Source organism: Paenibacillus sp. NPDC058367, assembly GCF_042723305.1.
In the GTDB taxonomy this organism is placed as follows: domain Bacteria; phylum Bacillota; class Bacilli; order Paenibacillales; family Paenibacillaceae; genus Paenibacillus_AQ.
Window position 1 is genome coordinate 57,672 of record NZ_JBHXIZ010000010.1, and the last position, 56,994, is coordinate 114,665.

At 44.7% G+C, this 56,994-nt stretch carries 44 protein-coding genes and 3 riboswitches (1 of these 47 cut by a window edge); of the genes, 34 read left to right on the forward strand and 10 right to left on the reverse strand.

Annotation, left to right across the window (positions count from 1 at the left end; translation table 11 throughout):
* Window positions 1–14, forward strand: partial view of a GTP cyclohydrolase I FolE gene (folE, locus tag ACFWMP_RS30055; protein ID WP_042123940.1) — the 3' end only. The gene continues 580 nt to the left of window position 1, outside the view; the window shows 14 of its 594 coding nt (coding positions 581–594); its start codon lies beyond the left edge, outside the window; it ends in the stop codon at window positions 12–14.
* Between the two features lie 121 nt (window positions 15–135).
* Here the strand turns inward: folE and ACFWMP_RS30060 are convergent, their stop codons facing one another.
* Both ACFWMP_RS30060 and ACFWMP_RS30065 read right to left on the reverse strand, forming a co-directional pair.
* Complete coding sequence (locus ACFWMP_RS30060) at window positions 136–1,314, reverse strand: Fe-Mn family superoxide dismutase (protein ID WP_379426001.1); 1,179 nt, start codon at window positions 1,312–1,314, stop codon at window positions 136–138.
* Between the two features lie 187 nt (window positions 1,315–1,501).
* Entirely contained in the window at window positions 1,502–2,542 is a 1,041-nt protein-coding gene (locus tag ACFWMP_RS30065) for an alpha/beta hydrolase (RefSeq protein WP_042184661.1), read from the reverse strand.
* Window positions 2,543–2,813: 271 nt separating this feature from the next.
* Here ACFWMP_RS30065 and ACFWMP_RS30070 point away from each other — a divergent pair, with 271 nt between their 5' ends.
* A complete protein-coding gene (locus ACFWMP_RS30070; protein WP_042184662.1) occupies window positions 2,814–3,557 on the forward strand; it encodes an IclR family transcriptional regulator in 744 nt (247 codons plus the stop codon).
* Window positions 3,558–3,689: 132 nt separating this feature from the next.
* On the opposite strand, the gene acnA is transcribed toward ACFWMP_RS30070, so the two are convergent.
* Entirely contained in the window at window positions 3,690–6,431 is a 2,742-nt protein-coding gene (acnA, locus tag ACFWMP_RS30075; protein ID WP_042184665.1) for an aconitate hydratase AcnA, read from the reverse strand.
* 270 nt (window positions 6,432–6,701) lie between these two features.
* Between acnA and ACFWMP_RS30080 the strand changes: the two genes are divergently transcribed.
* From ACFWMP_RS30080 to ACFWMP_RS30120, 9 genes are all read left to right on the forward strand, one after another.
* On the forward strand, window positions 6,702–7,733 hold the full coding sequence (locus ACFWMP_RS30080; protein WP_081951017.1) for an amidase domain-containing protein: 1,032 nt from the start codon (window positions 6,702–6,704) through the stop codon (window positions 7,731–7,733).
* Window positions 7,734–7,755: 22 nt separating this feature from the next.
* Window positions 7,756–8,847 (forward strand): D-alanine--D-alanine ligase, encoded by a 1,092-nt coding sequence (locus tag ACFWMP_RS30085; RefSeq protein WP_076285873.1) that lies wholly within the window; start codon window positions 7,756–7,758, stop codon window positions 8,845–8,847.
* Window positions 8,848–8,894: 47 nt separating this feature from the next.
* Window positions 8,895–9,212: a hypothetical protein gene (locus ACFWMP_RS30090; RefSeq protein ID WP_042123954.1), complete on the forward strand. Its 318-nt coding sequence runs from the start codon at window positions 8,895–8,897 to the stop codon at window positions 9,210–9,212.
* On the forward strand, window positions 9,209–10,216 hold the full coding sequence (gene uvsE, locus ACFWMP_RS30095) for a UV DNA damage repair endonuclease UvsE (protein ID WP_339244634.1): 1,008 nt from the start codon (window positions 9,209–9,211) through the stop codon (window positions 10,214–10,216). The genes ACFWMP_RS30090 and uvsE overlap by 4 nt, the downstream gene beginning before the upstream one ends.
* A 237-nt stretch (window positions 10,217–10,453) precedes the next feature.
* A complete protein-coding gene (locus ACFWMP_RS30100) occupies window positions 10,454–11,338 on the forward strand; it encodes an inositol monophosphatase family protein (protein WP_042184672.1) in 885 nt (294 codons plus the stop codon).
* A gap of 15 nt (window positions 11,339–11,353) precedes the next feature.
* Window positions 11,354–11,614 (forward strand): hypothetical protein, encoded by a 261-nt coding sequence (locus tag ACFWMP_RS30105; RefSeq protein WP_076285870.1) that lies wholly within the window; start codon window positions 11,354–11,356, stop codon window positions 11,612–11,614.
* A 127-nt stretch (window positions 11,615–11,741) separates the two neighbouring features.
* Complete coding sequence (locus tag ACFWMP_RS30110) at window positions 11,742–13,034, forward strand: stalk domain-containing protein (protein WP_339800188.1); 1,293 nt, start codon at window positions 11,742–11,744, stop codon at window positions 13,032–13,034.
* Between the two features lie 100 nt (window positions 13,035–13,134).
* On the forward strand, window positions 13,135–13,686 hold the full coding sequence (def, locus tag ACFWMP_RS30115) for a peptide deformylase (protein WP_042193240.1): 552 nt from the start codon (window positions 13,135–13,137) through the stop codon (window positions 13,684–13,686).
* Window positions 13,687–13,862: 176 nt separating this feature from the next.
* Entirely contained in the window at window positions 13,863–14,483 is a 621-nt protein-coding gene (locus ACFWMP_RS30120; RefSeq protein WP_339244640.1) for a hypothetical protein, read from the forward strand.
* A gap of 74 nt (window positions 14,484–14,557) precedes the next feature.
* Here the strand turns inward: ACFWMP_RS30120 and ACFWMP_RS30125 are convergent, their stop codons facing one another.
* Window positions 14,558–15,874 (reverse strand): glutamate-1-semialdehyde 2,1-aminomutase, encoded by a 1,317-nt coding sequence (locus ACFWMP_RS30125; protein ID WP_339244643.1) that lies wholly within the window; start codon window positions 15,872–15,874, stop codon window positions 14,558–14,560.
* Between the two features lie 122 nt (window positions 15,875–15,996).
* Window positions 15,997–17,049 carry an LCP family protein gene (locus ACFWMP_RS30130; protein WP_076301084.1) on the reverse strand — a complete coding sequence of 351 codons (1,053 nt, stop codon included), beginning with the start codon at window positions 17,047–17,049 and terminating at the stop codon, window positions 15,997–15,999.
* 105 nt (window positions 17,050–17,154) lie between these two features.
* On the opposite strand from ACFWMP_RS30130, the gene bcp reads away from it, so the two are divergent.
* Window positions 17,155–17,622, forward strand: coding sequence for a thioredoxin-dependent thiol peroxidase (gene bcp / locus ACFWMP_RS30135; RefSeq protein WP_042184684.1), 468 nt, complete (start codon window positions 17,155–17,157; stop codon window positions 17,620–17,622).
* 123 nt (window positions 17,623–17,745) lie between these two features.
* Window positions 17,746–22,029 (forward strand): acyl-CoA dehydratase activase-related protein, encoded by a 4,284-nt coding sequence (locus ACFWMP_RS30140; protein ID WP_379426008.1) that lies wholly within the window; start codon window positions 17,746–17,748, stop codon window positions 22,027–22,029.
* 81 nt (window positions 22,030–22,110) lie between these two features.
* Here the strand turns inward: ACFWMP_RS30140 and ACFWMP_RS30145 are convergent, their stop codons facing one another.
* The 3 genes from ACFWMP_RS30145 to ACFWMP_RS30155 all read right to left on the reverse strand — a co-directional run bounded on the left by ACFWMP_RS30145 (window position 22,111) and on the right by ACFWMP_RS30155 (window position 24,316).
* Entirely contained in the window at window positions 22,111–22,422 is a 312-nt protein-coding gene (locus tag ACFWMP_RS30145; protein ID WP_231573377.1) for a zinc ribbon domain-containing protein, read from the reverse strand.
* Between the two features lie 91 nt (window positions 22,423–22,513).
* Window positions 22,514–23,464, reverse strand: coding sequence for a helix-turn-helix transcriptional regulator (locus ACFWMP_RS30150; RefSeq protein WP_042184686.1), 951 nt, complete (start codon window positions 23,462–23,464; stop codon window positions 22,514–22,516).
* 183 nt (window positions 23,465–23,647) lie between these two features.
* Window positions 23,648–24,316, reverse strand: coding sequence for a DedA family protein (locus tag ACFWMP_RS30155; RefSeq protein ID WP_076285863.1), 669 nt, complete (start codon window positions 24,314–24,316; stop codon window positions 23,648–23,650).
* Between the two features lie 107 nt (window positions 24,317–24,423).
* Between ACFWMP_RS30155 and ACFWMP_RS30160 the strand changes: the two genes are divergently transcribed.
* From ACFWMP_RS30160 to ACFWMP_RS30190, 7 genes are all read left to right on the forward strand, one after another.
* Window positions 24,424–25,836: a polysaccharide deacetylase family protein gene (locus tag ACFWMP_RS30160; RefSeq protein ID WP_379426011.1), complete on the forward strand. Its 1,413-nt coding sequence runs from the start codon at window positions 24,424–24,426 to the stop codon at window positions 25,834–25,836.
* 58 nt (window positions 25,837–25,894) lie between these two features.
* A complete protein-coding gene (locus ACFWMP_RS30165; RefSeq protein ID WP_379426013.1) occupies window positions 25,895–27,310 on the forward strand; it encodes a DUF58 domain-containing protein in 1,416 nt (471 codons plus the stop codon).
* Entirely contained in the window at window positions 27,279–29,663 is a 2,385-nt protein-coding gene (locus tag ACFWMP_RS30170) for a DUF4129 domain-containing transglutaminase family protein (protein WP_379426015.1), read from the forward strand. Before ACFWMP_RS30165 ends, ACFWMP_RS30170 begins: the two co-directional genes overlap by 32 nt.
* Window positions 29,664–29,823: 160 nt before the next feature.
* A complete protein-coding gene (guaA, locus tag ACFWMP_RS30175) occupies window positions 29,824–31,362 on the forward strand; it encodes a glutamine-hydrolyzing GMP synthase (RefSeq protein WP_042184695.1) in 1,539 nt (512 codons plus the stop codon).
* 241 nt (window positions 31,363–31,603) lie between these two features.
* Entirely contained in the window at window positions 31,604–32,317 is a 714-nt protein-coding gene (gene deoD / locus ACFWMP_RS30180) for a purine-nucleoside phosphorylase (RefSeq protein ID WP_379426044.1), read from the forward strand.
* Between the two features lie 129 nt (window positions 32,318–32,446).
* On the forward strand, window positions 32,447–33,625 hold the full coding sequence (deoB, locus tag ACFWMP_RS30185) for a phosphopentomutase (protein WP_379426018.1): 1,179 nt from the start codon (window positions 32,447–32,449) through the stop codon (window positions 33,623–33,625).
* A 128-nt stretch (window positions 33,626–33,753) separates the two neighbouring features.
* Window positions 33,754–34,497 carry a GntR family transcriptional regulator gene (locus ACFWMP_RS30190; protein ID WP_379426020.1) on the forward strand — a complete coding sequence of 248 codons (744 nt, stop codon included), beginning with the start codon at window positions 33,754–33,756 and terminating at the stop codon, window positions 34,495–34,497.
* 102 nt (window positions 34,498–34,599) lie between these two features.
* On the opposite strand, the gene ACFWMP_RS30195 is transcribed toward ACFWMP_RS30190, so the two are convergent.
* Window positions 34,600–36,177, reverse strand: a complete 1,578-nt coding sequence (locus ACFWMP_RS30195) for a carboxylesterase/lipase family protein (protein WP_379426022.1) — start codon at window positions 36,175–36,177, stop codon at window positions 34,600–34,602.
* 234 nt (window positions 36,178–36,411) lie between these two features.
* Between ACFWMP_RS30195 and ACFWMP_RS30200 the strand changes: the two genes are divergently transcribed.
* From ACFWMP_RS30200 to pgmB, 4 genes are all read left to right on the forward strand, one after another.
* The gene (locus tag ACFWMP_RS30200) at window positions 36,412–38,946 is read left to right on the forward strand and encodes a GH39 family glycosyl hydrolase (RefSeq protein ID WP_379426024.1); all 2,535 of its coding nucleotides are present in this window, start codon (window positions 36,412–36,414) and stop codon (window positions 38,944–38,946) included.
* A 206-nt stretch (window positions 38,947–39,152) separates the two neighbouring features.
* The gene (locus ACFWMP_RS30205; protein ID WP_042184704.1) at window positions 39,153–40,502 is read left to right on the forward strand and encodes a glycoside-pentoside-hexuronide (GPH):cation symporter; all 1,350 of its coding nucleotides are present in this window, start codon (window positions 39,153–39,155) and stop codon (window positions 40,500–40,502) included.
* A 29-nt stretch (window positions 40,503–40,531) separates the two neighbouring features.
* Window positions 40,532–42,232 carry a glycoside hydrolase family 3 protein gene (locus tag ACFWMP_RS30210; protein ID WP_042184706.1) on the forward strand — a complete coding sequence of 567 codons (1,701 nt, stop codon included), beginning with the start codon at window positions 40,532–40,534 and terminating at the stop codon, window positions 42,230–42,232.
* Entirely contained in the window at window positions 42,229–42,864 is a 636-nt protein-coding gene (pgmB, locus tag ACFWMP_RS30215; RefSeq protein WP_379426027.1) for a beta-phosphoglucomutase, read from the forward strand. The genes ACFWMP_RS30210 and pgmB overlap by 4 nt, the downstream gene beginning before the upstream one ends.
* 156 nt (window positions 42,865–43,020) lie before the next feature.
* Here pgmB and ACFWMP_RS30220 read toward each other — a convergent pair whose 3' ends face one another.
* The gene (locus tag ACFWMP_RS30220; RefSeq protein WP_042184710.1) at window positions 43,021–43,893 is read right to left on the reverse strand and encodes a helix-turn-helix domain-containing protein; all 873 of its coding nucleotides are present in this window, start codon (window positions 43,891–43,893) and stop codon (window positions 43,021–43,023) included.
* Window positions 43,894–44,177: 284 nt separating this feature from the next.
* Here ACFWMP_RS30220 and ACFWMP_RS30225 point away from each other — a divergent pair, with 284 nt between their 5' ends.
* The 10 genes from ACFWMP_RS30225 to ACFWMP_RS30270 all read left to right on the forward strand — a co-directional run bounded on the left by ACFWMP_RS30225 (window position 44,178) and on the right by ACFWMP_RS30270 (window position 56,688).
* Window positions 44,178–44,912, forward strand: a complete 735-nt coding sequence (locus tag ACFWMP_RS30225; RefSeq protein WP_042184712.1) for a CPBP family intramembrane glutamic endopeptidase — start codon at window positions 44,178–44,180, stop codon at window positions 44,910–44,912.
* A 169-nt stretch (window positions 44,913–45,081) separates the two neighbouring features.
* Entirely contained in the window at window positions 45,082–45,546 is a 465-nt protein-coding gene (locus ACFWMP_RS30230) for a hypothetical protein (protein WP_379426030.1), read from the forward strand.
* Window positions 45,547–45,733: 187 nt separating this feature from the next.
* Window positions 45,734–45,833, forward strand: a riboswitch (purine riboswitch).
* Window positions 45,834–45,955: 122 nt separating this feature from the next.
* Window positions 45,956–47,356, forward strand: coding sequence for an NCS2 family permease (locus tag ACFWMP_RS30235; RefSeq protein WP_042184716.1), 1,401 nt, complete (start codon window positions 45,956–45,958; stop codon window positions 47,354–47,356).
* A gap of 155 nt (window positions 47,357–47,511) precedes the next feature.
* A complete protein-coding gene (locus ACFWMP_RS30240; RefSeq protein ID WP_379426032.1) occupies window positions 47,512–49,491 on the forward strand; it encodes a hypothetical protein in 1,980 nt (659 codons plus the stop codon).
* On the forward strand, window positions 49,488–51,536 hold the full coding sequence (locus ACFWMP_RS30245) for a glycosyltransferase 87 family protein (protein WP_379426034.1): 2,049 nt from the start codon (window positions 49,488–49,490) through the stop codon (window positions 51,534–51,536). The genes ACFWMP_RS30240 and ACFWMP_RS30245 overlap by 4 nt, the downstream gene beginning before the upstream one ends.
* On the forward strand, window positions 51,533–53,311 hold the full coding sequence (locus ACFWMP_RS30250; RefSeq protein ID WP_379426037.1) for a phospholipid carrier-dependent glycosyltransferase: 1,779 nt from the start codon (window positions 51,533–51,535) through the stop codon (window positions 53,309–53,311). The genes ACFWMP_RS30245 and ACFWMP_RS30250 overlap by 4 nt, the downstream gene beginning before the upstream one ends.
* Before the next feature lie 100 nt (window positions 53,312–53,411).
* Complete coding sequence (locus ACFWMP_RS30255; RefSeq protein ID WP_076285851.1) at window positions 53,412–54,392, forward strand: glycosyltransferase family 2 protein; 981 nt, start codon at window positions 53,412–53,414, stop codon at window positions 54,390–54,392.
* Complete coding sequence (locus ACFWMP_RS30260; RefSeq protein WP_042184722.1) at window positions 54,382–54,786, forward strand: GtrA family protein; 405 nt, start codon at window positions 54,382–54,384, stop codon at window positions 54,784–54,786. The genes ACFWMP_RS30255 and ACFWMP_RS30260 overlap by 11 nt, the downstream gene beginning before the upstream one ends.
* A gap of 34 nt (window positions 54,787–54,820) precedes the next feature.
* On the forward strand, window positions 54,821–55,471 hold the full coding sequence (locus ACFWMP_RS30265) for a class D sortase (RefSeq protein WP_379426040.1): 651 nt from the start codon (window positions 54,821–54,823) through the stop codon (window positions 55,469–55,471).
* Window positions 55,472–55,595: 124 nt separating this feature from the next.
* A riboswitch (cyclic di-GMP riboswitch) is annotated at window positions 55,596–55,676 on the forward strand.
* Between the two features lie 108 nt (window positions 55,677–55,784).
* Window positions 55,785–55,865, forward strand: a riboswitch (cyclic di-GMP riboswitch).
* Between the two features lie 13 nt (window positions 55,866–55,878).
* Complete coding sequence (locus ACFWMP_RS30270; RefSeq protein ID WP_081383096.1) at window positions 55,879–56,688, forward strand: transglutaminase-like domain-containing protein; 810 nt, start codon at window positions 55,879–55,881, stop codon at window positions 56,686–56,688.
* The last annotated feature ends 306 nt before the right edge of the window (window positions 56,689–56,994 follow it).

The window sequence follows — 56,994 nt, forward strand, 5'->3', positions numbered from 1 at the left end:
TGATTAAAGAATAGTATATAGAGGTGTCTATACCTCGAAATTAGAAGGACCCATCATTCACTTTTTGTGAACGATGGGTCCTTTTGGGTCAATATAAGCGAATAGAAGTGATGTCTTCTACGAAGTGGTAAGAGATCAGTAAGGCTTCCATGCCAGTTTACTGGCAGCCGCATAACGCTCTGACACATATGGCCAGTTGACGACCTTCCACCAATCGTTAATATAATCCGCACGATTATTCTGATGTTTCAGATAGTAGGCATGTTCCCATACATCCAAGGCCAAGAGCGGAACAACGTCCCATTGCGATAAATTTTGATGTTTTTCCGCAGTGAGAATTTCTAGTCTATGGCTACGTGGACTCCAGACGAGAATGGCCCAGCCGCCACCTTCTACTTTATTCGCAGCTTCGGTGAACTGTTTCTTGAAGCTGTCATAGCTTCCAAAGCTTTGTTCTATAGCTTCTAGTAAAGCACCTGTTGGGCGGCCCCCGCCTTGCGGAGACATCACGTTCCAAAAGATCGTGTGAAGATAGTGGCCTGCACCATTAAAGGCTAATTCTCTCTCCCAATGCTTAACGAGATCGAAGTCACCGTTCTTACGGGAATCTGCTAATTTAACTTCAGCCTTGTTTAATCCATCTACATAACTTTGATGGTGCTTATCATGATGAATTCTCATCGTCTTTTCGTCAATATAAGGTTCTAGTGCATTATAGGCGTAAGGCAAGGGAGGTAGCGTATGGCCGCCAATGGGTACCGCGTCGTTTTTATCGCGGATATCAGGAACAGTGTCAGTAAAAGTAGAGAATCCATCATTCCGCATAGTATCGTCTGTATCGATGTTTACGACATAATCCTCTGTGTAATCACGCATGACTTGTGAAAGCTTTCCGGGCGAGCTGAGTGTCTGCAGTACGGCTAAGAAGTATTCTGATTCGCGAATAATATGCAGAATCACAGTAGTTGCAAGGGGGACGGCTTTGACCGCTGCGCTACTCTCCATGATGGCAAAGAGCTGCCGGACGAACTCTTGGGATTGATTGCAGGAGATATGTAGCAGTTTCTCCGTTTCCGCAGTGAGTTCTGCCTGTGGCGGAGGAGAAGCGGAAAGGGCAGCATTCAATAGCTGCTGTGCCGTCTGCTCAGTTGCACCAAAAACAACGGCCCATTCATCGAGGAGTTTCACATAAGGGTCCTCTAATTTAGGTACGATCGCTTTGATGACTTCGGTATGCTCTTTCTCTTGTGTTTTCCAAAATACGATTTCTTCCAGAATACGTACTGGCAGCATCGGCCCGTATACATATAGCATGCCAAGAAAACCTCCCGTGATATGTCTTTATCAGTCCATTATATGAACGGTCTTGGAAGGTTATGAAGAACATAAACTTAGAGTGCCTCTTTGGCTTCTTTCTTTCCTGGGGATGAAAACAGCCTCTTCCTAGGGCGCGTTCTTTCTGTCCCTGGAAGAGGCTGTTTGTATGGTTATTAACGCTTAGTTAATTACTTGCCATCGCTGGCTGATCGCCATTATTATTTTTAGCCAGATGGACATTCCCTAAAAAAGCGGAGACCCGCCGCAAATACTCACGGGGATGCTCGCGGAACAACAGCTCATGATGACTACCCTCGATGATCCAGGAATCAGAGAACGGATTGTTCTGATTTGCTGCTAGTTCTTCGGCAATAGGATAAGGGGCTTTATCGTCTTTGGTTCCATGCATGAAAAGGATAGGGAAAGGATAATCTTTGGATTTAACCTTTGCATAAGGAATCTGATCTAGTCCCGTACCGTTCAGTACCGGGAACAGCATTTCCATGATCGCCAGGGAAGGCTGGCGTGGCAGATCGATATTCTGCTTAATATTATGATACAGCGTGTCTGGTTCTAGCAAAAAGGTACTGTCCAGAATCATCGCGTCGATGTCCTCAGATACTAATCCTGCCTGCAGTGCTGTGCCAGCCCCCATGGAGAAGCCCCAAACAACGAGCTCTTTAGCCCCACGTTCCTTCGCGAAATCAATGGCGCCTAGAAGCTGCTGGGATTCTTTTTTGCCGCCGGTTGCAATATCCTTATTACCTTGGGCAGCAAATCCGTAATCAAACATTACGACATTGAAATTCAGACTGTGTGCATAGTGAGCGAGATCGTACATAGGTACCCAAGACTCTTCGCGGTTGGCACCATAGCCATGACTGAATACGATAGTCTTAGTGGCATCCTTGGCTGGAATATACCAGCCGTTCATCAGGCGACTGCCATCCTTAGCTGGGAAGGTTACATCCTCGTAGGCGAGGCCTTTGGCCATCATAGGATTGGAGTACAGTGGCGCGACGGTTGGATTGGATAGCACCCAAGCGATGTAGCCATGAAGCGAGACAAAACAAAATGCTAAAAAGAAAAATATAGATAATAGCAATGCAACGATAATATGCTTAACACGGATCATCCGCAGCGATAGTCGTGATGAACTGCCCTGTTTAGGTAGTTTAGGACGACGGGAGACTGACGTGCCGGCTCGGCTGGTTGTCAGATCCATAAGGTCCCCTCCTAAGTATGATGTGAGTACTAGTGCCTAGGATAATTTGTCGAAAATGATACTAAAGCATTAGTATATTTAATATGTTTATCGTAAGTTGAAGCACTTACAAAGTCAATGAATTGGACCGTTTTGTAATGTAACTGTAAAGTGCGGACCAGTCTTTTTCGGCTCAGTGAATATACTGGACTTTCCGTAGAGTTTTGCACTAAGATAGAGTTAGTTATAATGTAACCGCGTTTCATTTGATGAAACACGAAGGGGGATTACTGTGGAGGACCGAAAGCTTACGGTACGCGCGGTAGAACGTGCGCTTGATATATTACTTTGTTTTACGCAGGACAGAGATTTAGGGTTAACGGAGATCGCATCAAAGATTGACTTACATAAGAGTACAGTCCACAGATTGCTGGCAACACTAGAGGAAAAGGGCTTTCTTATTCGCAATCCGGCGACAGAAAAATATAGGTTGGGTATACGAATCTGGGAGTTGTCTACGCATCTGCCTGCTTTTGACGAGTCGGCAGCGGTATTGCTGCCATCTATGGAACGGCTGAGAGATCGACTCGGAGAGACGGTCAGCCTTTACTTACGGGATGGTATTGAACGCGTACGTATTCAGGCGGTACAGAGCCAGCAAGCGATTCGTAGAGTTGCACAGATCGGTGCGAGGCTGCCATTATCCGTAGGGGCGTCGAGTAAGGTGTTAGCAGCGTATGCACCACCTGAGGTGTTGAGAGAGCTGCTGGAGAGTTCGGAGTGGCCGGATTACGTTGAGAAGAGTGTATACAAAGATCAGCTTAATGAGATCATCCGGCTGGGGTATGCCACGAGTTTCGAAGAACGTGAGTCTGGTGCGGCCGCTGTGGCGGTACCAGTCACAGGCCGTAGTGGAAATGTGATTGCGGCGTTATCGCTGTCAGGGCCGGTCAGCCGCCTGTCTAGGGACACGTTAGTAGAGTATGCCGCCATCTTGAAGGAAGCAGCAAGTGAAATGGGCATGATGATTCCATAGCCCAACATGAGAAAAACGGCCAGTCTCCGGATGATCGGAGGCTGGCCGTTTAATATCCAAATATAATAAGACAAGGGAGTGTCTCTAGCCTTAATGGCCAGAGGGCACTCCCTTGTGCGTCTTGCGATAAACCTATTCTACCGATACAGCCGAAGAATCTGTGGCATCCGCCAGCATTTGACGAAGTACAGTTTGTAGAATACCACCATTGCGATAGTAATCAATATCAACCGTACTGTCGAGGCGTGCTGTGACAGGGAAATCGAACTGAGTACCGTCTTCACGGGTAGCGGTAACAGTTAGATCTTGGCTTGGCGTCACCTCGTTATCGAGACCTGTAATGTTGAAGGTCTCACGTCCGGTCAGTCCCAAGCTGCTCCAGCCGTGGCCTTCCTGGAATTGCAGAGGAAGCACACCCATACCAACCAGATTGCTGCGGTGAATCCGCTCAAAGCTCTCAGCGATAACAGCTTTAACACCCAACAGAAGCGTGCCCTTGGCAGCCCAGTCACGTGAGCTTCCTGTGCCGTATTCTTTACCGGCGATAACGATGAGATTCTGTCCAGCGTCCTGATACAGCATGGAAGCGTCATAGATGGACATGACTTCATCGCTTGGCAGGAAGGTTGTAACTCCGCCTTCTGTACCTGGAGCTACTGCGTTACGAATCCGAATATTAGCGAATGTACCACGCATCATGACTTCATGATTTCCGCGGCGTGAGCCGTAGGAGTTGAAGTCTGCACGTTCTACACCATGATCGCGTAAATATTCGCCGGCAGGACCAGAGGTAGAGATATTACCTGCAGGTGAGATATGGTCGGTCGTTACGGAGTCAGCAAGCAACGCCAGAACGCGTGCATCCTTGATATCCTTGATGTCTCCCAGACCGTCTGCCAGATGCTCAAAGAATGGCGGATTCTGAATATACGTGGAATTATCATCCCACTCATACAGTTCGCCTTGTGGAACAGGGATAGAATTCCAACGTTCATTAGCAGTGAATACATTCTCGTATTTACGACGGAACATCTCCGGACTAAGGGAGAGGCCGATTGCTTCACGAATTTCAGCAGTAGTTGGCCAAATATCCTTCAGGAATACTGGTTCACCTTGTGGATCAAATCCGAGCGGTTCAGTCTGTAAATCGATATTTACAGTGCCAGCCAGTGCGTAAGCAACTACGAGCGGCGGTGAAGCCAAGTAGTTGGCTTTGACCTGAGCATGTACGCGGCCTTCAAAGTTACGGTTACCGGAGATTACAGCAGCTACGGTCATATCGTTATCAGTGATGGCTTGGCTAACCTCTTCAGGCAATGGACCGGAGTTACCGATACAAGTAGCACAGCCATATCCCGCCAAGTAGAAGCCCAGTGCTTCGAGTGGCTTCAGCAAGTCTGCTTTTTCCAAATATTCAGTAACAACCAATGATCCTGGAGTCAAGCTGCTCTTAACGTATGCTGGTTTGGTCAGACCACGTTCCACAGCTTTTTTCGCCAAAAGACCTGCACCTAGCATAACGCTAGGGTTGGAAGTATTCGTACAGCTTGTAATCGCTGCGATCACGACCGCGCCTGTGCTTAGCTTGCTTTTGGTGCCATTTTTATGTTCTATTTCTACAGCTTGGGCGATTTTCTCATCGCTGAGACCGTAACCGCCTTTGTCTACAGGTGTACGGATAATACCTTCGAAATTTTCTTTCATATGCGTAAGTTCGATCCGGTCTTGCGGACGTTTTGGTCCAGCCAAGCTTGGAACGACAGAAGCTAGGTCAAGTTCAATTACATCGCTGAACTCAGGATCTGGCGTATTCGAAGTGCGGAACATGCCTTGTGCTTTGTAATAAGATTCAACGAGTTCTACCAGATCATCTGGACGACCTGTGCTGCGAAGATAAGCAAGTGTCTCTTCATCTACAGGGAAGAAACCGATCGTTGCTCCGTATTCTGGCGCCATGTTAGCAACCGTTGCCCGGTCAGCAAGACTGATGTTAGCAAGACCAGGACCGTAGAATTCGACGAATTTGCCGACTACGCCCTTTTTACGCAACATTTCAGTCACTGTCAGAGCCAAGTCTGTTGCTGTAGCCCCTTCGATAAGACTGCCTGTAAGCTTGAAGCCCACTACATCTGGTGTAACAAAATAGAGCGGTTGTCCGAGCATACCTGCTTCAGCTTCAATACCGCCTACACCCCAGCCCACAACACCAAGTCCATTGATCATCGTAGTGTGGGAGTCCGTTCCAACAAGGGAATCTGGATAAACGACAGTTTCACCATCGATAGTTTTAGTGGTGGCTACGGAAGCCAAATACTCCAAATTCACCTGATGCACGATACCGGTAGCTGGAGGAACTGCACGGAAGTTATTGAAAGCGGTCTGTGCCCAGCGAAGGAAACGGTAGCGTTCCTCGTTGCGCTCAAACTCCACGTTCATATTGTATTCCAAAGCGTCTGCCGTACCGAAAGCATCAACCATAACAGAGTGGTCAATTACAAGGTCAACGGGAACGAGAGGGTTAATCTGTTTAGGATCTCCGCCGGCTTTCTTTACGGTGTCACGCATAGCTGCCAGATCTACGACTACCGGAACACCGGTAAAGTCCTGAAGTACGATACGAGCAGGGATAAACGGAATTTCTTTATTGCGATCAATGTCGCCTGACCAATCAGCCAATTGTTTCACATGTTCTTCTGTAATCGCCCGTCCGTCAAATTGACGAACAGCCGCCTCAAGTAATACTTTGATCGAGAAAGGAAGGGAAGAGATAGAGCCCAATCCTTGTTCCTCAAGGGAGTTAAGATCATAATAGCGATAAGATTTGCCACCTGATTCCAGGGTGCGGGCCAACGAGAAATGATCCTTGCTTGGCATATGTGCGCCTCCTTGTTTCATCTATTGAAACTCAATTTCACATTGCATGTTATTTAATTATAACGGTTACAAAGAGGGGAGTAAAGTTTTTTTTCCTATATATAAAGCCCGAATATCGCATCTCAGAAACCATTTAGAGTTACCTCTAAAACGTAAGCTATAAGCAAAGCATATGCCCTACCATGTAAATTGAAGCGATCTGTATAGCGGCCTGTTTCCTTTCATATACATAGAGCAGCAGTTAAAAGGGAATGAAGGGGTGCGAGTATAATGGAACAACAGTGGAAGCAGAGTCTATATGTATATGTAGATCAAGTGAATAAGGCCAAGGTGGAACCTAAGTCCTCATCGCAAACAGTTTCCGTATCCGTTAAAGATCCACGTTTTCTGGTGGAGCAAGGGGAACGTTCACGCCGTATCGCTGAATGGTATACCGCTCGTGGGATCACTCCGCTGCGTGGGGAAACAGGTGTAAAGACTTTACGGACCGTCCGGCAGACTCCGACTGAGGTGGTAGCAGAGGTTACGCTGCATAGTGCACTCTATTATGAAAAAGGAGGCGTTAACCACCGCGAGGATAGGGTTGAGCTGGAGCGGCTGACCTTTGTGCGGGACGGAGGGGGTTGGGAAATCGCTGCTATAGAACGAACCATTCCCGAAAGGAATACAGTTCATAGAGCTGAGGTGGAGTTATCAGGCAGGTTGTCCAAATGGGGGGAAGCTTTGCCTGCTCCGCTGCCATCACAGCCCCTTCTAAACCGGAATATTCTTGGTGAGATCTCGGGCTCAAGAGAGGTTCGCTACAACCGTGAAGAAGCGGTGGCTTATGCCGATCGTTGGTGGAAAGACGGGAATCCGGAGTTCGAAACATTTGAGGTAGATTGTACGAATTATGTCTCCCAATGCCTCTTTGCAGGGGGCGCGCCTATCAACTATACTGGTAAAAGAGAAACGGGTTGGTGGTACAAAGGCTACCAAGGAAAACAAGAATGGTGGAGTTATAGCTGGGCTGTATCAGACAGTCTGCAGCGCTATTTGAGCGTTAGCCGGAGCAGTGGCTTGCGTGCGGAAGTCATGGAGCGGCCGGAGCAATTGATGCTGGGCGATATCATTCAATATGACTGGGATGGTAACGGGCAATATCAGCACAGCACGATCGTCACAGCCTTTGATGCTGGTGGCATGCCGCTTGTGAATGCACGTACAGTTAGCAGTCGTCATCGCTTCTGGGACTATCGTGATTCCTACGCATGGACGGATCAAACGAAATACCGTTTTTTTCATATTAACGACTATTTATAAGACAGAAAGAGGTTATAAAGGTATGGGGAACGCAAAACTAACCGTAGGGCTGGTGTACGGGGGCAAATCCGGAGAACATGAGGTATCTTTACAGACGGCTTTTGCCGTGATGAACTCATTTGATTACGATAAATATGAGATTATCCCGTTTTATATTTCAAAACAGGGCTTGTGGAAAGTCGGAGAGACGTTATCGGCACCTTATAGTGAGGTAGAGCAGCTCAAGCTTTCAGATGCAACGGAAGATATGGGCACAGCCCTGAATGTAGTATTTAGTGGACTATCCGGTGCGGATAAAGCGGTGGACGTTATGTTCCCACTGCTGCACGGCACGTATGGCGAGGACGGAACAATTCAAGGGTTGTTCGAAATGGCGAATATTCCTTACATTGGGGCTGGTGTTCTTGCCTCTTCGGCAGGGATGGATAAGGTTGTTATGAAGAAGCTATTCGCTGATGCAGGTCTGGATCAATGTGAATATTGTTATTTTAACATCAGCGCTTGGAAAAGAAAAAGCCATGAGTTGATTGTGGGTGTAGAGGATAAACTGGGATATCCAGTATTCGTAAAGCCTGCTAATCTGGGCTCAAGTGTAGGTATTTCTAAGGCTTCTGATAAGGAAAGTCTTGTAAAAGCTATAGATTTCGCCTTCCGTTATGACACCAAAGTCATTATTGAGGAATTCGTGGATGCTCGTGAGGTAGAGGTCGGTGTGCTCGGAAATGATGAGCCAGAGGCCTCTGTTCCGGGTGAAATCGTTTCTTCTGGAGAATATTATGACTACGCAGCTAAATATACGGACGGTAAATCGCAAATGATGATTCCTGCGCCAGTAGATTCTGAAGTTGCTGATCGTTTGCGAGAGTCCGCGATAACCGCTTTTAGAGCGATTGAGGGTAGCGGGATTACCCGGGCGGACTTCTTCCTGCGGAGATCGGATGGTAAAATTCTAATTAACGAAGTGAATACGATGCCTGGCTTCACTCCTTACAGCATGTATCCGCTATTGTGGCGTGAGACAGGTGTATCCTATAGAGCTCTGTTAGACCGTATGATTGAGTTAGCTTTAGAGCGCTATAATTTCAAACAAGGTCTTAAGTATGATAACGAGTAATTGAAGCTACTAGCGGGTTCATCCCGACTGGAAAGGGGCGACAAAATATGGGTTTTCAAACTGAATTCAATTCCGTCTGTAAGTTCAAGAATGAACAAGAGCTGTACGAGCTGCTGGAGTATGGGCGTACCAAAATGGTGAAGCAGGGCTTTCGCGTGTATCCGACGGGTCAGAAGGTGATTGCCTACACACCTGAGAATGTAGCTGTAGCGATCGTCAAAATCTCAGCCTCGATTGCAGAGATTAATTTTCAGGGGCATGAGGTTACAGCGGTCGAAATGGAACTCGTGCGTAAATTGAATGAAGAAGAATCAAAAGTGCAAACTGCACTAGCAGATGAAATGTTTTTTGGAGCGCAGGGATGATTGTCCGTTTTGGATATGTAGCGATGTCCACCGTTATCAAAGACTGCTCACCATCCAAGACTATGACGATGGCCTCCTTCAAGAAGCTGGATGACCGTGAAGCGGCACTTCGGCGTTTGGAGAACCTCGCTCGGATGAATCTGCACAATACGCTGCGACTAATGAAGCATAATGTGGGTTCGGACATCTTCGTGTACCGTCTCACTTCCAAGTTGATTCCTCTGGCGACGCATCCTGATTTACAGGATTGGAATCCGTTTGCTGCGCTCGCTGAGGAATTCGCGGAAGTGGGGCAATATGTGAAAAAGCATGGGATGCGGGTGTCTTTTCATCCAGATCACTTTACAGTGCTTAGTACACCCCGTCCTGAGGTGCTAGTAAGTTCCATCCGGGATTTGCAGCACCACACGGACATGCTAAATGCTATGGGACTTCCTGCCATGGCGAAGAACAATATTCATATTGGCGGAGCCTATGGGGACAAGCCGGTGGCAGCCAAGCGGTTTGAGAAGCATTTCCGCGAGCTACCAGCAGCGCTGCAGGCACGTATTACGCTGGAGAATGATGATAAGACCTTCACAGCCCCGGAGACACTGGCAGTCTGCCAGAACGTAGGCCTGCCGATGGTGCTGGATATTCACCATCAATGGGTGAATAATGAAGGAGAGCTCCCTTGGGAGCTGTGGCCTGATATTCAGCAGACATGGCGAAGCGAGCTTGCGCAGAAGGATGTTCCGTCTGGAGAGCTTTTCCCGCCTAAGATTCATGTATCTAGTCCGCGCAGTCCGTCTGATCCACGCAGCCATGCAGATGGTGTGGAGCCTGCGCCATTAGTAGCTTTTTTAAAGCGGATAGCTGCAGATACCCCTGCTATTGATGTTATGATTGAGGCAAAACTTAAAGATGGTGCGTTATTTGGATTGATGGAAGCAATGAAGGAGCTGGCTGATGCCGGTAACGGAATTTCTGTATTAAATGGGGCAAGTGTGAATATCGAACCTTAAACAATGAAAATAAGGCGATAGGTCCCGAATACGGGCCCTATCATGACTTGATATGTAACTTGAAATAGGGTACGTTGAATGAAACTTTATTACGATTAACATTCAAGGGATCATAGAAATGGGTATCCCTTATGGCGGAACTTTGAGAACGTTTTGGCGTATTGAACGGTATTGTGAATAGGATTGCTTTAAATTTCATGCCAATGGCGATTATGTTCAAGGAAGCGGAGTGAAGATATGAGTCCTTTAAAACCAGAGGGTAAGAAAGAACGTGAACCCTATGTAGTAACAAGCAAGGGACATACGGCGGTAGCCATTAATGCTGCTGCCAAAGCAGGAGAATGGATAAAAAGCAGACAGGGCCTGGTGAAGGAACTTAATACAAAGACATCAGCACAGGATCTGGTCACGGAAGTAGATAAAGGCGTTGAACAGATGATTCGCAGGTTGATCCTGACACATTATCCAGATCATGCGATCCTCGGTGAGGAAGGCGTTTCCCCGGGAGCAGCAGCAGCAACCGCTGCATTGGAAGAAGCTCGTGAGCATGAATATCTGTGGATTGTAGATCCTGTAGATGGTACGACAAATTTTGTACACGGATTTCCTTTTTACTGTGTCTCCATTGCTTTAGTGATTCGTGGAGAATTAACGGTGGGGGTAATTTACGATCCGATTCGTGATGAAATGTTCGTTGCAGAAAAAGGTAAGGGAGCCTACATGCATGGTGTTCCTACCGCAGTCTCTACAGAGGACGTTTTTGGAGACAGCTTGATTGCAATGGGCTTTCCACCGGACCGTGAATTTGCGCAACCTGTGAATATGGCAGGACTGCAGAGCATTCTTCCGCAGATTCGTGGTATTCGTGCAGGAGGTTCAGCAGCTCTACACTTGGCTTATGTGGCAGCAGGTAGAGTAGATGGATACTGGGAAGTAGGCTTAAGCCCTTGGGATTGTGCAGCAGGAGTGCTGCTAGTGCTTGAATCAGGGGGCAGAATTACGGATACGCTTGGGCGTCCATACGATATTGGCACTCGTCATATAGTAGCAAGTAATGGTCATATTCACGAATATTTGGTTTCGTCACTGAAGAATGCTGAAGCAACAGGATATAAGCTTTAGGGAGGACGATGCATCATGAGCGAGAAGGATGATCTGGAACGCAAGCTAAGCGAAATGTTGGTTGATGGTGAGATGGAACAGGGTGACCGTATAGCTAAAGAAATCCGTGAGATCTCTCCGAAGTATGAAATTCGTATCCAGACCACAATGGATCCTATTGTGGAGGAGACGCTGCGGTATCGTAAGATTGGACATGAACTAGACGATCGTTATGATAAATATCTGGAACGTGCCGGGAAACATTTGAATTCACAAGAGGATTCAAATAAAGAATAAGACATTCGTTTCTAGCTGTGATAATAATTGTGATGTTCAGAGCGGTTTCCCGAATATGGGAGGCCGCTCTTTTGCGTTGCTATCAGGGATGGTAGAATGAGAATTAGAACATTTTGGGAGGGATACGATGCTAAGTAAGTGGAGAAGAATTTTAGCAGCTAGCACAAGCAGTATGCTTTTGTTATCTGTGCTGATTGGCGTAGGTGCCGGATCGGCAAATGCAGCTGACACGTCTACAACACAAGATGCAAGTCAGGATGTCTTTCGCATCGTAGCTCTTGGCGATTCGATTACTGCCGGATACGAGCCGGGAATGACGGATGTGAATACCAAGCCTTACGGTTATGCGGAGCGACTACTGGAGCAGGGGTGGTATCATGGCCGGAGCGAGCTTACCAATTATGGTATTCTTGGATTGACCACTGCTGGATTACGTAATTACACTGGAGCCATCAAGGACGGCTCAGCGATTACCGCTGAAGGTATTCAGTCAGGTCTTCCAGATCCGCGGATTGACCAATTCGTAAAGTTAACCCCGCAGATCGCATCAGAGCTGAAGGAAGCCGATCTGATTACGATTACAATTGGCGGGAATGATGTAAGCCGTCTTTTCTTACAGGTGAAGGAGCTGACAGATACAGATTTTGAATCTCAGCTGGAGCAGAAGCTAGCGGATTACAATACGAATGTGAAGGCGAGTCTTGAGAATATTCGTGCGATAAATCCTCAAGCAACAATTATATTGGCTGACCAATACCAGCCTGCTCCTAAGATCGCTCTTGGTGCGATGTACACTAAATTGATGACCGCAGCAGCGAAATTTACGGATTCGGCAGATCGTGTGGCTGCAAGTATGAATCAAGAGGGAGCAAAGGTAGTAGTAGCTCATGTAGCGGCAAAGTTTGCCGGCTCAGAGGGATCACTCACACATATTATCGGGGCAGGACAAGCGGATTTTCACCCTACGCAGCTTGGATACGAGACCATTGCAAAAGTATTTGCTGAATTACAATGGGGGGAATACCGCATTCCCACTGTAGCGGTGATGGCTACGGATACTGTACCGATGTCGATTGTTGTAAAGGGTGTGGAGTTAAATACGCCGAATAAGCCCATCCTTAAGAATGGTCAGAACTTCTTGGCGCTTAAAGATATTCTAAATGCCGTAGGCGCTAATGGAAAGTGGGATAATAAGACCTCCAGTGCTACTATTGAATACGGTGGCCGGACGGTTGTAATCACGATCGGTAGCAAATTTATTAAGGTGAATGGACAGAATGTAGCCATTGATACCCCTGCTTTTCTGCAAAAGGTAGGCAAAGAAGATAAAACTTATCTTCCCCTTGCCGCATTGGCGACCGGACTTGGATTTGATGTTAATTATAGTAGCAAACTGCGAACGGCTTTCATAAATCCATAAATCTGCATACTATATCATAGGTATTTTAAATTAAGCCCGTAAGGCAAAGGTGGATGGAATATTGTCTAGTTCAAAATTTAGTGCTGAATATATCATCACTATGGATGATATTGTACGGGAAGGTCATCCCGTACTTCGTACCGTAGCTCAACCAGTGGAGCTTCCTCTACAGGAGGAGGATCGTGAGACTCTGCAATGTATGCTTCAGTTTCTGAAGAACAGCCAGGACCCGGAGATTTCCGAAGAATACAATTTACGCTCTGGCGTAGGTCTGTCGGCGAATCAAATCGGACTGTTGAAGCGTATGTTCGTGATGTATTCTACGGACGAGAGAGGGAGGATTGTAGAGCATGCTTGGGTTAACCCTAAGATCATCAGTCACTCACTAACCATGGTGTACTTACCGGAGAGCGAGGGGTGTCTGTCCGTTGATCGGCCGGTGCATGGTTTTGTACCTCGTTATGAATCTGTGAAGGTAAAGGGATATGATCTTGAGGGGAAGGAAGTGGTCCTTAAATTTAAGGGCTACCAAGCCATCATTATCCAGCATGAGATTGATCATCTCGATGGGATCATGTTCTACGACCGAATCAACAAGGAAAATCCATTCAAGCTTCCTCAGGGAGTGGAAATCCGTAACTTGTACGAGTAAAAGAAAATCTCTGAATCATAAAGCGTGTGGTCTTGCAGCATAAAGCTGAGGGGTACATGCTTTTTTTTGCTATCTGCAAGATTGAAAGATTTCGAATATTTTACAAATTAATCCACAGGAGGTACCATATAGCTAATGGGTAGAAAGTAACTTTATTATAAGAAGGAGGTTATTAAATGGGTTGGGGTAGAATGCCAATAAGAGGCGTGGTCAACGAATATAATGATGAGGTTAAGAAGATTGATGAGCAGATTTTGACTCTGATTCAGGAACGTAAAGCTATAACAGGCAAAAAACGGTTCTCCCCCGAAAGTGAGCTCCTTGAGGAATGGTCAACTAGATTCGAGATGGACACTTCTCAGATTGTACAGTATATACACAGTCTGAATGAGGCTGTGCCCAGACGGAAATATTGGGAAGAGCCTGGTTTACTGCTCGGCGTACTTCCAATTGTGAAGCGGACAGTCCTCGAAGATTGCGAGTATACACTTACACATGCTATGCAGTATGAAACGCTCAGTATAGTTACTGTGGAGATTAAGTATTTAAAAGAAACAGTGGAGCACGTTCATCTTAGACCCGCTCTATCATTGGAGATTTTGAGCGAGGCAGCCTATGAAATCCAGCAGCATGGAGGTCACGGAGGGGGAGCTCATACACAAATGCAGTTCTTGGTCTCGCCACCGCTGCCAGCGGATCTGGATACGGTTCAATTTGCCTTAATACCCGGAGGAGACCAAATGTTTCGACCTACCATGACAGAGATTATATTGGACAAGCAAATTGACTTCGAATAGTGCCTATGCAAAAAAACCTACCACCAGAAGCTTGGTGGTAGGTTTTAGTATGTTTAGTGGCTGTTAATAACGTCTTATTTCTCAGCCGCCATAGCGCGGAATGAATCTTCTGCTGCAATCAGCGTAGCGTCGATATCTGCATCGGTATGTGCTGTCGTTAGGAACCAAGCTTCATATTTCGAAGGGGCGAGGTTAATCCCTCGGTTCAACATGTGACGGAAGAAGCTACCGAACAATTCGCCATCTGTATCCTGTGCCTCATCGTAATTCGTAACTGGATGCTTACAGAAATGAGTAGAGAATGAACCACGGATGCGGTTGATCGTCAGTGGAATGCCATGACGGTCAGCGGATTCCTGAAGACCGCCGACAAGGCGGATCGCAAGCCGTTCCATCTCATCATATACGCCTTCTGCGCTCAGCACTTCCAGACAGGCGATCCCTGCGGAAATGGAAGCAGGATTTCCCGCCATTGTTCCCGCTTGGTATGCCGGTCCTAGTGGGGCTACTTGTTCCATCACATGCTTACGTCCGCCGTACGCGCCGATCGGTAGACCGCCACCGATGATTTTGCCGAGTGCTGTAAGGTCAGGAGTAATGTCTTCATGGTTATCCAGTCCTGCATATGTCTGTGTGGAACCATAGTGGAAGCGGAAGGCCGTAATGACTTCGTCATAAATAACAAGTGAGCCGTTAGCATGAGCCAGCTTGCAGAGCCCTTCGAGGAATCCCGGCTTCGGCATCACCATACCGAAATTACCGACGATCGGTTCAACCATTACAGCGGCGACATCTTCGCCCCATTTTTCTAGTGCCTCTTGCAGGCTTTCCAGATCATTAAAAGGAACAGTGATTACTTCCTGTGCAATACTGCTAGGAACGCCGGCACTATCTGGAATGCCAAGCGTAGAAGGCCCGGATCCTGCTGCTACGAGCACTAGATCAGAGTGGCCGTGATAACAGCCAGCGAATTTTACGATTTTGCTGCGCTTTGTATAAGCACGAGCGACACGAATGGTAGTCATAACCGCTTCTGTGCCGGAATTGACAAACCGGACTTTATCCATAGACGGAATAGCTTCTTTAAGCATTTTAGCAAGCTTAATTTCGAGCTCTGTTGGGGTTCCGTAAAGAACACCATTCTCAGCTGCAGTGGTAATTGCCTTCGTTATATGTGGGTGAGCATGGCCGGTAATGATCGGTCCATAGGCTTGGAGATAGTCGATATATTCATTGCCATCTACATCCCAGAAGTGAGATCCGCTGGCACGTTTCATAAATACAGGTGCTCCGCCTCCAACGGCTTTAAAAGAGCGGGAAGGGCTATTTACACCTCCAACGATATGTTGAAGGGCTTCGTGATAAAGTTGCTCAGATGTGGAACGATTCATAATGTGATCATCCTTTCGATTGTTGGTGCTCATGGCAACGGGCGAACAACGGTGTTTCCGCTGTCCGCCCGTATTATACCATTGCCTGTAGTGTCTACTTGTGAACGTTGCTTGTCAGATCTTTATTGGGTTCCGCTAGTGTTACTATTTGAAGTAGTTTCTGGTGAACTTGAAGGTGTAGGCGTTGGCTCAGGGCCATTTAAGGTATCCTGAACAAATTCCTTTAATTTTTTCTCACTGCGAATGCCTATAACCTGCGATCCGTCACTTGTAGTTTCCTCTTTGAGCAGATCCATTGGCGGAATTTGCTCACTACCGCCCATGGTACTATCGTACCCAACGGTTGCAAGCTTCCACATATCATTTACTGTCAGATTAGTTTCGATATAAGGCGTAACTTGAGACAGGATATTCGGTAGCTTGATTATGGATGTGGTCTTGATCAGCTTGTCAGCCACAACCTTGAGAAAAGCACGCTGGCGCTCGGTCCGAGTGAAGTCGGAGGTAGCGTCATGTCGAAAACGTACATATTGCAGAGCTTTATTACCGTCGAGATGCTGATATCCTTTTTTAAGATCAATGTCATACTCGGGACCATCTGCAATGGTCTTGTACACCATATCTTTCTCGACTTCATAATCTACACCACCAACGGCATCTACTAGCTTGATGAATCCTTGGAAGTCCGTGTAGACATAATATTGAATCGGGATGCCGAGCAGATCGCTTACAGTCTGCATCGCCGTGTTAGGTCCATAAATGATAGCTGAATTAATACGTTTTTCGCCGTGATCTGGAATCGGAACGTAAGTGTCTCTAAGAATTGAGAATACGCTGATTTTCTTCTTCACGGGATCAAGTGAGGCTACGAGCATTGTATCAGAACGAGGAATTTCTCCCTTCTTGACACCGCGGGCATCTACGCCCATTAGCAGTATATTAACAGGCTCTGTACCTTCCCATTTTGGAGGTTCTGGCGTGTCGACATCAACAGTTTCAGCATTCTTAAATGGTGAATTCTCGGTGTTCGACATGCTGCCAAGCTCAGTGTAGATGGATGTAAAGTAGTAAATGGCTCCACCGATAATAAGGAGGAGTATAATGGCCAGTGTCCAAAGCAGCGGTTTCTTTTTTGACTTACCAGTCTTTGCGTGCCTTTTCTTTCTAGGTGGCATTTCTCGTTCTTCCTTTCGCATTCACATTCTCTACATTATAATTTCTTTTGGGGATACGCGCAATTCATGCTCGATCCTCCAATATCAAGAAGGAGTGGATATAACTTGAACGTAGTAGCTATTGGACAAAAAGTACCGAATTTCACTCTTCCGTCTTCCAACGGGCAAGAGGTTAGTTTAAGTGATTACCTGGGCCGAAAGGTCATTTTATATTTTTATCCTAAAAATATGACACCAGCCTGTACGCAGGAGGCCTGCGAATTCCGGGACGCCCATGATCAGATTACTACGCTTGGTGCGGTTGTTTTAGGCATCAGTCCAGATCCTTTAGCTTCGCATATGAGATTTACGGAGAAGAACAGTCTACCCTTTCCACTGTTGTCTGATGAGGATCATAAGGTCAGTGAAATGTTCGGTGTATGGCAGCTTAAGAAGCTCTATGGTAGAGAATTCATGGGCATTGTACGCTCTACTTTTCTGATCGATGAACAGGGGATCTTAGTGGAAGAATGGCGGAAAGTACGAGTGAAAGGTCATGTAGCATCTGCCATAGCAGGGATTTCCAAATCATAAAGTTTGTTAATAACTTTTTGTAAAAGTCTGTTACATTTTTAACAGCTTTCATAAGGTATTGTCATGATATAGTTTCCTCATAATTGCTTCAAATTTGGAGCAAGACGAGGTGGTGTAGTGATAATGCTGCGTATTGGCCTTGATATCGGATCAACTACTGCGAAAGTGGTTGTTATAGAGCGTAACACTATTGTTTATCAGGACTATGTAAGACATTATAGCGATATAAAAAAAGCAGCCCTCTCTCTTCTATCTGATGTACAGAGCAGATTTCCTGAGAGAGGCGCAGCCCTTACTGTAAGCGGTTCCTCAGGCTTATCTTTATCCAAACTGGGAGGCGTACCGTTCGTTCAGGAGGTGATCGCCTGTACAAAGGCGATTGGCGAGCTGATTCCAGAATGCGATACGGCGATTGAACTGGGTGGTGAGGACGCCAAGATCATCTATCTCCGAGGCGGCATTGAGCAGCGTATGAATACGGCTTGCGCGGGAGGAACGGGAGCATTTATTGATCAAATGGCATCGCTGCTACAGACCGACCCAGCGGGCTTAAACGCATTGGCAGAGAAGCATGAGCGAATCTATCCTATCGCTTCACGCTGCGGTGTATTCGCCAAAAGCGATGTGCAGCCGCTATTAAACGAGGGGGCCCGCCGGGAGGATGTGGCGGCTTCAATCTTTCAGAGTATTGTTAATCAGACGATCAGCGGTCTCGCTTGCGGACGTCCAATTCGCGGACGGGTGGCTTTCCTTGGCGGACCGCTAACCTTCCTGCCAGCCCTGCGTCAGCGTTTTGCGGAGACGCTTGAACTTGCGGAGTCAGATATTCTTTTCCCCGAGCGGTCGCAGTATTTCGTAGCGATTGGATCAGCACTCTCTGAAGCGGATCCTACTATTTTGCCGCTTTCAGGCTGGATCGCGCGAATAGCGGCTGTGGATTTTACAGCGGATCGGGCAGCGGATGCTGAATTACCACCGCTGTTTGAGAACCCCGAAGAGCTTGCTGCGTTCCGTCAGCGCCATGGTAAAGCTTCTGCTGCCAGATCAGACCTGGCTGTGTATCGTGGCCCTTGTTATCTGGGGATCGATGCAGGGTCAACAACAACCAAACTCGTATTGACCGGCTCTGCTGACGAAATTCTACATACCTTTTATGGCAGCAACAAGGGGAATCCCTTGTATTCTGTCAGTGAGGCACTGAAGGAAATGTATCGGGTTCTACCGGAAGGCTGTTATATTGCAGGTTCTTATGTAACAGGTTATGGAGAGGGGTTAATCAAAGCCGCTTTATGGACGGACGGCGGTGAAGTGGAGACGGTTGCTCATTACAAGGCCGCATCTAAGTTCATGCCGGAGGTAGACTTTATTCTGGATATCGGCGGACAGGACATGAAGTGCATCAAGATCCGCGGCGGTGCTATCGACAGTCTAATGCTCAATGAAGCCTGTTCGGCAGGCTGCGGCTCTTTTCTGGAGAGCTTTGCTTCTGCGCTCGGATTAGGTATCGAGGAGTTTGCCAAGTCAGCGCTGGAAGCGGTCAAACCTGTTAATTTGGGTTCCCGCTGTACGGTATTCATGAATTCTAAAGTGAAGCAGGTTCAGAAGGAAGGTGCGTCGCTGGCTGATCTTTCGGCAGGTCTTGCCTATTCCGTAATTAAGAATGCTCTGCAAAAAGTAATTAAAATTCGCAACCCTGAGGATTTAGGGCGGAATATTATTGTTCAGGGCGGCACCTTCTATAACGAAGCCGTATTGCGGGCCTTTGAGCGCCTAACGGGGAGAACGGTAGTCAGACCGGATATTGCTGGCGTTATGGGAGCGTACGGTTGTGCACTGATTGCCCGTGAGCAAGCAGGGGCTGACGGAAAAAGTACACTGCTTGGACCGGAGGAAATAGCCAACTTTAAGTACGAGGTATCTTCAGGTCGCTGTGGCCGCTGTGGAAATAACTGTGCGTTAACGATCAGTCGGTTCCCGGACAAGAGCTTCTACGTTACAGGCAATCGCTGCGAGCGTGGTGCAGGAGGCAGGAAAGAGAAGAATGTACTGCCAAATTTGATGCAGTATAAGTATGAACGTTTCTTTGACTATGAAGCATTACCTGAGGCAGGTGCAGCACGGGGCACTGTCGGTATTCCACGTACGATGAATATGTTCGAGAATTACCCGTTCTGGCACACTTTTTTCACCAAACTTGGCTACCGGGTAATTCTCTCTCCTAAATCAAGCAAGAAGCTTTACGAAAGTGGGATGGATACGATTCCTTCAGAATCGATCTGCTATCCTGCAAAGATGGCGCACGGACATGTGCAGAGCTTGATCGGTAAAGGCGTCGATTTTATTTTTTATCCTGCCGTAGTGTATGAGAAGAAGGAAGATGAAGCAGCGGATAATCATTTCAATTGTCCGGTGGTCGCCTCTTACCCTGAGGTCATTCGCAACAATATGGATGGGCTAAAGGATAATGGAATCACGCTGGTCAGCCCGTTTCTGACCTTTGACGATAGATCTGCGCTGACTAAGGGACTCGTGAAGACATTTACAGGGATTCCGAGAGAAGAGATTGCGAATGCTGTGCAGGCAGGACTTGCTGAAGCTGATCGCGCCAAAAGTGATGTGCGCACCAAAGGTGAAGAGACGCTTGCGTATCTTGCCAGCACTGGGAACAAGGGAATACTTCTCTGTGGTCACCCTTATCATGCGGATCCTGAAATTAATCACGGCATTGCAGATATGATTACCGGTATGGGACTCGCCGTGCTGACAGAAGATTCTGTCTGCCATCTGGACCGAAGTGAAGGGGATGTGGCGGTAGTTAATCAGTGGACCTATCATGCCCGAATGTACCGCGCAGCCCGCCTTGCCGCAGTCCGAACCGACCTGGAGCTTGTTCAATTGACTTCCTTCGGTTGTGGGATTGATGCGATCACCTGTGATGCCGTACAAGACATTATGGAAAGGCATAACAAAGTATATACGCTGATCAAAATCGATGAGATTAGCAACCTTGGCGCTGCGCGCATTCGGCTGCGTTCACTGCTGGCAGCGATGCGCGAACGGGAAAAAGGAAAGGTGCTGCCACAGAAGCCGCCTAAAATACAGGCTAATGTAGCATTCACGAAGGAAATGAAAGAAACGTACACGATCCTTGCGCCACAGATGTCGCCCATTCATTTTGAATTGTTTGAACAGGTCTTCCGCGATGCGGGATACCGTCTCAAGATCCTTGAAACCACTGGACCTGAAGAGACGGAAGAGGGCCTTAGATACGTTAACAATGATGCATGTTATCCCGCTATTGTAACGATAGGGCAGATTCTGTCGGCACTGAAGAGCGGGGACTATGATCCGAATCGTACCGCTGTAATCATGTCACAGACGGGCGGTGGCTGCCGGGCGACGAATTATATTTCTTTGCTCCGCAAAGCCTTAAAGGATTCAGATCTCGAACAGATTCCTGTGATTTCGCTGAATGCTTCTGGAATGGAGAACCAGCCAGGCTTCCGAATCAGTCTTAAGCTGGCAAATCGGCTGATCGCTGCGGCTTGCTATGGTGATCTAATGATGCGGTTGCTAAATCATTTTAGGCCGTATGAGGTCGTTCCACAGAGTGCTGAGCGTTTATTCCGTAAGGGGATGGAGCGCTGTAAGGTCAGCCTAGTCAACTTCTCGTTCCGAGAATATAAACGTCTGATTCGTGAAATTGTAGCTGATTTTTGTAAGCTGCCCGTTACAGGTGCTACTAAACCAAGAGTAGGCATTGTTGGAGAGATCCTGATTAAATTTCATCCGGACGCCAACAACCGCATCATCGAGATGATTGAGGCAGAGGGCGGAGAAGCGGTAATGCCAGACTTCTTAGATTTCATCTTTTATTGCGTGTATAATCCGATCTACAAAGCCGAGCAATTCGGTAAAAGTAAACGGCTAGGATATATTAATCCGATGTTGATCTCCTATCTGGAGATTTATCGCAAGCCGATAAAGGTAGCTCTTGAGGATGCTGGACTGGCTAAAGGACGGGAAAATATTTATGATCTTGCTGAGAAGGCCAGCCGACTGGTATCCGTAGGAAATCAGATGGGTGAGGGATGGTTCCTGACTGCAGAAATGATGGATCTGCTGGATAATGGTGTGAATAATATTGCTTGTATTCAACCGTTCGCCTGCTTGCCCAATCATATTACCGGGCGTGGGATGATTAAGGGCCTTAAGGAGTTGTATCCAGGTGCGAATATCGTCGCCATTGATTATGATGCTGGAGTTAGTGTAGTTAACCAAGCGAATCGAATCAAGCTGATGATGTCGATTGCTAGCAGTCATGAAGGGAATGCTGTGTCTGATTTAGAACCATCACTTAAACCGCTGCAGCAGCCCCTACTTGAAGGCTCCTACAGTTTGACCTGAGCTTAAAAAGGTAACATATAGAAGAAGTGCCTATAAAAAGCGGACCAAGAATTCACTTGGTCCGCTTTTTTGTGCTGATTATTAGTTTGTTGAAGGAGAGCTGGCTACGCCTCTCCACCGTTTCAGATGAGGCAGCTGTTCGGCGAGTAATTTGCGGGCGACAGCCTCATCCATTCCTTCTTGAACCAAGTAGCCTGTACAAATGTCAGACATTTCTTGCAGCGTAATATCAGGCTGTTTAAATGCTCCATCTTCGTAGCAGTATACACAATAATCCTCGATCTTTTGCCCTTCCTTGTTCGTTCCAAGTAGATCTTCCGTAGGCATAGGCATCCCACAGCTTTGACAAAATTTCGGTTCGCCTTGCATTTGCCCTACATGCTCTTGATTCATATACAGCACTCCTTTTAAAAGTATGCGAAGCTTATGAGAACTCGCTTTAAGTACATTATAGAACTATGAATCTGACGACATACCGTCAGGTTTAAAGCGAGGTTGCATATTTTTTGGCAACCCCAAGAGCTAACTCTCCAAGCTTCTGACGAATATGTTCCGGCTCTAGCACTTCTAAAGCCGTTCCGAAGCTGAGCAAGAAACCATAGAGCCATCCGTCCTCGGGATAATGGATGGACACGTTATATCCACCATGTCCGTCCGGTTGAAGCTCAGTGGAGTCAAAGCGATCTTCCGCTAGATGCCTGCCTTCAGCTGTGAAGTGCAGAAGGATTGGCGACACTACTGAGGTTGAAGTCACTCGCTGATAATCAGTGCTCCAGGGCAGCTCATGCATGTCCCTATCTTCTCTAATGAACTCCCGTTTTTCTTTAACGAGTCCTTTCATACGATGCAGCTTGAATAATCTGAAATCCTGGCGTTGCAGACAGTAACCATACAAGTACCATGCTTGTCCTTTTAAGACTAAAGTATAGGGCTCGACAGAACGCTGACTGGACTGCCCCTCGGCATTGACATAATCAAAGGCCACAGTTCTGTTTTCTTCCAGCGCCTCTTTTAGAGTTGCAATCTTCTCTTCTAGGATAGGCTGAAGACCCCAAGGAGAGAAATCGATGATAAGCTGGGTCGTTTTGCTTCGGAAAGCGGCGGTCTGTGAGGGCGGGATTACGCTACTGATCTTCTCCATGAGCAGAGTGTGTTCAGTTCCTCCATAAGAGGAGACGCTTTGCAGAGCGGAAAAAATATCAGCCAGCTCGCGGTCGGTCAATACATTGCGGTCTAACCGGTAGCCTTCCATAAGGCCGATACCACCACCCGATCCCTGATAGGTGACGATAGGAATTCCAGCCCCATTAATACTTTCAATATCACGGTAAATGGTACGCACGGACACTTCGAACATGTCGGCGAGCTCCTTCGCCTGAATGAGACGCCGGTTCATTAGTAGAATGACGATAGAGAGCAATCGATCAATTTTCAAAAATAGAGCCCTCCTTTTCGGATAATTTCGTTATGTAATGATGTACTACATCTTAGCAAATTCTTGAAAATAAAGCATGGATGGAGCCTCGGGCGCTGGGTTTTGCTGGGGGAGCAGGGTTTTCTGTAATTGCTATACTGTTGGCAGGGTATGCATTGATACGTAGTAAAAAGAGCGGTGAATTCACCGCTCCTTGGAAGGTTTTTTAATCTGGGCCTGAATCCGAGTGGCAGCTTTGCCAGGGAAGAGGCGGGCACCAATGTTTTTGCGATAACGGTAAATGATCACAAGAGCTGCTATTACTGCACCACCAGAAATAATCCAAAGCGCATAGGACTCGAACAAATGGAAGATGCCCATCCACTGTGGACCAAACACCTTTCCGATGCTAAGAAACAGCACTACCCAGAATACGGCTCCACTATAAGCATATAGGGCGAATTTACGGAAGGGAAGCGCGATAATACCAGCAAAATAACCTGTAAAGTGCCGTACCCCTGGAATGAAATAACCGATAAAAATTAGAAAGCTTCCGTATTTCTCAAACCATTTCTGTGTTTTTTCTAGCTTAGTAGGTGAGAATAGAAACCATTTTCCATATCGCTGGATAAAGGGCATACCGGCTTTTAATCCGACAAAATAGGTGAGGGTCATCCCAGCAGTGGTGCCTGCAAAAGCAACTACAATTAGCGTAAAGAAATCAAGTCTCCCAGTATAGGAAAGGAAACCGGCAAACGCCATAGTGGTCTCTCCGGGAAAGGGCAGGGCAACGAACTCGAGAAGTAATCCAAAGAATAATACGCTATATCCATATTTAGTGAATAATTCTTGTATAAAACTCAGCATTTCCATAAGATTGTCACTCTCCAAGAGGCAGTTGCCTTATTCTATTTTACAGCTTGTCTTCATACAATCTACCAAATGGCTTTTAAGCCAATAGAATGCTGGAGGTAGAGAAGATGAAGGGTAATAAAAGCGCACACAGCCGCCGAAAGTTGATAAGCGGATTGCTCGTTATGGTTGTAATATTCATCGTAATGCTCGGATGGAGTATAGGGAAAAACTTGAATTCATGGGAGCTCCGATCCTTGCAGCCCGCTAGCGCGGAGTCTGTATCTGTTAAGAATAAGCTTACCGCAGCGACGATGCAAGATTTGCCATCTGCAGTAGAACCCCTCGCTTCTGCATCTCCGGAAGTTCACTCCTCTTCAAGTGCGGCCCTTACTGTGAATCAACTCCCTCAAGCTAATGGGGTAGAGAAAATATCCAAGGTTTCGACAAAGAGTTCTGCAATCACAGCAGCCAAAAAATCTAAAAAAACAGTCTATATTACATTTGACGACGGACCTAGCGATAACACCTTCAATGTACTTGAAATTTTACATCAGGAAGGTGTGAAGGCAACCTTTTTTGTTCTTGGTAATCAAGCGAAAAGCCATCCTGAGCTCATCGACTCCATATGGGAACAGGGCCATGCGATTGGCAATCATACCTATAATCATAATTACCATGATTTATATAGTGGATTCACGGAATTTTGGAATCAAATTAAACAGACTGAAGAGATTGTTCAGGGGATTACAGGGGTTCGGCCACAGCTTATCCGCGCCCCAGGTGGAACCTATGATCATTTTGATAATACCTATTTCAATTTATTGAAGCAAGCAGGTTATAAGGTGATGGATTGGACGGTGGATAGCGGCGATTCTAAACGGAAAGGCGTGCCAGCCTCAGAAATTTTGAAGGAATCCACAATAGATATGAAGTCTTCCCAGGTTATTTTGCTGCTACATGATGGTGGCGGTCATCAAGAGAGCGTCAAAGCGCTGCCGGACATTATTGCACGCTATAAGGCGGCTGGATATGACTTTGGCCTATTGGATGAAACGGTAGAACCTGTACAATTTAGAGTCTCTGCAAAAGCCACTAATTTGGGGCGGAAAAAGCCTTCAGAAGCTTGGGTCGCCTCAAATATCACACCGAATGCGGAGCTCTTTGCGCCTGGAAAGCCATTGATTCTGGAGGTAGGAAAGCTGGAGACGAAGCTGAATCCCGGGGAATATTCCGTGCGAAATGGACAGTATATGGTTCCGCTTCGTGCTGTAATTGAACGGCTTGGAGGGCGAGTTAGCTGGGATGTGAATAGCCGAAGTGGAGAAATAGATTGGAACGGGAAAGCGGTCATTGCCGATGTAATGAACAAACAATTGATTCTAAACCATCCTGATAAGGGTCAAAAGACAATCGATGCGAGGGTAGAAATGATTGGTGGATCGATCTGGGTATCGCTACGAGAACTGCTGGAGACAACAGGTCATCCTCCGCTTAATATAAGCGTTACTGAAGTAGAACGCCGGGTAAAAACATTCTGAAAGAAGAGCTGAGGCTGTCTAGTAAAAAGAAAAAACAAATGTCTGGGCACCCTTTTTCATGGGAAGAATAGATAGTAATAAGTTCCTGAGCTGGGAACAAGTCTATGACCAAAGGATGGGTGTCCCATTGTCCTCTTCATCACTAATTGATCAATTGAAGAAAGATGCCGGAAGTGTCAAAAGCTTCTCTTATCCGCGTAGCCGAAGTGCTCTGATGGAATGGTTAAGGATGCTAACTGTGGCTGGAATTATAGGTGCTTTATATGTTTGGCGAGGAGGTCCGTCTTTGCTGTTTCTCCTGATCGTTGTTGGAGTTATTATGCTCGGTGGACTTATGCTTCAGCTCTCTGGTCCACGGACGATTAAGCTAGTTCGTACAATTACTCCTGCGAGACCGATGGCTGGTAATACACTTCATGTGAAGGTACAGCTGAGCTTCTCTTCTCGGTTGCCTCTCCCTTGGATGACCATTGCCGATTATTGGGGTGATAGCCATCATCAGAAGCTGCTATTTCCTGGATTCAAACGTTCTTTTTCATACACATATACGATTGAAAATTTATCTCGCGGCAATCATCATCTGCTGGGCTGTAGAGTAACTTGGGGAGATTTTCCGGGTTGGTTCACGGGAAGATCTGAACCGGATGGAGGACAGAGTTTTAAGGTGCTGCCAGCGCCTTTATACTTTGGTGGAACTGTACCAGATAGCGGATTTATGACGGGTGACACCTTGTATTCTAGACGGGGAAGAAGCATCAGCGATGAGGCTTTGGAATCCAGGGATTATGAGCCAGGAGATCCACTTAGCCGAATTCATTGGAAGAATAGTGCAAGAACGGGAGCGCTGCAGAGCAAAGTTCCAGAACGGGAAAAGGCAAGAATGACCTGTATCGTATTGGCTAATGACCCGCTCAACTACGAGGTTCCTACAGATGCGCTTAAACCTCGTGGGAGCCGAGACGATTCGCCTCCAGCATTTGAGAAAGCGGTGTCGACAGCGATGGGGCTGATGCTCTCCGCTGAGCGTTCAGGTGCTTATGTTCAGTTGTTTAGCGGCGGTTGGCCAGAAGGTATGGCTAGACATGAAGGTCTGGGTAAAATCCCAGGGAGAGTGCTGGATATTCTGACTGAAATTTCCCTGGATGGCACTAGAAACCTGTCGCTGCTGCTTGATGATGCCTCCCGAGGCTGGATTCCGGGGATGACAGTAGCTATTATCACGGGACGGCTAGAAGAGGAATCTGCCAAGGTGATTGCCAAGTTCTTGATGCAAGGAGTGAAGGTGGAGCTTTATTATGCTTGGGACCAATCAGCACCGAAGCCAGGGGAGGCTCGCCAGCCTGGAAAGGGAACTGTCGGAGATAGTTTGGCTCGTCTTGGAGCACGAATGTTTTGTCTGGATGATGCATTGCCAGCATTCAGATTCAGGGAGGTAGAGTTCCATGAATCATCCGGAAAACCAACACTACGGTAAGGGGAAATCGGGTGATACAGAACTGGCTATGAATGGCTTTCAGTTCAATTTGGGGCAAATAGAGAACAGACATGCCGGTAAGCAGAGAAAGGTACCTCTGTACTATCGTTTGCTGTTCTCTTTGGCCATTATGGGGCTATTTATTGAATGGTTACTCCCTTTATATAGGTCTGCTTTATTAGAAGATACCTCCAAGATGCTACAAGTTCTAATGGTATTGGCGGCAGTGTTGCTGTTATGGGGGATATTTCAGATTCCGGGGTGGCTACTGCTAAGTATTCAATTTCTTATTACTGTTTCAGCATGGATTTACTTATGCAGTGGGGGCGAAGGCATAGGGTGGTTAGGGATTTATGCGGACGAAATTCCGAATGATCTTATTCTGCTTCTTTCTGGACATGTTTCTCAGTTAAGCGAGATCAGCAGGCTTTTGATACTGATTGTAGGTTGGGGGCTATTGGTATCCTCAGTACAGCAGCTTGCACTCTTCCGAGGGAGTACAGTGCTATTCACGGCAGTTACAATCATTTACTTGCTGATCTTGGATATGGGCTTTGACGTCAATACCACAATGGATATTGTGATATCCATGGGTCTTATTTTTTGGATGCACGCGATGAGTGGTCTCCTGCGTCTTCAAGAACGTGAGGGAGTTACTACACTGCCTTATGCGCGTTGGGGAGGGTTGACTTTGGCGACAGCCATTGTCGTGATGGCAACAGCATGGTTCGGTGGGCAGCTGCTCGGGGCAAGACCAACCAGCGAGCTTACGCTGCAATCGACATTTCAGAAGCTGCAGACTTGGGCTTCAGGCCATTTGCCAGATGATAAGGCGTCTAATGCTTCTGGAACAACAGGGTATAGTTCGAATGACGGTGAACTCGGTGCCCCGTTATCCCGCAATACTGAACCAGTCTTTACAGCTATAACTAGCGAGCGTACTTACTGGCGAGGTGAGAGCATTGCTTACTATGATGGCCGCCGATGGATCAGGGGGGGCGAAGAGTTTATGCCGCTTAATCTGTCCGGTATTCCAAAGAATTCTTCATTGATGCTAAGCGGTGAAACTAGGAAACGAACACTTCAACAGCGAATACAATTTGCCACCCCTTCTTCCGGGGGAATTCCTTTATTCAATGCGGGAATAATAACCGATGTTGAGTCGGTTGAACTCTTGGGCGGAAGTAAATTGGGATATGTGCTGTCTAACATAGACAGAGAGAGTTTTCGTCTGCCTGATTCAATAGGCTCTGCACGGATCACAGAATATTCAGTGGAGTCCTTACTTCCTGAGAGCGATCCAGTACTGCTTCGTGGTTTAAGCAGTAACGATCCCCAGGAAATTATGGGCAAGTATTTGCAATTGCCAGATTTGTTACCCGTACGAGTGAGAGATCTGGCGGAGATGCTTACAGCTTCTTCAGGTAACCGCTATGACTCCGTAACTGCCATTAAGGATTACTTACAACATGGATATTCCTATACGTTGAACACAACGGTTCCACCATCCGGATCTGATTTTGTGGATCACTTTTTATTTGAGACAAAACAAGGCTACTGTGTTCATTTTGCAACAGCTATGACCGTACTGCTGCGCAGTGCAGGAATTCCTGCTCGTTATGTCCAAGGCTTTGGGCCTGGGACCTTGCAGGACGATACTGTGCCGGCGAAGTATTTAGTCACCCAGGGCGATGCCCATGCTTGGGTGGAGGTCTTTTTCGCCGGCGCCGGTTGGGTCCCATTCGACCCAACGCCTGGCCCCGCCCTTGCCGCCGGCTTCGCTGCGCCGGCGCTGCCTGCGGCAGCCTCGCTCGCGCCGCAAGCTGCGCGAAACGCGGGCCTGCCCGCCCTGCCGCTGGCGGGCGGGACCTCTGCCGCGCCGCTCGCTGCCGCGGCGCTGCTTCCCGCCGCCGCTTGGCGCTGGCGGCGTAGCCTGGCTCTGCTGCTGGCAACGCGCAGCGCCAGCAGCATGAGCCGCGAGAGGCAGCTGCGCGCTGCCTCTCTAGCTTGGCACGGGCTGGCGGAGCGGTATGGACCGCCGCCGCCCGGTGTCACTGGCAGGGAGTATGTGGACTCCCTGCAGATCTACGATGCCGGACTAAGCGAAGCCGTCCGGCAGTTCGTACGCCAATGGGAGACCCTGGCGTACGCGCCCGCGCCTTCAGCCTTCGTCGCGGCCGATCGCGCGAACGAAATGCCTGCAACGTCTAGAATGTCAGCAAGGTCGATGATATCTGCAATCCCTGCAATGTCTGCGGCGCCAGCATCACCTGCAGAGATCAGCGAGCTTACTACTCATGATGCGTCCGCGTTTATGCGCGAATGCCTGATCATCACCTTCCGGTTAACTTAATCGGTCAGAACAGCTGATGCTGCTATACAATTCCTTCCATGGAAAGGAATGTTCTTCATGAAGTTTAACTCTCTCCTATTATGAGAAGTGTGTTCTCCTTTCCTTGACGATGAGAATTAACCATGAGTATAATGAATCCAATAATCAAGGGAGGCTCGTAATGAATAAGCCAAATGAAATTATCGTCGTTCTCGATTTTGGGGGACAATACAACCAACTTATCGCGCGCAGAATTCGGGACCTGGGAGTATACAGCGAACTTTTGCCGTACAATACGCCGGTAGACAAGATCAAAGCACTTGCACCTAAAGGGATTGTCTTCTCTGGTGGCCCTAGCAGTGTATATGCTGAAGATGCTCCACATGTAGATCCAGCGATCTATGATTTAGGAGTACCGATCTTCGGTATTTGCTATGGTATGCAGCTAATGGCTCACCAACTTGACGGTAAAGTGGAACGCTCCGCTAAACGTGAATATGGTAAAGCCGATATTGATTTTGAAGAAGGTACTGCACTCGTTGCTGGGCTAGAGAGCCGTCAGACGGTATGGATGAGCCACGGTGACCATGTAGTTGAACTTCCAACAGGATTCAAGCTGGAGGCAGGAACTGAAAGTGCTCCAATCGCGGCAATGAGCAATGATGAGCGTAAATTGTTCGCGGTTCAATTCCACCCAGAAGTACGTCACTCTGTACATGGTAATGAGATGATCTCGAACTTCTTGTATCAAATTTGCGGTTGCGACGGCAAATGGACGATGGAATCGTTTATTGATGAAGCTATTCAAGATATTCGTAACCAAGTTGGAGACAAAAAAGTACTCTGCGCACTTAGCGGTGGCGTAGATTCTTCCGTAGTTGCAATGCTTATTCACCGTGCAATCGGTGACCAATTAACTTGTATGTTTATTGATCACGGTCTTTTGCGTAAAGGTGAAGCTGAAAGTGTTATGGAGACCTTCGTAGGTAAATTCGATATTCATGTCGTGAAAATCGATGCACGCGAGCGCTTCATGAGCAAGCTTGCAGGTGTTGAAGATCCTGAACAAAAACGTAAAATCATCGGTAACGAGTTTATCTACTGCTTCGACGAAGAGTCGGCTAAGCTCGGAGATTTCGCATTCCTTGCACAAGGTACACTGTATACGGATATCGTTGAGAGCGGAACAGCTACGGCACAAACGATTAAATCTCACCACAATGTGGGCGGTTTGCCGGAAGACATGAAATTCAGCTTGATCGAGCCACTAAATACCTTGTTTAAGGATGAGGTTCGAAAACTGGGTGAAGAGCTGGGAATGCCACGTGCTATCGTTTGGCGTCAACCTTTCCCTGGTCCAGGTCTTGCTATCCGTGTCTTAGGTGAAGTAACAGAGGACAAGCTTACTATCGTTCGCGACTCTGACTACATTCTGCAAGAGGAAATTGCTAAAGCGGGATTAGACCGTGAAATTTGGCAATACTTCACTGCCCTGCCTAACATGAAGAGTGTTGGTGTTATGGGGGATGCCCGTACTTATTCCTACACAGTAGGTGTGCGCGCAGTAACTTCCATCGACGGCATGACGGCTGACTGGGCGCGTATCCCATGGGATATCCTTGAGAAAATCTCCGTACGTATCGTCAACGAAGTTGAGAACGTAAACCGCGTAGTGTATGACATTACTTCGAAACCACCAGCAACAATCGAGTGGGAATAGGATCGGTGCAACTATAGATTTCAAAAAAACTCTCTTTTATTTGTGTTATTTAGCAAATAAAAGAGAGTTTTTTATTTCTCAAGTAAAGGGTTGTGCTGGAGACGCCGTTTTCACAAATCTTTCATGAACACGTTTTGTTGAAAGGGCTTGCAACCCTCGAAAAGTTATGATAAATTGTACTTGTCTAAAAAATAGACAAGATAAACAAGTACATTTTCTACTAAAGGGGCCAATCAAAATGATGACTATTTCCAAAGAGACACCTCATATTAAACCGAACGGGGTAGAGATCGCTGAATCGATTCTGTTGCCTGGTGATCCTTTAAGAGCTAAGTTCATTGCGGAAACTTTTTTAGAAGATTACCAGTGCTTTAACGAGGTAAGAGGAATGTTAGGATATACCGGTACTTACAAAGGGAAGAAAATCTCTGTTATGGGTACGGGAATGGGTCCAGCGAGTATGGGAATTTATTCTTGGGAATTAATCAATGTATTTGGAGTTAAGAATTTAATCAGAATTGGTACCTGTGGTGCAATGCAAGAAAACATTGAGCTATACGATGTAATTTTTGGTATGGGAGCTGCAACGGATTCCAATTATGGTCATCAATATAATTTACCTGGACAATATCCACTAACGGCTTCTTTTGAGCTTTTGGAGAAAGCTAAGAAAATAGCAGATGATAAAGGACAAAAGGTTCATATTGGTAATATTTTATCCAGTGAAATATTTTATAATGCGGATCAGGCAGCTAATAAAAAGTGGCAGGATGTAGGGATTTTGGGTGTTGAAATGGAATCTGTAGCCCTCTATTGGAACGCTATCCAAGCACGTGTAAAAGCGCTGTGCATTCTAACAGTGAGTGATCATCTTATTACAGGAGCACAGACCACTTCGGAGGAACGCCAAACTGCATTTACTAAAATGATGGAGATCGCATTAGAGTTAGCATAAATGCTTTCCTTCTATGTGAAACTAATGTAAACGATATAAAGTTTATACAGCATGAGATATTGCAAGCCTATTATGTAAAGTCGTTCCGGTTATATTATTTTTAATTACTAGATAAGGGATGAGAGTAGAATGAAGAAATTTAAACGTGTACATTTAATCGTCATGGATTCAGTAGGCATTGGAGAAGGAAAAGACGCGGATCAATTTAACGATGTTGGCTCCCATACCCTATTACACATTGCAGAACATATGAATGGATTAAATCTGCCCAACCTGGCCAAATTGGGTCTGTCCAATATTGAAGAAATCTTGGGTGTTCCAAAAGCTGAGAAACCACTTGCTTATTATACTAAATTACAGGAAAAATCAGTCGGGAAAGATACAATGACAGGTCATTGGGAGATCATGGGTTTAAATATTGATCAACCTTTTAATGTGTATCCAAATGGATTCCCCGACGAATTAATTAAACAGATCGAGGACATAACTGGCCGAAAAGTAGTAGCGAATAAACCTGCAAGTGGAACGGCTATTCTTGATGAATATGGCGAGCATCAAATGAAAACAGGGGATCTGATCGTTTATACCTCTGCTGACCCGGTTCTGCAAATTGCAGCTCATGAAGAAATCATCCCATTAGAAGAGTTATATGATATTTGTGAAAAGGTTCGGGAAATCACCAAAGACCCTGCCTATTTAATTGGTCGTATTATTGCCAGACCTTATGTAGGCCAACCCGGGAAATTTACGAGAACCTCCAATCGTCATGACTATGCCTTGAAACCATTTCATAAAACGGTTATGAATAGCTTGCAAGACGGAGGTTATGATGTCATCGCCATTGGTAAAATCAATGATATTTTCGATGGTGAAGGCGTTACAGAATCCATTCGTACAAAAGACAATATGGATGGTATGGATAAACTGCTTGATGTAATTAAGAAAGATTTCACTGGAATGAGCTTTTTGAATTTAGTTGATTTTGATGCTTTATACGGTCATCGTCGTGATCCGGAAGGCTATGGAAGAGCATTAGAGGAATTCGATAAACGATTAGATGAGGTATTCGATTCCATCCGAGAAGATGATTTGTTAATCATTACGGCTGACCATGGAAATGACCCAACCTTCCCTGGTACAGACCATACTCGTGAGTTTATTCCTGTCCTAGTCTATTCCAAGCAATTAAAGGACAGTGGGGCATTACCTGAGCATGATACCTTTGCTGATATCGGTGCGACTATAGCAGATAACTTTGATGTTGATATGCCAGACAACGGTGAGTCTTTCCTGCCATTTCTTAAATAATTGATATCACATAAAAACCTCCAAAGTTTCTTTTTGGAGGTTTTTATGTTGCGATTGAAGCAGAGAATGACATTCCTTGTCGCTTGAAAAATGATGTGTCATAATGGGGAGAAAAGGACATCAGATGAATGAACACGCATAAACTAGATAAATTGAAACGGCCGCTTTATATCAATGTATATGATGAGCTTCTTCTTCAGATTAACAAAGGAGAATACCTCGTAGGTAGCCAGCTTCCTTCAGAACCGGATTTAGCCAAAAAACTAGGGGTTAGTCGCGCTACTTTACGGCAAGCTTTAGTTCTTTTGCAAGATGATGGATTAGTAAGAAATGTTCGTGGTAAGGGGAACTTTGTACTTGAATCTTCTTTTAACCAAGAGGATACTCAATTAGAGAAACTGAGCAACCCCATGCATAAATGTCATATAAGCGCATTTGACCAAGTAGATCTACATTATCGGCTGGACCCGCAAACGGAACATACCAAACAAGTATTAAGAAGAGAATCAGCTACAGTTGTAGCTTTGGAACGTTTGTATAGAGCAGGAGGAGAGCTACATGCTTACGCTTTTACTTTTATGTCTATGCAAACAGTAGAGAGGTTATCTTTGGATCTTGATAGTAAAGAGAGAATGCTGGATTTTCTAGAGAATCAGGCTTATGTAGATGCTAACCATGGGAATATTGAAATAAAATATACGCATACCGTTAACTTAGCAGATCGGAAAGATAAATTAATGGGGCAGAACGAGTGCTTTTTGCTACTAGAAACCCTTTACGACAAAACAGAGCCAGATTATCCGTTAATGTATAATAAATTTTATATCCCACAGCAGTTCTCAAATTTAAAATTAAATATGTCTAAAGGTTAACCAATAATAATGGATTAGAAAAACTCCCTTTTATCTGCGACATTTAGCAGACAGAAGGGAGTTTTTTTGACCCGAATCAAAGAGTTTTTCAAGGGGGATTGCTTAATGCAAAATAAATCCTTCTTCTTCGGCCTCATTGTTTGGCAGGAAAGGCAGCTTCGGGTTCGTTTTCAATAAAGTATCCATCAATGCATGATCAAAATTATGCTTTACTACACAGTTGCGGTCAAAAATCATGGTAGCCTCATCTCCCGGTTTACATGCCGGCCACTGGGGAAGGGAAGGGATGTTAGGATTGCCATAGCGTGCAAAGCTTACCCATGCCCCACAGATGCGCTCCTCCATCCGATCGGAAACTCCCGGAATGAGGCACACGGGAACGCGTTTCGTATTATGGAATACGAAAGGGATCTCAGCGCAGTGCCATGCTATCTTGCCGCCCTCAAAAGGAAATTCATAAGCAAATAAGTAGGAGTAGGTAGGAGCTTCCTCGTGTACGGATTTCTTCTCAATAAAGTCCTTGGTTGGAATACGGAAGAAGATATCTAAGAATAGCAGGTCGGACAAGTGTTTATCCGGATATGCTTCCCTAAATTGTGTGACAAGCTTCTCCGTATGACTGCTATACTTTTGAGTCAGCATCTCCATGGTGGCTTCCTCAGACACGTCCTGCTTGTTAGAAACACCGGGACCAAAAGCGAACTCACCAAATACGCTACCAATCAATACCGGAATGGTCTTTGCATGCTCGGTAAAGCCCACCTCTCTTGGATCGCCTATATAGAATTCATTAGGCATAGGATTGCCGCCAATGTATTCCCCTTGCATTGCAAGCGCTGGTGCAACTTTATTATAAGCTGCAGCTAACTGAGGATAAGGAACCGCTTCCAATCTTTCTACTTCGGCCTCGCCCAAATTAAGCTCTGCCAACAGTGCCTTTACAATGGCGGTGCTATCGGTCTTGCTGGTGTCCAAAAAACCATCAATTAATCCGCTCTGGATAACGCCCTTATGGAACAGGCCGTCTGCTGCCGGAGTATTCATTAGTGTCCATACCTTCATACCGCCACCAGACTGTCCGAAGATGGTCACATTGTCCGGGTCGCCGCCGAAAGCTGTAATGTTTTCCTGAATCCATTTTAAAGCTGCTACCATATCGGCATTTCCGGCATTAGCGGAATTGACGTATTTATCTTCAAAAGCAGACAGGTTCATGTATCCCAGAATATTCAATCGGTGATTTAAGGTTACTACGACCACATCGCCGAACTCGCTAAGCTTGTCTCCTTCATAAGCTACCTGTTCAATAGAAGAGCCAGCTGCGAAACCGCCCCCGTGCAGCCATACCATAACAGGTTTTTTGGCCTGCGGTTCAAGGCTCTGAGTCCAGATATTCAGATACTGACAATTCTCATCCATAGGCCAGTAACGGTGAGGAACCAGCACTTCCATGACGGGCTGATCCTGGGTTAACATGGGAGACACATAACCGTAAGCGAGTGCATCCTTAATTCCCTCCCAAGGCGCTACCTCTGTGGGCATCTGGAAGCGCTTGGCATCTGCGTACTTTATCCCTTGAAAGGTATAAGTGCCGTTGACCTGAAAGCCTCTCATTTTTCCAGCTTTGGTCTGTACAATGGGTTCTGCTGAGGAACATACGAAATTTTTTGCTGTCATCATGGAAATCCTCCTTACATCAGATAGCCCCATTATAATAAAAGTAGGATAGTGAAAAATATAGGAAACTTATCTGCTTTATCCTTATTCTTTGCTTCTTTTCTGGAGGTCAGCAGGTCTGGTCTCAGGATAAGAAAATAATCATGATAAAAAAGTCAAGATTCCCTTATGCAACAGAAATCATCACCACCCTCAAGCTGATTGCTAAGTACGAAAAAAATGTGGAATAATGTCCATATGAAAACTACCTATGAGGTCATCACAACCAATCGTTATACTCCGTTCCGGTTATTGCTTCATCGCCCGAATCATGTGCAGATGCATTGGCATGAAAATTTAGAGATTATTTTTGTCCTGAAGGGCACGATCGAGTTGTTTCGGCAACAAGAGCGGCATCTTCTGCACGAATCAGCCATTACCGTTATTAATTCGAAGGAGGTTCATTCGATCAGTGGCGATGAGAACAGCTTGATCTTAGCGCTGCAGGTGTCTCATTCTTATATAGAAGAGCAGTTTACAGTAATTAAAGAGCTGCAGTTCCATTGTGATTCTTATCTATACGACCATCAGCATCAGATCGAGTTCGATCCGATCCGGCAGATGTTGGCGTACATGATGCTGACGTATACGAAACAAGCACTGGGTTATGAACTGGAGCTGAAAGGTTTATTGTTCCGGCTCATGGCGTATCTTGTTAAATATTATTCCAAGCCTTTGCAGGGCAAAGATGCATCATCCGATGTGAAGTTCATGGATCGCCTCTTGGCCATTACCGAGTTCATTCAACATAATTATGCGAAGCCGATCTCTTTAACAGAGATTGCTGAGCAAGAATTTTTGTCGGTGCACTATTTGTCTCGATTTTTCCAAAAGTTTTTGGGTACGACCTTCTCTCAATACCTTAACGGTGTGCGTCTGGAGCATGCTTTAGATGAATTGAATTACAGTGATTTAACGATCACCCAAGTGGCGCTGAATAACGGATTTCCCAGTATCAAATCATTTAATAAGGTATTCAAAGAGTTTTACGGAGCAACACCGAGAGAGTATCGTGCGAAGCGCGCGGGAGATATGTCCGCTTATGCGAATGCCAGAGCATCGAAGACTCCTAATTATCTGGAAATGAATCAACAGGATGCCTTCAAGGAGCTATTCAAATATTTGCCGAGCGAATCTCAGGAATCCAACTTTATTATGCAAGATAAAATGGTCGTAAAGACAGAGAGCATCCACCTCGATGTAAATAATTCAACGCCACTTATGCATACTTGGCGAAAATTGACTTCGATTGGCAAAGCGAAAGAGGGTTTATTCGGAGAGGTGCAGCGGCAGCTCATCCAGCTTCAGAAGGATATCGGGTTCTCCTATATCCGGTTTCATGGCATCTTCGACGACGAGATGATGGTGTATCATGAGAACGGACGAGGCGAGCCGTATTATCTGTTTACTTATGTGGATCAGCTATTTGACTTTTTCCTGAGCATAGGCCTGAAGCCGTTCATCGAGCTTGGGTTTATGCCTTCGAAGCTGGCGTCTGGTGATGCGACAATTTTCGTGAAAAAGAGCAATGTCAGCTATCCCAATCAATTAACGCGCTGGATGGGGCTCGTCGAAGCACTGCTGGACCACTGTATCGAGCGATACGGCGTTGAAGAGGTGACTACTTGGTATGTTGAAGTATGGAATGAACCTGATGTCATCTCCTTTTGGAGCGGGACTCAAGAGCAGTATTTCACCTTCTATCAGGCAACCCATGAAGTGATCCGGAAGTATCCCAAGCTTAGAATGGGGGGGCCAAGCTTGTTGTCTCCAACGATTCTTAATGATACTTGGTTACAGGATTTTCTGTACTTCTGCATGCAAAACCATTGTTTGCCCGACTTTATATCGTTCCATAGCTACCCGTTCGATCAGATTTTTTACGATGCCATGCAGCTCGATGGGGGGATGTCGGAGGAATTCGTTTGGACGGCAGAGGAAATGTCGAAATATTGGACACTGTCGGCGGCTGAAGATTATTTATCGCAAGTAATCGTCAAAGCGCGTGATATAGTTGTTGAATCCGGAGCAAATATCAAGGAAATTCACTTGACGGAGTGGAATTCGAGCGGTAACCAACGAGACTTGATTCATGATACATGCTATCAATCCGCTTATATCGTGAAGAACGTCATCGATACGATCGACCAAGTGGATAGTCTTTGTTATTGGACGAGTACAGATTTTCTGGAAGAGTTTCTTGTGCCGAATCAAGTGTTTCACGGCGGACTCGGGCTGATGACGAACAACGGGATTGAGAAAGCTGCTTATCACGCTTATCAAATGCTTGCCAAATTAGGTTCTGAGATGATCCAGCGCGGCGAGAACTATTGTATTACGAGACAAGGAAATGAGATTCAGGTGCTCTTATTCCATTATGTACATACAGATGCCTTGTATCGTCGTAATGACGTCTCTCATTTGAATGAATACGATCGCTATCGCATTTTCAAGCATAACGATCCGCTCGAGCTTACCTTGGAATTGTTGGGCCTTGCGCCAGGCAGCTATCAGATTCGCAAAACAGTGTTGAACCGCCAATGGGGCAGCTCCTACGATCGTTGGGTGGACATGGGACACCCCGTACATCTTTATTCGGAGGATATTTCCTATCTAAGGAGTGTAAGTCTTCCGAAACGGGAAATTTTCGTTCAACTCATCGATCAGCAATTTAATCTCAAAGCAGAACTTTCACCGCATGAAGTCCAATTGTATGAAATGAAAAGAATCTAATCTATGATAAATCGACCCCTAGCAGGCATGTAGGGGTCTTTTTTGTCCTCTGACAGGTTCATATTTGACCTTACTACAATTCCACAAAGCTTAAGTAGGTTTCAAAGAGGTTAAATTTGCGATGGAACAGGGATAAATAGCGGGAAGTTATTGTTGTTAGCGCTTACTATAATGAAAGCATGATAATGAGCAGGAGGTAAACACATATGTCAACCAAACAAGTACCATGGTTTGAACGAATCAGCTATTCACTTACCGATACTGCATCCAATCTCGTCTTTCAAGTAGTAACAACCTATCTGTTGTTCTACTACACAGATTCGATCGGAATGAGTGCGGCTGCTGTAGGTACATTATTTTTAATCGCCCGGGTTATCGATGCTTTTGACAGCCCTTTCTTCGGGATCATGATCGATAAGACAAATACCAGATGGGGAAAATCGCGTCCATGGTTCCTATGGTTAGCCTTGCCATTTTCCGTTATCGCTGTGCTAACGTTCTCTGTACCGGATATTAGTCCGTCGGGACAAATTGTGTACGCTTACGTGACCTATATCCTGTTAGGGATTCTATATGCAGGTATCAATTTGCCGGTCACTTCTATTCTGCCCAGTCTATCGAGTGATCCGCAAGAGAGAACGGTTATTGGTACGATTCGTGTCCTGTTTGCCATGGTAGGGACCATTGCCGTAACGACCTTTACATTGCCGATTGTTCATAAATTAGGGCAAGGCAATGATGCCAAAGGCTTTACCTGGACGATGATCATTTTTGCATCAATTGCATTTGTGCTGTTCATCAATGCATTCTTCAATACGAAAGAGCGTGTAGTATCCGCTTCTTCTCAGAAATCTTTACCGGTCAAAGAGGGCATGAAAGCGATCAAAGGCAATTGGCCGTGGGCAATCATGTTGTTTATAAACTTTATTTTCTGGGTGGCGAACATCATGAAGACCCAGACGACAACCTACTATTTCACGTATAAAATTGAAAGACCTGACCTGATTCCAATGGTAATGGGCTTGAACCTAGTCATGATCTTGACCTTAGTCATCGTGCCGTCCTTAACCAAAAAATTAGGTAAACGGAATATCATGATATTCGGATTAATCGTTTCAATTATCGGTCAGCTGATCATGTTCATGGGAGATCAAGCGAGCAGCATCACATTACTAATAACTGGAAGTGTCGTTGTTAGTCTTGGTGGCGGTTTTGCAGGCGGATTGTTGTTCATTATGATCGTGGATACCGTGGATTACGGCGAGTGGAAAACAGGGGTTCGTGCACAAGGCTTGCTGACAGCTTCCTCAAGCTTCGGTGTAAAGTTCGGTATGGGTATTGGCGGCGCGTTATCCGCCTGGATGCTTGGACTTAGCGGTTATAAAGCGGGAGCAGTGCAGACGGCTTCGGCATTGCGGGCCATCGAACTAAATTTTATTTGGATTCCTATTGTTTGTTACGTCTTAGCCATTATCGCACTATTGTTCTATACCTTAGATAAAGATGAGAGTCAAATGCTAGCAGATTTGAAAGCACGCAATAACATTGCATTATAAATTCAATGATATCGAGAGGAGAAAACAATATGCTACATCAAGTAGATTTGACGAAGAAACCATTTAACCTGAACGAACAAGATATTACATGGGTACAAGAAACATTAGAAGGCTTAACGTTAGAAGAAAAAGTCGGACAGCTCTTTTGCCCGGTAGGGATGGGTGACAACGCGGCTTTGATCGATATGGTGAAAAAATACCAGCCAGGCGGATTAATGTATCGTCCGGGTCCAGCGCAAGAGATCCGCTCAGCGCATAAAGCCATGCAGGAGAACAGTAAGATACCGATGCTTCTCGCAGCGAACCTGGAAAATGGGGGAGATGGGGTTGCAACGGAAGGCACTTACTTCGGGAAGCAGCTTCAAGTGGCGGCTACAAATGATCCGGATATGGCGTATAAGCTAGGGACTGTGGCTTGTAGTGAAGGAAGAGCCGTGGGATTGAACTGGTCCTTTGGACCAATTGTCGATATTAATATGAATTTCCGCAATCCGATTACGAATGTTCGTACCTTCGGCGATCGTCCAGAGACCGTGCTTGATATGGGACTTGCTTACATGAAGGCAGCCCACGAGAACGGTATGGCGGTATCGATTAAGCATTTTCCGGGTGACGGGGTCGATGATCGGGATCAGCACTTACTGACATCTATAAATTCACTCTCCACAGAAGAGTGGGATGCGACTTTTGGACATGTATATCAGACGTTAATTGATGAAGGTGCTAATACGGTCATGGTCGGACACATTATGCAGCCAGCCTATCAACGTCATTTTAATCCACAATTAAAGGATGAGGATTTGCTTCCAAGTTCGTTGTCGTCAGAAATTCTACAAAATTTGCTGCGCGAGAAGCTGAACTTTAACGGTGTTATCGTCAGTGATGCCACGTTAATGGCCGGATTTACAATAGCAGAACGTCGTGAGCTGGCTGTACCAAAAGCGATTGCTGCGGGATGCGATATCTTCCTCTTCAATCGGAACTTCGAGGAAGATCTAGAGTATATGCTAAGCGGCATTCGTAACGGCATTCTGACGGAAGAACGCTTGAACCAAGCTGTAACGCGTATTCTTGGCTTGAAGGCATCTTTAAGATTGCATGAGCAAGCTCGTACGAATACCTTGGTTCCTGATGAGTCAGCTTTAGCGGTCATTGGTTCTGAGCAACATCACCAATGGGCACAGGCTTGCGCCGACCAATCCGTAACATTAGTGAAAGATACGCAGCAATTACTACCGGTTACACCGGAAACGCATAAGAGAATGCTGCTCGTCGTGTTAGGTGATGAGGAAGGAAGCTTCTCCGCGGGAGGAACCCATAAGCCATTCGTAGAGAAGCTGCGGAATGCTGGATTTGAAGTTACCGTCCATGATCCGATGGACATGCAAGCCATGTTCATGTCGGTTCGGGATTATGTGAAACAATATGACTTCGCGCTTTACTTCGCGAACTACGCGACAGCGAGTAATAAGACAGATCTGCGTATTAACTATACACCGCCATATGGTGGGGATATTCCATGGTTTATTAAAGAATTGCCAACGATGTTCGTATCCGTGGCGAACCCTTTCCATTTGCAGGATGTGCCGCGTATTCCGACGTTCATCAATGCATACTCAGGAAATGAATATTCCTTGAATGCGATCGTTGACAAAATCCAAGGCAAATCTGAATTTAAAGGAACCAATCCGGTCGATCCGTTCTGCGGCTATTGGGAAGCCAGACTATGATGCGTGCCGTTATATTTGACCTTGACGGTGTACTGGTATCGACGGATCATTTTCATTATAAGGCTTGGAAGCAAATAGCAGATCGGCTGAACATTCCTTTCGATGAGGGTGTCAATAACCGATTGCGCGGTGTGAGTCGCATGGAGAGTCTGGATATTATTTTATCCGGTGCTTCGGACAAACAATTTACAGATGAGCAGAAGCAATCGTTAGCAGAGGAGAAAAATACGATTTATCGTAAGTTTCTGGAGCAGCTTTCACCTGCTGACATCTTACCCGGTGTAACGGAGACCTTGGAAGGATTAAAGGTGAAGGGGGTCGCCGCCGCTGTAGGGTCCTCCAGTAAGAATGCGCGGTTCATTCTTGAACAAGTAGGCTTGTTAGATTGGTTCGCCGTCGTAGTCGACGGTAATCAAATCTCAAGAAGCAAGCCGGACCCGGAAGTATTTTTGCTCGCGGCAAGTCAGCTGGAATGTGATGCATCCGCATGCCTGGTTGTCGAAGATGCGGTAGCCGGAGTGCAAGCAGGCGTCCATGCAGGAATGGAAGTTGCGGCGGTAGGTGACGCGGTGAACAGCAAGGAAGCGACCTTTACGCTTCAACGAATAGATCAACTGCTCAAGCTGATCTAAATACAAAGTAATGATGAAGTGGGAATAGACTTAAAAAGTCGAAAAACCTTGTAGTTTAGGGTTTTCGACTTTTTTTATTATAAATTAAGTTCTACTAGATTATTATGTATTTCCAACTAGCTGGAAAGTCTTAAATACTGGACTTTTGCTAAAACTCTATTGTAAGATCTGTGACAATATAGACTCTAATGTTTTAGCTTGATAGGGCTCGCCAAATTCATATAATACATCGATTGCTGATTGAGCAAGCTTCGTTCCTTCTTCTTTACTGTTTCTTTTAATTTTAATTAGACCGTTATAATACTTATATACAATCTTAAAGAACAGCGTTTGATATTGAGGACTGCTAATATTATTTAAGTTCTCTAGTAAGATCTCTGCATAGCTTATTTGATTGATCATAATTAATTCGTAAATCATATTGGTTAGCATTACACATATGACATCTCGTCCGCGTTCGTGGGCTTCATATTTTTTCATAGACTTAATAAGCGTTTGAAAGAGTATATCTCTTTGATCGTAATCTATGTAATTTAAAGTATTTGTGAACAGCTGCATTTCTTGGAGGGTCCAGGATTGGAGATTGTTGAGATAGTTAGTGATCGTCTCGATATCTTCTGTCAAAATGACATTCTTCTCAAACTGACCCGTCAAGTTAAAGTGCTTCAATAATCTTATACGAGACCTGACTTCTGCCAGATGAATTTTTGAGGTCAGATCCTCCCTCTGATGTAGTTCTTGATAAATCTCAATTAATGCTTCGAGATCGTTATTGTTTCCGGCTTTGGAATATTTGTTGGTAAATGTATCGTGTTTAGATAGTTTATAACCTCTATAAATGTAGAAAAACTCATCAATCCCCATCATAAGTCGATTTAAAATTTGTTCTAACAGCCTTAATGTGATCTCATGGTTTCCTTTTTCAAATTCAATGGCATATGATTTCGAGATAATATCTAAATACACTTCTTTTTGACTTAATCCCTTATTGGTCCGTATATTTCGAACAACCTCACCGTAGGTATTCAATTCGTTCGCCACCCTCTTATTGAAATCGTGAGCTTTTATTATATTTCAGAGAGAATCTAATTTGATTACGAAATTTTGATATTTGAAAGTCTGCTCATTGTGGTGTTTTGAGCTGATTGGAAATATTAGTAAATAAATCGAATCCGTTGGAAATTTCTTCAATTTAAGGTCCTATTTATAAGACCTTTGTCGAAATGGGACATAAAAGCAATTATGATGTAAGTACGTTAGATGGATTAATGGAAGCATAAGTTCTATATTTCCTTGGAAGGATTTGATTTATTATGAATAATAAAAGTGATTTTTTCAGATTTGAGCGTAAAAATGATGATTTCCCGTTCTACAGTGAACTGTCATCGCCTAGTCTAAATTTGAAGAGCAGCCTCATTTTTCTCGTTTCTGTCGCGGTTGGTTTTGCTCTGTTTCTTATTATGTTTGGAGGTCCCAATGTACAGCCCTTTATGAATGTGATTTTTCCTTTAGCAGCAGTAATCTTTGTGGCACGAAGTCAATGGACATCATTATTCAGAAAATTAGTAGCTAAAGATATTCTTTTGATTCTTGGAACTTACGTTGCGAATTTGATTGTGACAGGTATTGTCGGTTTCCTTATTACGAAATTGTTTAGTACGAGCGCTAATCCCGCAACCGATAGTTTCAATGGTAATTTTGCTGATGCAATTCCGTTCTTCTTGAGAACGATCCCGATGCTGTTTGGTGAAGAATTAATCACGATACTTCCATTCTTGGTCGTGCTATCATTTGGAGTTAAGAAACTTAAGATGAGTAGAAAGTCTGCTATAATTTTAGCCTGCATAGTTTCAGCTATTTTATTTGGGGCATACCATTTACCAACGTATAATTGGAATATTGTCCAAGCTATTCTCGGTATTGGTATTGCACGGATCGTTCTGCTATATCCATATCTTAAGACTAAAAATATATGGACATCGTTTATAGTGCACGTGATGAATGACTGGACAATGTTTGCTTTGGCCTTTTGGGCATCCACTCGCTAATTTTTCTCAAAGGATTTTTTGCGATAGAGTCTTAACAAACACCTGCAACTCCTTATTGAAGAAGGGGCTGCAGGTTTTTTTTGTATTCAAAAAAATGTGATAGACGCTATATAGCTGCTCAATATGAATGTGATAAAATGGGAAAAATCTATCATAGGGAGAAATTAACATGGGATTTTCTCTTCTCGGCACACTAATGGCATTAATCCTTCTTGCTCCAAGTTTGCTAATGATTAAGTTTCCACCTGAAAATGTACCTTCGGGTTTGCGAGATGCAGAACCAATCTATACCCTCTTGGAGAGAGCAGGACAATTGGGTTGTATAGGTATTCTTGCGATGTCACAGGATAACTTTCAACAGGTAAAGTTTGGCGTAATTGCTGTCTTTATTGTCTTGTTGATTGCTATTTATTATGGTCTTTGGATTCGATATTTCGTTAAGGGGAGGCAATATAAATTGTTATGGGACCCTTTAGGAATTATTCCGATCCCGATGGCAGTCCTCCCAGTATGTGCATTCGGATTGGCAGCGATTTGGGGCAAATCCATTTGGCTGAGTATTGCAGTAGTTTGTTTAACGATAGGGCATTTAGCCAACTCTTGGCATAGTTATCAGTACACCAGAAATAAATAATTAGAAACATAGTAAAAAATACCCATATAAAAAGTGGTTGGATAGTTAATAAGCTGCATTGATAGAGCGAGTTTGAAGATAGATAAAAGCATGAAAATGCATGATTTACGAACAATGGAAAAAATAAAGTCGAAAATGTTCGTTTTTTATCATTGACAACTCACGTGCTATCCACCTAAAATGATAGAGCACAACAACATAATTCTTTCGTATATTTCCGGGAATTGGCCTGGAAGTTTCTACGAGGTCACCGTAATGACCTGGCTACGATTAAGAAGAGCAGAGCAACCCGCATTGTCCTGGATTTAGGGCTATGGTCCTGGGTGCTACTCTTTTTTTCGAGCCGGTGTCTAACAGATACCGGCTTTTTGTTGCTGTCAGACACAACATACCTTAGGGGGAGAACAATTTGAATCGGTTTTTCAAGTTGAAAGAGAACGGCACCACAGTTCGTACAGAAATCATGGCGGGCTTGACCACGTTCATGGCAATGGCTTACATCTTGTCGGTTAATCCGAGTACTTTAACAGCATTTGGCCGTATTGATATGGGCTGGTACTCTGTATTTCTAGCGACGGCGCTGGCAGCAGGTATTTTCACCATCGCAATGGGCGTGTTCATAAACTTTCCAGTGGCGTTGGCACCTGGTATGGGACTTAACGCATATTTTGCTTCCGTAATTCTATCTTCCGCCACATCAGAGCATCCATTCACTTGGCAAATGGGTCTGACAGCCGTATTTATTTCCGGTTTGATCTTTATCTTGCTGACTGTAACTCGAGTGCGACAGATCTTACTAACTGCAATTCCTGACAGCTTGAAACATGCGATTACAGTAGGTATCGGGATGTTCATTACGATCCTTGGTCTTAAGAACAGTGGACTTATGACGATTGGTGTTGAAGCCGGTAAAGACATTCCTGCTAACACTTTCACAGATGTCCTTTCCTTTGAAACTATCATTCACATGGGTAGCCTAGAGAATTCCAATGTCCAATTGGTAATTATCGGACTTCTTCTAATCTCTATCCTGATGGTATTGAACGTTAAAGGTGCGATTTTATTCGGTATCTTGGGAACAACTGTCGCTGGTATGCTGATGGGTGTAGTTGATTTCAGTGCATTGTCCAGTCCGGCAACGCCTTGGGTTCCTGACTTCACACAATTGAACTTCTTCCAGTTTGACTGGGATGGTATCCTGCACACAGGTATTGTTTCAGCGATTGCAACTTTCACATTTGTAGAGTTGTTTGATACATTTGGTACACTTGTAGGTACGGCTCAACGCGCAGGTATTATGGATAACCCTGAAGAAGGTAATAGACGTGTAGGTAATGCGATGTTTGTCGATGCAGTTGCTGTAGCAGGTGGTGCGGCACTGGGTACTTCGACTACTACTGCTTTTGTAGAAAGCGCGGCAGGTGTTGCTGAAGGTGGACGTACAGGTCTTACAGCTGTAACAACGGGCGTATGTTTCTTGCTTGCATTGTTCCTTGCTCCAGTGGTTGCTCTTATTCCTGGATCTGCTACAGCCGCAGCATTGATCGTCGTAGGTGTGCTGATGGCACAATCGATCCGTCAAATCGATTTTCAAGATATGGTTGTTGCAATTCCAGCGTTCCTAACACTTGTAATCATGCCTTTCACTTATAATATTGCTAACGGTATCTCCTTTGGTATCGTAACTTATGTAATCCTTGCTTCTGTTGCTAACCTTGCAGGTAAGAAGAAATACGATATTCACTGGATGATGTGGGTACTTGCGATCCTGATCGTTCTCCGTTATGTATTCCTTGGTAGCGAGGGCTAACATATATACAGTATTTCTGAAATTCATCTTGGGCTCCTTCATTACTGAAGGGGCCGTTTTTTTTATTTTCGATTATGTATTCTCCTACTTAACTTGTTGGATGTTCTTCCTTTCCATCATCCAATATTTAGATTATATTGTTGAAGAGGTGATGAATGTTGTCCACAAGATTTAGCAATTGGTCTTCTTATTTTAAAAGTAATCCTTGGCCTCTCTTATTGTTTTTGCTGGGGGCTGTGATTCGCATTTTTTACTTTGGTTCGATTCCAGGTGGCTTGAATCAGGATGAGGCATCTATAGGTTATGATGCTTACACTATTCTTCATTATGGAATAGACCGCAATGGTATTCATTTACCTATTCACCTCATTGCTTGGGGAAGCGGACAGAATGCACTTTATGCTTACTTATCAATGCCTTTCATATTATTGTTCGGACTTACTCCAATGTCTGTACGTGCGGTTAGCTTAATCATGGGTCTACTGGGTATGCTCGTATTCTATCTTCTTTCCAAAGAGCTATTTACTTCCAGAACTGCTGGTATTGTGGCGATGTTTTTTATCGCAATTAATCCTTGGCATATTATGATGTCAAGATGGGCACTGGAATCTAATTTATTCCCCACCCTGATTCTGTTCTCCGTTTATATGTTACTTAAATCATTTCAAATTCCGAAGTGGTCTTATGGCTTTACAATTATGCTTGCCCTTTCACTTTATGCCTATGGAACATCCTATTTTTTTGTGCCGATATTTGCTTTAGGTGCTGGAACTCTTCTATTCTATACAAGAGCACTAAAGCTTCGGGCCATTCTATGGAACTGTGCTCTGTTTATATTAATGGCACTCCCAATCTTCCTATTTATTATGATCAATCGATTGTCGCTAGAGGGGATTTTGACCCCATTGTTCTCAATTCCGAGATTGACAACGCCGCGTGTGGAACAGGTAACTTCTATATTCGGAGGGCAACTATTACATACAGCATTAAGCAATTTCCGGGAATTTTTGAAGATATTAATTAGCGGATCTGATGGTTTGCCTTGGAATTCGATTTCACCTTATGGATACGCGTATCCTATTGCGTTACCCTTTGTACTTATAGGACTTATATTTATGTTAACGACAATACGGAACCGTGGTCGTGAGCGGACGGGACTGCTCGTTATTTTACTTTGGTTGTTTGTTTCCGTTTTGATGACCTTTGTTACGAACGTAAACATTAATCGGATGAATGTGATTTTCTATCCAATCATTTTGCTGATTGTTGCAGGGTTTATGTGGTTAAGCAAGAAAGTAAAAGTATTAGGAATTCTGTCGGCTGTAACCTTTAGCTTATTTTTTGTTCTATTCACTACAGTTTATTTCCGTGATTATCCTAAAGAGATAGGACCAGCTTTCTATGAATCTTTCGGTGAGGCTATACAATATGCTTCTGAAGAGAGTGCTGGGAACATCTACGTGACTGATAAAGTTAATATGCCTTATATTTATGTGCTTTTTTATGAGCAGATCAATCCCCATGATTTCTTAGCAACCGTTAATTATTCTAATCCTGGAGGTGCATTTCAGCAGGTGTCTTCCTTTGGGAGATATAGATTTGGATATTCAAGCATAGTTCCGGGAGAGACAGCGACATATATCTTGTGGAATGGTGATCCCATTCCTGCTGAAAGCGATAATTATTCGGTTAAACGTTTTGCCAACTATACTGTTGTGACCGCTAAGACTGGGGTAGTAGAGGGAATCTCGGAATTTACAAATGGAGGATTTGAAGAGGGGATATCAGGCTGGAGCTTCTCATCCGGTACGGGTATGGCAACCAATAATCCCTATAATGGAAGTTATCTGGCCTATCTTGATCCGGGATTTGACAAAACGATTACACAATCTATCAGAATAGCAGAACCTGGAGAATATAAGCTTGGTATAATGGTTAGTGCTGGTGGAGAAGAAGGAAGGGTTGGCGTCCGAGTTAATGGCGTAGTGCGGGCGGAGGCTGAAATACCTGCTAGTGAGGTTTATCAAGAGCTTACACTTCCAATGGTATCTATCGGTCAGAATGAGCAAACTGAAATTTTTATTAAAGGCGGTAAAGGCTGGATTAATATAGACGAGGTGAGGTTGGAACGATGATCAAGAGTACACGTACGGCCGCAATGACTGTATTGATGCTGTTATTGTTTTTGCTTCCTGTAACAAGCATTTATGCAGACGGAAATCTATTGCAGAACCCTGGATTTGAGGAGGGAGGAGAGGACGCTCCTTCTAACTGGACTAAGGATATGTGGATTTCTGGAGACAACTCTGGCATACTTTCAATCCAATCGGACGAGGTTCACTCCGGTAGTAAAGCGGCAGTCATTGAGAATATCGAGCCCAATCATTTGAAATGGGTGCAGACGATTAAGGCAACGCCGGACAGCTATTATAAAATCTCTGGATGGATCAAAGTAGTAAGTACCGCAGGCGAGGGAATGGGTGCTAATATACTTGCCGTTGGAGTAGGCGGGGGTTATCCCAGTGTAACGGATACGGCAGGAGAGTGGCAGTATCTTGAATACATAGGCCAGACAGGACCTAAGCAGAAAGAATTCGGCATAGGTGCAAGTTTGGGGGGCTACTCCAGCTTGATTCAAGGTAAAGCTTATTTTGATGATTTGTCTGTAGAAAAATTAGACGCTGCTCCTGAAGGGGCCAACGTCATTTCTCTGGATAGTGCAGCAGTTAGTCAGGATGCTGGTGGCAAAAAAGCGGATACCCCACATAAGGTATCTCCAACCAAGATGCTGCTGATCTCAGCGCTTTTCAGTGTATTTTTTGCAGTGCTTTATACCAAGGCATTCCGCAGTGAGAAGCTTATGAAGCAACCTGAGAATGTCTATTCCAAATGGCTGAGCATTGCCATCGGGGTTGCTTTTATCCTAAGGGTCTGGATTGGTCTGACTGCTCAAGGCTATCAGAACGACATGAATACCTTTATAGCTTGGGGTCAGCGTATGGTTGATTTAGGTCCAGGCAAGTTTTATGAAGAAGGGTATTTTGCCGATTATCCTCCTGGTTATTTGTACATTTTGTACATTCTTAGTTTTATTCGCGGTGTATTTGGCTTTGCGCATGGTTCGGGTGGAGAGAATCTGCTATTCAAACTGCCAGCGATTATTTCTGATTTGGTATTGGGTTACTTCATATATCAAATGTCCCGCAAAAAACTCGGCTCAGGGATTGCTTTTGGCTTAACGCTATTATTTCTGTTTAATCCGGCGGTGCTTGTTAATTCAGCGGCGTGGGGACAAGCGGATTCATTCTTTTTGATTTTCCTGTTGCTCAGTATCTATGGCGCTGCGAACAAAAAGTTTGTTCAATCCGCGATTTTGTTTGCAATAGCAACTTTAATTAAACCACAAGCGTTAATATTCACACCGGTATTATTGTTTGCTTTCTATCATCACCGTGCTTGGAAGCAGCTTGGATTTGGAGCTTTGTACGGATTAGGGATATTCGGATTGCTCGCGGCACCATTTTTCTGGAATAACGGTGGTTTAGTTGGCCTTATTAATCTGTATAAGAGTACGTTATCTTCCTATCCCTATTCTTCTGTGAATGCATTTAATCTATATGCATTGACTGACCCGATGTGGTCATCTCTTGACCTAACTTGGTTAGGTATTACTTACCGTGTATGGGGCTTCATATTTATTTTAGTGGCAGTAGCCATAGCAACGTTTTATTCCTTCAAAAAAGATCGCTTGGATTTATCCAAATCCTACTTTATCGGTATGGCGCTCATTGTAGTAGTTTTTGTGCTTGGAACCAAAATGCATGAACGTTATATGTTCCCTGCTGTTATTCTATGTATGTTCACTTATATAGCGAGTCGGGATCGTAGGTTTTTATTCCTATTCCTTGGATTCAGCTTAACGCAGTATATCAATGTGGCTTATACGTTGACCCATCTAAATGCAGGTGTAAATCCAGGTGCAGATGGAATCGTTTTGGTTACTTCTATTGCTAACCTGTCATTATTGCTATACATGCTCTACATTGGTTACGACGTGTATGTTCGTGGGGGAGTAAAGCCTCTTCCAGCACCACCAACACCTGAAGAAAAATATGAAGAAGACCTTAAAGTCGTCGAGCAAATAAGACCGCACCAGAAGGGAGGGAGACTTAAGCGATGAAGTTTAAGCGTATAGATTGGATATGTATTCTTGCCATTACTGCCGTTTACGCGGCAATTGCTTTATATAATTTAGGTTCTACTAAATCTCCAGAGACCTTGTGGGAGCCAGCTGCCAGCGGTGAAAGCTTCTATGTAGATCTAGGACAGAGCAAACAATTGGAACGAGTGAATATCTTCGGTGGCGTAGGTACCGGGAAGTTTAAGCTCGAATTCAGTGAATCCCCTGAGGTCTGGAGTAGTCCACTGGATGTAAGCGAGGATGTTGGGAATGTCTTCATCTGGAAAAGCCAACCTCTGAACGTTGCAGCAAGATACGTGAAGTTTACAGTTACATCTCCAGGGTTCACTTTAAATGAAATGGCCTTCTATGAGCAGGGAGGTGAAAGAGTACCTCTTTCTATAGCCGGTGTTACACCGGATGCTAATGCAGTCGCTAAAAGAGGAGAGCCTGCCAATCTTTTTGACGAGCAGTCGCTCATCCCTGAATATTCTAACTTTATGAATAGCACTTATTTTGACGAGATCTACCATGCACGGACAGCTTATGAATATACACACGGGATTGTGCCTTATGAGAACACGCATCCACCACTAGGCAAGCTATTGATCGCAGTAGGGATGGAACTGTTCGGAGTCAATCCTTTCGGCTGGCGTATTATCGGAACATTGTTCGGGATTGCCATGCTGCCTCTCATTTATGTAATGGCACTACGTCTCTTTAAAAAGAGCAAATACGCAGCACTTGCAGCTGGATTGTTCGCACTGGATTTCATGCATTTCACACAAACAAGAATCTCTACGATCGATGTATACGGAGTATTCTTCATCATGTTAATGTTTTATTTCATGCAGCGATATTACACTATGAATTTCTTCAGGCAGCCCTTAAGAAAAACGCTAATTCCGTTGTTCTGGTCCGGTCTATTCTTCGGAATTGGTGTCGCCTCTAAGTGGATTGTATTGTACGGAGGAGCTGGGCTGGCCATTATGCTAGCTATCTCGCTCTTCGAGCGCTACAGAGAATACCAAGCATCGGGACGTTTGCTCGCGGAAGGCAAGATCAAAGACAAGCAACTGCTAGGTACCTGTGGCGAAGCCGTAAATTCGTTCTGGAAGAATACCATTATTACGCTAGCTAGTTGTGTTGCATTCTTCGTAATCATACCGGTCATTATTTATAGTTTATCTTTTGTTCCGGGTTTATCTGCATCCGCAGAGGGCTTTACTATAAAAGGCTTGATTGATTCCCAAAAGAACATGTACAACTATCACAGTCAGCTTGTAGCTACACATCCTTTTGCGTCCTCCTGGTGGCAATGGCCATTTATGAAGAGACCCGTCTGGTTCTTCAGTGGCAGTGAGGGTTTGCCGCAAGGTCAGGTCAGCAGTATAGTGACTATGGGGAATCCGCTTATCTGGTGGACGGGTATTTTCGCAATGCTGGCAACACTGTGGATTACACTGAAACGCAAAGATAAGACCCTTTATATGATCTGGATTGCCTTTTTCTCACAATATGTTCCGTGGATGCTTGTCCCAAGGGAAACCTTTATCTACCATTATTTTGCTATGGTGCCTTTTATGATTCTTGGTATTGTATATATAATGAAGTTGCTAGATAGTAAATATCCTGAGGCTCGTTATGTTAGTTATGTCTATGTGGCTGTTGCTTTACTGCTCTTTGTCGCGTTCTACCCTGTCCTGTCAGGGATGGAGGTAAGCGGAGATTATGTGAAGAATATGCTGCGTTGGTTCCCATCTTGGGTTTTCTAAGATTTTTTTTAAATATTTATAACAATAAGTTTATGCTTACAGCGTTATTATGAAGTACAGAAAGATGTAACGCTCCATAAAGCTTTTAGGAGGAATAAAGGTGAAAGCCAGATATAGTGTAATTGTACCCATGTTCAATGAGGAGCAAGTAATTAGCGTTACTTACGAACGTTTGAAAAAAGTAATGGACGAATGCGGCGATACTTATGAGCTAGTCTTCGTTAATGACGGAAGTCGTGATCGTTCGGCCCAGATGATTCGGGAGATCAGTGATCGGGATGAATGCGTCAAGCTAATTGACTTCTCGCGTAATTTCGGACATCAGGTAGCGATTACAGCTGGCATGGACTATGCCGAAGGTCAAGCGGTTGTTGTTATTGACGCTGACCTTCAAGATCCACCGGAGGTCATTTTGCAAATGATCGAGAAGTGGAAAGAGGGCTATGACGTTGTGTATGCGAAGCGGCTGAAGCGCCGTGGAGAAACGATGTTCAAAAAGGTAACGGCCAAGATCTTTTATCGATTGCTCAGCAGCATGACAAGTGTAGACATTCCCACGGACACAGGTGATTTTCGTCTTATTGATCGTAAGGTATGTGATGTCTTGCGAGGTCTCAAGGAAAAAAACCGGTATGTCAGAGGTTTAGTGAGCTGGGTCGGCTTCAAGCAGACGATGGTGGAATATGAGCGGGAAGAACGATTTGCAGGAGAAACTAAGTATCCTCTTAAGAAAATGATTCGTTTTGCGCTGGATGGGATCACTTCCTTTTCGCATAAGCCACTTAAGATTGCTACGTATGTCGGATTCTTTCTTTCCTTCTCGAGCTTTCTCTATTTATTCTTCGTATTGTTTCAAAGAATCTTTTTCACCTCATGGACGGTTCCAGGTTGGGCTTCCATTGTAGGGGTCAATTTGCTCTTTAACGGTATCGTTCTGATGCTGCTAGGTGTAATCGGTGAGTATATTGGACGGATTTATGACGAGTCTAAGGATAGACCGTTGTATATTGTCAGTGAGACCATAGGATATCGTAACGAAGAAGAAGTGGATCGCCGGAAGGATTACAAAGATGTCAGATAAGAACTTTCGGACTGCTTTCATACAGTTTCTCAAATTTAATGCTGTAGGTCTGGTAAATACCCTCATTGATTTCGTAATCTTCACATTACTGAACTCACTTGGGATGGTATATGCGTTGGCACAGGTTATTTCTTATAGTGCAGGGACAGCGAACAGCTTTATTTTGAATAAAAAAGTAACCTTCAAGGATCGTGACCGTGGCAATAAAGAGGGGTTTGATAAGACGCAGTTGCTGAAGTTTATCGTACTGAATCTGGTAGTACTCGGAATATCGCTGTTGCTAATGCATCTGTTGACTGACAAACTAGGCATTCAAGTGTTGATCTCTAAGGTATTAGTAACGTTTGTGACGGTGATCATTAACTTCTTCGGAAGTCGTAAATGGGTATTCTAAAGTTCAGTAGAACCAATCTACGGAGGTGAAAATCATGCGTAAATTCTCGTATGTGCTCATACTGGCGGGGATCCTTATCATGCTCTATCCAAAAGCTAACGAATGGTATAACGACTGGCAGCAGGATAAGCTATTAGAATCGGCTGAACTGAGCACCAGTGAAAGTACTCCACCACCTGATCTGAAGAGCAGATATGCCGAGGTCACTCAGCTACTAGCGGAGGAATCAGCTCTAGATGCACAAGCACAGCCGCAAGAAACAGAAAAGCCGGAACCGGAAATTGAAGTGGGTGGCAAAGTTATCGCATTAATTGAGATCGATAAGATCGATCTGAAGCTGCCTGTATTAGATGGGGCTACTAAAGCGAATATGAAGCATGCCGCGGCCCATATGAAAGAAACAACTCCAATAGGAGAAATAGGGAACGCCGCAATAGCTGCACATAGAGCTAGAACTACGGGCAGATTGTTTAACAGGCTGAATGAGGTTGTGATTGGGGATACGATTACGGTAAAGACTAGCGATCAGACTTATAATTACGAGGTTTATGATATTTCTGTTGTACTTCCTAGTGATGTGTCTGTTCTAGACGGGAATAACAAAGATAAAATTCTTACTCTAATTACGTGTGACCCACTAGTAGATCCTACACATCGTTTGATTGTTCATGCCAAGCTTTCCTAATCGTTGACGAGAAATAACAAGAAAACTCAAATACAGAGAAATAACTATAAAATAATAGTAAATCTAGCAATTTTGTTCTTGTTTACGAGGATAAATATGGTAGTATAAGACTATAAAAGCTAAACACGATAAACGGCAAACCTATCGAAAGGTAGGGACGCAAAGCTAAAGGGCCTTCCCGTAAGGATGGCAGCCAGTTACCGAATGAAGAGGCTTTTTTTGTTTTTATAAAATATATAAGAATCTTAGATTCATATTTCTACTTGGACTGATTCTGTTAATTTGTCTAGTGAAATTAGAACAGATAGAGCTTATACGATAACGGCAAACCTATCGAAAGGTAGGGACGCAAAGCTAAAGGGCCTTCCCGAAAGGATGGCAGCCAGCTACCGAAAGGGGTTTTATCCGTGAAAAAGGTTTATTTTATGATGGTGGCGCTGTTCGTACTGATTACTGCGGTTCCGGTAAGCACAGCTCAAGCCGCAAGTGTAGATGCAAGCTGGTTGATTACATCGAAAGTGGCTCAAGGTGTTATTGGAATTAACTATGATATTCCGAAAGATAAAAGAATCAAACTCATGATCACTAAAGACAACAGCAGCTATACATATAACTTATATGCTTCTGGACAAGCTGAGGACTTCCCTTTACAACAAGGTAATGGTACTTATAAGGTTTCTGTTCTTGAGAACACAACCGGCAATAAATACAAAGCGTTATATTCCGAAGTAGTAGACGTAACCATGAGTGACTCGAATTCCGTATATTTGGGCTCCGTACAGAATGTGAAATGGAGTTCTTCTGATAAAGCGATCCTTAAGGCAAAAGAGCTTACAAAAGGCAAAACAACAGATGAAGAGAAAGTTAAGGCAATCTATAACTATGTAGTTGCTAATGTACAATACGATTATTCTCTTGCTAATAACGTAACAACAGATTACATTCCGAACATTAACAACACTTTGAATACTAAAAAAGGAATCTGCTATGACTATGCTTCTCTTTTTGCCGCAATGCTGCGTAGTGTAGATGTGCCTGCTAAATTGGTGATGGGGAATACTAGCTACGTTACGCAATACCATGCATGGAATGAAGTGTTGATGGATGGGAAATGGGTTACTATTGATACAACGGTAGATGCATCGTCAGCGAAGAGTAAGAAGAATACGGATTTTATTAAGGCTTCAAGTAAGTATACTGCAGCAAAATACTATTAATTTGCATCGCTAGATTCATAACTCTATTAAATAAACAACCAGCTTAATTATTAAGCTAGTTGTTTATTTTTCTATTAGGGGTTGCTTTTCTATGAATAGATAGGTTATTATAGTTAAGCGTTGTTAGACAGCGTACAGGCAATGTTTGAGAGAGTTATATAAACGGCTTTCGAAAAATAAAGCTTGCATTACTGAAAACAACATGGTATATTATAAGAGTTGCTGCTGAGACATTAAACGGCGCCAACGAGAACTTGATCTTTGAAAACTGAACAACGAGTGAGTAGGAAATCACGAAAGTGAAAT

Excerpts from the sequence above, each read along its gene's own strand:
- ACFWMP_RS30060 (WP_379426001.1), bottom strand. The coding sequence starts at position 1,314 with ATGCTATATGTATACGGGCCGATGCTGCCAGTACGTATTCTGGAAGAA.
- ACFWMP_RS30065 (WP_042184661.1), bottom strand. The coding sequence starts at position 2,542 with ATGGATCTGACAACCAGCCGAGCCGGCACGTCAGTCTCCCGTCGTCCT.
- acnA (WP_042184665.1), bottom strand. The coding sequence starts at position 6,431 with ATGCCAAGCAAGGATCATTTCTCGTTGGCCCGCACCCTGGAATCAGGT.
- ACFWMP_RS30080 (WP_081951017.1), top strand. The coding sequence starts at position 6,702 with ATGGAACAACAGTGGAAGCAGAGTCTATATGTATATGTAGATCAAGTG.
- ACFWMP_RS30085 (WP_076285873.1), top strand. The coding sequence starts at position 7,756 with ATGGGGAACGCAAAACTAACCGTAGGGCTGGTGTACGGGGGCAAATCC.
- ACFWMP_RS30090 (WP_042123954.1), top strand. The coding sequence starts at position 8,895 with ATGGGTTTTCAAACTGAATTCAATTCCGTCTGTAAGTTCAAGAATGAA.
- uvsE (WP_339244634.1), top strand. The coding sequence starts at position 9,209 with ATGATTGTCCGTTTTGGATATGTAGCGATGTCCACCGTTATCAAAGAC.
- ACFWMP_RS30100 (WP_042184672.1), top strand. The coding sequence starts at position 10,454 with ATGAGTCCTTTAAAACCAGAGGGTAAGAAAGAACGTGAACCCTATGTA.
- ACFWMP_RS30105 (WP_076285870.1), top strand. The coding sequence starts at position 11,354 with ATGAGCGAGAAGGATGATCTGGAACGCAAGCTAAGCGAAATGTTGGTT.
- ACFWMP_RS30110 (WP_339800188.1), top strand. The coding sequence starts at position 11,742 with ATGCTAAGTAAGTGGAGAAGAATTTTAGCAGCTAGCACAAGCAGTATG.
- def (WP_042193240.1), top strand. The coding sequence starts at position 13,135 with ATGGATGATATTGTACGGGAAGGTCATCCCGTACTTCGTACCGTAGCT.
- ACFWMP_RS30120 (WP_339244640.1), top strand. The coding sequence starts at position 13,863 with ATGGGTTGGGGTAGAATGCCAATAAGAGGCGTGGTCAACGAATATAAT.
- ACFWMP_RS30125 (WP_339244643.1), bottom strand. The coding sequence starts at position 15,874 with ATGAATCGTTCCACATCTGAGCAACTTTATCACGAAGCCCTTCAACAT.
- ACFWMP_RS30130 (WP_076301084.1), bottom strand. The coding sequence starts at position 17,049 with ATGCCACCTAGAAAGAAAAGGCACGCAAAGACTGGTAAGTCAAAAAAG.
- ACFWMP_RS30140 (WP_379426008.1), top strand. The coding sequence starts at position 17,746 with ATGCTGCGTATTGGCCTTGATATCGGATCAACTACTGCGAAAGTGGTT.
- ACFWMP_RS30145 (WP_231573377.1), bottom strand. The coding sequence starts at position 22,422 with ATGAATCAAGAGCATGTAGGGCAAATGCAAGGCGAACCGAAATTTTGT.
- ACFWMP_RS30155 (WP_076285863.1), bottom strand. The coding sequence starts at position 24,316 with ATGGAAATGCTGAGTTTTATACAAGAATTATTCACTAAATATGGATAT.
- ACFWMP_RS30160 (WP_379426011.1), top strand. The coding sequence starts at position 24,424 with ATGAAGGGTAATAAAAGCGCACACAGCCGCCGAAAGTTGATAAGCGGA.
- ACFWMP_RS30165 (WP_379426013.1), top strand. The coding sequence starts at position 25,895 with ATGGGAAGAATAGATAGTAATAAGTTCCTGAGCTGGGAACAAGTCTAT.
- ACFWMP_RS30170 (WP_379426015.1), top strand. The coding sequence starts at position 27,279 with ATGAATCATCCGGAAAACCAACACTACGGTAAGGGGAAATCGGGTGAT.
- guaA (WP_042184695.1), top strand. The coding sequence starts at position 29,824 with ATGAATAAGCCAAATGAAATTATCGTCGTTCTCGATTTTGGGGGACAA.
- deoD (WP_379426044.1), top strand. The coding sequence starts at position 31,604 with ATGACTATTTCCAAAGAGACACCTCATATTAAACCGAACGGGGTAGAG.
- deoB (WP_379426018.1), top strand. The coding sequence starts at position 32,447 with ATGAAGAAATTTAAACGTGTACATTTAATCGTCATGGATTCAGTAGGC.
- ACFWMP_RS30190 (WP_379426020.1), top strand. The coding sequence starts at position 33,754 with ATGAACACGCATAAACTAGATAAATTGAAACGGCCGCTTTATATCAAT.
- ACFWMP_RS30195 (WP_379426022.1), bottom strand. The coding sequence starts at position 36,177 with ATGATGACAGCAAAAAATTTCGTATGTTCCTCAGCAGAACCCATTGTA.
- ACFWMP_RS30200 (WP_379426024.1), top strand. The coding sequence starts at position 36,412 with ATGAAAACTACCTATGAGGTCATCACAACCAATCGTTATACTCCGTTC.
- ACFWMP_RS30205 (WP_042184704.1), top strand. The coding sequence starts at position 39,153 with ATGTCAACCAAACAAGTACCATGGTTTGAACGAATCAGCTATTCACTT.
- ACFWMP_RS30210 (WP_042184706.1), top strand. The coding sequence starts at position 40,532 with ATGCTACATCAAGTAGATTTGACGAAGAAACCATTTAACCTGAACGAA.
- pgmB (WP_379426027.1), top strand. The coding sequence starts at position 42,229 with ATGATGCGTGCCGTTATATTTGACCTTGACGGTGTACTGGTATCGACG.
- ACFWMP_RS30225 (WP_042184712.1), top strand. The coding sequence starts at position 44,178 with ATGAATAATAAAAGTGATTTTTTCAGATTTGAGCGTAAAAATGATGAT.
- ACFWMP_RS30230 (WP_379426030.1), top strand. The coding sequence starts at position 45,082 with ATGGGATTTTCTCTTCTCGGCACACTAATGGCATTAATCCTTCTTGCT.
- ACFWMP_RS30240 (WP_379426032.1), top strand. The coding sequence starts at position 47,512 with ATGTTGTCCACAAGATTTAGCAATTGGTCTTCTTATTTTAAAAGTAAT.
- ACFWMP_RS30245 (WP_379426034.1), top strand. The coding sequence starts at position 49,488 with ATGATCAAGAGTACACGTACGGCCGCAATGACTGTATTGATGCTGTTA.
- ACFWMP_RS30250 (WP_379426037.1), top strand. The coding sequence starts at position 51,533 with ATGAAGTTTAAGCGTATAGATTGGATATGTATTCTTGCCATTACTGCC.
- ACFWMP_RS30260 (WP_042184722.1), top strand. The coding sequence starts at position 54,382 with ATGTCAGATAAGAACTTTCGGACTGCTTTCATACAGTTTCTCAAATTT.
- ACFWMP_RS30265 (WP_379426040.1), top strand. The coding sequence starts at position 54,821 with ATGCGTAAATTCTCGTATGTGCTCATACTGGCGGGGATCCTTATCATG.